The organism is Planococcus sp. TJ-301, assembly GCF_058268475.1.
The window spans coordinates 1,382,276-1,439,946 of record NZ_JBZDOH010000001.1; the positions used below are offsets into that span (position 1 = coordinate 1,382,276).

Below are 57,671 nucleotides of genomic sequence, written 5' to 3' on the forward strand. Positions count from 1 at the left end.
CACCCATTCTACATCGACTTCTGGAAAATTGGCCAATGCTTCTTTCATTACTTTTACTGCTGCCGGGACTACTTCCAGTCCAATGTCATCACCTTTTAAAACCCCAAGTTTATACTGCATTTACTCTGCTCCTCCTCTGCTTTCACACCAATTTATGGCGGCACACCATTTTGGTATACCGTTATGGTGTACCAATAATTTAGTTATACACCTAACAATTATAAAAAACAACATAAATTTTCACCAATTTAGATTTTTCTGATTAATTTATATTGAAATTTCTCCAAAATAAAAACACCTCTGCTACAAATAATAGCTTTGCGCTAATTTTGCGGCGGAAGTGTTTAAGGATTATTCTATTTTGCTTCATAGTCAATCTGTATGCGTTGTATAAGAGAATCGCTTTCTATAACTGAGAGAGCAGATTTCATACTGCTTCGGATATGGGCTCTGGCAACTTGTTCCGCTAAATCAGGATCTCCGCTTTCAATAGCATCACAAATCTGCAAATGCTCTTTGAGATTTGTTTTGAGCCGGTTTTGATGAGATAGCGAAGTAGAACGTATCAAACTTATTTTTGAATGCAAGTTTTGAAATATGCTAATTAAATAGAGATTTTCTGTATTATCCGCCATTAAATGATGGAAATGTCCGTTTATTTCTGACTGTTTTTTTACATCATCTTCTTTCGAAGCCAGCCTCACATTTTCCCGCATTTCCTCTACAAAACTTTTATCCTGCTTCTCGGCAAGCAATCTCGAGGATAACCCTTCCATGTATTCTCTAACACTATAAAGGTCTTTTAGTTGTTGAGAAGAAAACGATGGGACGGCGACCCCTTTTTTTGGTGTGTATATGACCAATCCTTCTTTTTCCAGCTGTTGAAAAGCTTCCCGGACAGGCGTCCGGCTGACCCCCAACATTTCAGCAATTTCTCTTTCACTTAAGTTTTCACCTGGACGAAAATAGCCGCTTAAAATCGTTTCCCGTAAATTATTGAATACAAGATCTTTCTTCATCTTTTTCACCTCTATTCCTTAATAGATAAAAACTACTCTCAGTGTCTTTGGAAAACAACATTATAAGATAAATAAAAACCATTTTGGTATACCGTTATTGTCACTATATAGGAGACGCTATTTAAAAGCAAAGAGTTTTACTTGACTATTTCCGGACTTTTAATGCTGCCATTAACACCCCATGATAAAAGAACGCACTTCCAATTCAATTGAAGGTGCGCTCTTTTTCATGGGGTATATGTTTTTAAAGGTTAATTTTTGTCCTTACTTTGCGCGGCATACCGGAAAGCAAATTATCCATTCCACTTACACGTATGTAGACCAGTTGTTCATACTTTCTTGGAGAGCCTCACTTTTTCTGCTATAAACCCAATCGACTTTTCGATGATGAATTCCAAGTCGTGGTCCATCGAAGCAATATGGTACGAATTTTGCAGTTCGTATTTACGCTTCATCTCTGATTGGACTTTGCTTAGAATATAATCAGTATTGCTCGGTGGAACAACATGATCATCGATTGATTGAAAAGCCACGACCTGGCAATGAATATCGGCTAACTTCGCCTCGACCGAATCCATGTAGCGCAATAATTCTTGATACGCCCGAATTGGCGCTTTGCTATAGGTGATTTCGACCGCGTCTGTCTTTTTGATATCCGGTTTGTCTTCATCGACATAGTCGCTTGCAGGCTTTTCGCGGTAAATTTCGAAGGCAGGAATATCGATTGCCGGATTCAGCACTATAATGCCGGTTATATCACCGTAGCGGCTCGCCAAATCCAAAGTCAAGGTGCCGCCCATGGATTGCCCTATGACAAAAATGGTAGAACAGCTTTTTTTTAATTCCGCATACGCTTTTTCCACCCGCGCAAACCAATCGCTTGAGGAAAAGCGTTCAAGGTCCTTGAAATGCGTGCCATGCCCAGGAAGCCTTGGACAAGACACGGTATAGCCGTGGGCAGCAATCGCCTGACCCAAATCACGCATGCTCTGCGGAGTCCCTAAAAAGCCGTGGCACATCAAAACCCCGATGCTGTTGCCTTTAAATAAAAACGACTCAGCACCTTGAATGACAGGATGCAATTGTTTATCCATCTGTTTTCCCCTCCCATCCCACCTTCCATTCAGCAACTTGGCATAACGTAAAAGGTTATTAATAGTAGACACTATTTAAAACCAACTTGTCAACTAGGTTTTAAAGTTCAGCGTAATAGTGCTTTATCAAATACCTATAAACTGCATACAAATACCATGCCGTCGAAACCACTGCAATTACTATCGGCACCTTCGCCAACCGCCAATCTGTCAGCAAGCGCTTAAAAATAAGGGCCACAGCCGCTTTCGCCCCGAAAAGCAGCATGCCGGATACGGCCAAGTACATCCATTCCTGCACAGCAGTCAGATCTCCCAGGTAGCTCGAACTGGCTTAATTTCTATTGAATCCGATGAATACATATTTTATATGCGCAACGCCAATGAAATCACGCCGTTCGCAGCACATTTACAGGCAGTATCCTATTCATATGGCCTCCTTACATTTTGCGCCATCATAATAAGCGTCCCGATAAACCACACACCTTTCGTAATAGATTTCTTGTTCCCTCCGTTCTAACTGCCTCTCTATGTCAGTGCATAAACTGAATCGTTTCCAACACAGAATCCATAAACTCTGCCAGCAAATAATGAAATGCGGAGCTGCTGCCAATAATAAGCATGCGAATCTACTATAATATCGAAGACTTAATCAGCTTTATCTCCAATATTTTCATTTACTTCCCTTGAAGGCAAAAATACTTGCCGTTTATCCTAGTTTACTTTCCCACAGAGCTTAAATACTTCCCTTGAGGGGCATAATATTTTCCAAAGCCAGCAAAAAACAAAAAAGCAGACGTTTGATTAACTCTTCCACCCTACTGATGCTACAAACGGAAGTAAAACAGTAAATCAACATAAGTAATTATCTGAATTTTTAAATAATTTATTGATATTTTATCTATAAAATCGTATAATAAATGTGCTTAAAGTCTTATACATAGCTCTACAACCCGAAAAGCTGGCTTCTTTCTGAATAAGAACCCTGCGCTCTTTAACTTTACACACCAATAATCATCTGGTGGCAAACAAGACACTTTTCCTGCACACGCTGAAATTCTGCCCGTCTGCCCATTATTATCGAGGAAGGAGGACTGCGTTAATCAAAACATCCATTGATTCCATACATTCATCCTGTCTATTTGCCCCTTCGAAGAAAAAATATAACTAAGAAGGTGACGACCCATGAAGCTCATCCGAAGGAGCCTATTTCTCTTGCTGCTTACACTAATATTATTAGGTGCTTTTTCAGCCGCACCTATTTTGGCGCATGACAATGGAGATAACACCCCTCCCCATTCCGTGCGCGCGATTTCCTGTGAATATATCCAGCACACAGGCCAATATGTCGTTAAAGCATTCCCACCGAATCACGCAACTGCGTGGTGGGGGCGAGAAGATGATGTTGTCCATTGGAAGCCCGTTCTTTATCAATGGAACGGTTCCCTATTTATCAAAGTCCGAGAAGCTAAAACTTTTCCTGCTTATGTTTACGTAACACCCTATGGCTTAAACCAAGGAATAAACCCAGGTTGGCGCAGCGCCACTACACATGGGCAAATGATTTTCATGCCGTTCTACAATTTGCCTTCAGGTACCTATACGGTATTGAACGTGATGAAATGGGAAAGCAATGGCCATGTACATTCGGTACCGGCTCCAAATTCATGCTCCATCTAACATGCGATATCAAGGAAAGAGCACTGCTAAATAGAGAAACCAGCTAATCCATTGTCTGCAAAGAACCATCGCTCCATGTAAGAAAGGAGAGGCTCATGATGCTGAATGAGTTTTTCAAAATTCTTATTACCGGCACCATGTTGATGTTATTGTCACAATGCAATACCATTCAAGGCCCTGCATACCTCATGACCGAAGAGCCGCAAACGCGGGAGCCAGTTACCACCAAGCAGGAGTTGAAAACCGAAAGTGTCGAAGAACCGCAAGAATTTAACTTGCCAAAAGCGGAACCTGCTGCACCCGGAGAAGAATTAAGATCGGGTTTTGAAACTGATGTCACCATTAACACCATGGAAGACTATATGACTTACGTTATTTATGATGTTCATGAATTTTGGGCAGACCTTATGCATGAAGGCGGCTACAGCCGGCCTTTTGTCGACTATTCGTTTCCGAGCGCGGTAGATGCGGAAAGTTATTTCACGGAATGCGGGTTCACCAAAAAAGTCGATTCCTTTTTTTGCCCCATCGATGACCAGATCGTCGTGACCCAGGAAATGGCGCAGCAAGTTTGGGACGGAACTTTAAATGGAAGGGATGTCGTGTCGACCGATTTTGTCGTGAATGACTTTTCGGTGGCGTTGCTGTTGGTCCATGAATACGTCCACTCGCTGCAAGCAGATCTGGGTTGGCTCCGAAGAGAGCCGCTCGAGGATGGAAAAGCAAACGCACCCATAGTACCGCTAGAGGCAACCGAGAATAATGCTTATTGCCTCGCGGGTATTTGGACCAATTCTAGCTACCACAGCGACCAACTTAAAACCCAAGACATTGAAAAAGCGATCAACGCGTTGATTGGCATTGGGGATGATAAATTAGGGGGTTCTGAGCCTCAAAGCATTGTAGAAGAACGTATAGAGGCATTCTTCGCTGGCTACGACAGTGGGATGGCGTCAGATTGCGATGCGTTTCTGTTGCACGCCTATAAGGGGCAATAAACAATACGATTTCCCATGGAGTGGTTCTTTTCACTGCATTATCATTTTCAGTGATGACAGGAAAATCCACTCCCTCTAACGAACGTTCATTCTTGGGAGTGGATTTCTTGTTCATTCAATTGTTGTACCAAGTTAACATCCTGCAGCATTGTTTCTTTCGCTGGGACTTGGATGTTCATGATAGGGTTAGCCAAGGTTTCGGTAAAACCATCCGGATTCTTCGTTTGCCATCGCCAGGAATCCCGGCACATGTCTTCCAAGCTTTTTTCCGCTTGCCAAGCCAGTAACTCCTTCGCCTTTCGCGGATTGGCGTAGCAGGCAGCAATGTCCCCGGGGCGTCTTGCCGTGATTTGATAAGGAATTTCAATGTCATTGACTTTGCTGAAGGCATCCACTAAATCGAGGACACTATAGCCAACACCCGTGCCCAGGTTAAACGTTTCGATTCCTTGATTGCCTTCTAAGTATTCGAGGGCTTTCAGGTGCCCATTCACGAGATCCGAGACATGGATATAATCGCGCACCCCTGTGCCGTCGTGGGTTTCGTAATCGTTTCCATAGACCTGCAGCTGTTGTCGTTTTCCGGCAGCCACCTGGGTGATATACGGCATCAGGTTGTTCGGGATCCCTGTTGGATTTTCGCCGATTCTACCGCTTTCATGAGCTCCGATCGGGTTGAAGTACCGCAACACGGCAATGCGCCAGGAATTGTCCGAAAGGGTTAAATCCTGCAGAATCTCTTCGATCATCAATTTCGTGCGCCCGTATGGATTCGTCGCAGAGAGCGGGAAGGTTTCATCTATCGGCAGGCTCTCAGGGCTTCCATAGACGGTAGCCGAAGAACTGAACACGAGCTTTTTCACGCCGTGCTTCGCCATCACCTTGCACAAGTTCAATGTCCCCGTTATGTTGTTGTGGTAATAGGCCAATGGCTTCTCTACGGATTCTCCGACCGCCTTGAATCCGGCAAAATGCATAACAGCTTCGATCTTGTGTGCGGCAAAAACTTCATCCAGACTTTCAGCTGCCAATAAATCAACATCATAGAACGGAAAATCCTTGCCGCTCAATTCCTTGATGCGCAAAATCGACTCCATCTGGCTATTGCCCAAATTATCTGCGATGACAATGTCATGCGCTTTATTCAGCAGCTCTACTGCTGCGTGGCTTCCGATAAAGCCAGCTCCGCCCGTAATTAAAATTGACATGGTTCACTCCCCTTTTTCATAAGACTCTTTACGCAAAGTTACTTTCCTTAGAAATAATATTGGTCAAAGGAACGTATCTTCATCGTAAAGAATTTATGTTAAAAAGAAGTTAAAAATCTGAATATTCGATATTCATTTAAAAAATATCCCTGGGAAGAAATCAATGAATTTGCCGGAAGCTCCTGCCGACTCCGAAAACAAAAAATAAATCACCAATAAATCAATTATATGATGAAATGATAGTTAATTGTTATAATATTTTGAATTTAGTTTTTCGCTGCGCTTGTGGATTTTCTTATTAAAAGCTAGGAGATGTTCATGATGACCGAAAAGTTAGCCCGAGTTTTTATATCCGCAGCACTTTTACTATTGCTCGCCGGATGGAGCACTCCTCCACATCCATCTACTGAAGAGACTGAAAACACGCAAGCCTTTGTACAAGGAGAACCCGCAACGTTCAACCCGGCCTTCAAGACGGAACTGCCAGTGGATTACACGGTGTACGATTACCTTGTTTATGTATTGAATGATGTCGATGCCTATTGGTCCCCGGTAATGGTTGGAGACGGCTATGCAGAACCGTTCGTCACTTATTCGTTCCCGGCCGCTGGAGAGCCGATTGTTACCGATTGCGCGCTGCCGGCACCAAAAGATCCACTGCAGGCATTTTATTGCGGAGCGGATGACCAAATCGTCATCACTCAGGAAATGGCCTTGCAGCTCTGGAACGGAACGCTAAAAACCAACTTGGACCCGCCCATTGAATACGAGGCGGGTGATTTCTCCGTAGCGTTTGTCGTAGCCCATGAATATGCCCATAATCTGCAGGCCGAGCTCCGATGGCAGCCAATCAGCAGCGACGCTGTACCTAAAACGGCTTCTCGAGGCAATGAACTTAACGCCGATTGTTTAAGCGGCGTATGGGCAAATTCGGTTTACGCGCGCGGCCTTCTGGAAACCACGGACATCCAGGAAGTCATGCGCACCCTGGCAGATATCGGTGAAGACTCGTCGAACCTGAATAAGACACACGGCACAACAAAAGAACGGACCGACGCGTTTCTGCTTGGCTATGATTCCGGATCCGCACCCAGCTGCGACTCTTATCTGACCACCCCTCAGTGACGTCTGAAAGGTCGGATTCGGTCGGTGGCCCCCCTCACTGCCGGTCAACATTTTGAATAAAACCCAAAAACCCGCTCCCTTGAATTCATATCTAGGGAGCGGGTTTTTATATGGATGTAAAATTAGAGATAATTATCTGATTAATTAAATAATTAATTGAAATTTTATCAATAAAAGCGTATAATGATTGTGTAGAAAGTCACATACATAGCACTCTAATCCGGATCTGCATGATTTCTAATCGGAAAAGAACCTAAATACGTTTACAATCCTCTGGCGGCAAACAAGACACCTGTTTCTGCAACCTGTGAATTCTGCCCGTCTCTCCATTGCCGACCATGCCGGAGGAAGGAGGACTGCATTAATCAGAACATCCGTTATTGCCTTACTACCACCCTGTTTATTTGCCCATTGAGGAAACAATATGTCTAAGAAGGTGACAAACATGAAGCGCTTCAGCAGAAACTTCTTTTTCTGGCTGCTCTCGTTTACCATCATAGGCGCTTTTTCAGTGACTCCAGTTTTGGCGCATGACACCGGGGAAGACTCCTCTGAACATGCCGTAAGCACGATTGCAAGTGAATACAGTGATGAAAATATGAAACACGGTAAGCATACCGGATGGCGTGATACTGAGGAAAAGATCCGTTCCATCACATTCACCAGCCTTGCGAAAGGGTCATACGTGGTCATTAACGTCAAGGACATGGGAAAGTGATGGATAATTCCATTGGGAAGTGTCACCGATTTGGTGTGATATTTGATTTCAATTCACAAATAGCAGCACGATTAATGGCCGCGCGAACGGAATCCATTGATTTCGTCCGCGTGGTCATCTCTATCCAGATCTAGACTTCATTACCCTGTGATTCACTTCGACCTCCACTCAAACTTTTTTTCAAGCTTAGGTCCGAATGAAAACACAAAGTCTGTCTTCAAATTCTTGAATTCCATTGAAGGCTTTTTTAGGGCACTCATTTTTATTGAATAAATTCAATTGCGACTTACACAGGGTTCAAATTCATAATAAGTGAATCTGGAGAAGGCAGGACCAATGGCAAAGTATAGTGTAAAATCATGAAAATTAAAGAGCCACCTGCAAATGGATGCCTGTGGCTCGATTAATGATTTTATTCCGTCACGACGCGTTTGAATTTCTGCATTAAGGCGGGAATACAGCCGTTCGCGAAAATTTGAGGAAAAGAATCCATCAGCAACGGACTATGTGAGATTCTCGGAAGGCAATTGGTGTATACCGAATGGGATGGGAAAATATTTCCGCATCTCACGGTGGTGCTCGTTTTAAAACCGAGCTCTTCCGCTATTTTGAATTCCCTGATGCCCGCTTCGTTTTCCGAACCGAAAGGAAAGGCGAAATGCTCAACCGCTTTTCCAATACGTGATTCGATTTCCCGTTTCGAATCGCCGATTTCCCGCCGCACCGATTGTACGTCTAGATTCTTAAGATTGTAATGGTTGCTGGTATGTGCTCCGATCGTAACCAGTTCACTGCGGGACAATTCTTCAATATCCTCCCAGTCCATCGTCATGCTATCCGAGAACTGCCGGAAATCAATGGAATTGCCGTCAAAAAGCAGAGAAAAAAGGCGATACTGCTCTTCAACATCCAAGCTCAAGATAACTTCCCTGAGTATTGAAGAGGTTTCCCTTTCCTCAGCTGGTGTTCTGGTGGGGTAATGATGATCTTTTCCTAAGAAATGAAATTCCACCTGTTCAACTTTCTTGACCAGCTCTTCCAGTGCATACCACCAGATAGTAGCTGTTTTGTCTGGAAAACAGGTTGTGACATAAATAGTGAAAGGAACATTGTATTTTTTGAAGATCGGATAGGCAATCGTATAATTATCTTTATAGCCGTCATCGAATGTAAAAACTGCAAATTTCCTATCAACCTTTACTTTTCCCGTTATAATGGCATGCGCTCTTTCAATTGAAACGATATCGTAGTTATTTTCGAGAAAATACCGGATCGTTCTTTCCAGCTGGGCAGCAGTTACTTCCAGATCGTCAATCACAACGTCCTTCTCACTTTCAACAATGCGGTGAAACATCAGTACACTGCCGATCCCTGAATATAAAGGGCTGAAAACGTTGGTAAACATTGAAAGCTTGGGATTGTTCAATGTTTTTTGAACTTGTTTTTTCACATATTTTTGCATACTATCCGCCTTTCCTGAGTAAGGTTGATCATTAGCCTTTCAATTCCGCCGCTCGTCGGCAGTTTCACATGGGAAACTTCGTAAAAATTTTCCTCCTTGCCTCACTTTAAATTATCTTGGTTAAGGAAAGGTTAAACTGGTTAAGATGCCGCAAATGAAAATGAAAATCGATATTCCATGTTCAAAATGAAATTTTGGCTCTCTTCCTATTTGTTATGATTGGCCAGCATTTTTTTGGGCAACTTATCCAAAATTAATTTCTTAAAATATAGAAACTCAACATTCTTACGGAAGACTATAAAGTAAAACGTATTGATAATTACAATATTCAGAAGGCAATTCATAAGAAATGCAGATAAAGTGATAGAATTCTGCAAGTTTATCGTAGCTGCATAAGTTAAACCTAAAGGCACTAATGCTATACCGGTATATTTAAAATACATACTAAAGTACTTGCGAAGCTTTACTTGGAAAACGTATTTATAAACTATTTTTGGTTTAACCCAGAAGACCATCGAAAGGTTGCTGATTAACGTACCAAGGAAGATGCCTGGAAGTCCGAAATATTGGACCAGAAGAATGGAAAAGACCAAGTTAATGATGGCTTCCAAAATTGCAGCATATTGATCCTGCTGATATAATCCAGCGGCTTCTTTAAAATTTTCGACAGATACCCGCAACATCGTTATATATAGATTCAGCAAAATGAGGGTGATGGTGAAAGTGTCGAGGAATTGGGTTTCTCCTAACCATAAAACGATAAATTGCCTGATTGTATTAAAATATGAAATAACTGTAAAAGAAGCAATCCAAAAATTGAAAAAGAAAAGTTTTTTATGGATGTCATATGCTTTTTCTTTATCTCCTTCGACCAAAAGGTTTCCAATGCTTGCCGTAATTCCGTTAAAAGCCTTTTGCACCATCTTTGCCGCAAACTCGATCACAAGATAATAGCTATTGTATATCCCGACGACAGCCAGATTGAGATAATACGAAATAAGAAGATTGTCCGTGCCAAAAACAGCATACCCGGCGATATTATGGATAAACAAAGCTTTAATATTCTTCCCCAACTGCTTCTTTTCCTGTTTCTCTAAAGTCTTGGGTGTTACTTTGCTCCACTTAAAGCGATTTTTGATGTATGCATTGATGATAATGAAATAGCAAATATTTATCACCAATTGAATTATTAGAAATAAGTAGAAACTAGGGAACTGAGATAATGCCACCATCTGCAGCACAGCTGTTAGTGAGAGTGAAGCTGTAATGGCAATTGTGATGCGGTAACTTTCTTGTGCAACAATCAGCAGGCTAAATTTGGCAGAGTAGAAGTATGTAATCACTGTATTTGCAAGAGTAAGTAAAAAGTAGAAACGGGCATCGTTAATGTTAATATCCCCTTTTATAAAAAAAGGGAAAAAGGGCAATACCGCTATTCCTGCGAGAAGGATGGTGAGGCCGATCGCCTGATAAAATTTCTTATAATATTGAATATACCCCATGACTTTTTCATAATCATTTTCAGCAAACGGTTTGTAAAGCGCATAAACAATAGCAGACGATATTCCAAGCTCCGCAAGGGATAAAAGACCAATGATACTCAAATATAAAGAAGTTAAACCAAGGATTTCAGGCCCTAATGCATCGAGAAAAACTTTCCTTAAAAGAAACACGGGCAGGACAGCTACAAAAAGCATTCCGACACTCACGATAAAATTCAATTCTGCTTTTTGCGTTCTCATCGACATTCTCCTGCCTTCTTTTTCTTAGGTATCTTAGCTGCGCTCACTACCACCTCAATACGACAAATATAAATGAATTCTAGGCTCACTATGGAATCTATACAAGTTGAACTTATATAACTCGTTTTTTATCATAAGTTAATGAAAAAAGAACTAAAAACAAATGTATTGGAAAGAAATCCATAACAATAGAATCTAAAGCAAAGTTTGAAAATAATAAAACTAAAAGTGGAATGCTGCTTACTGACAACACATTAAAAACTTTTTTCTGTTTAGTATTTATTAAAAACATTTCTCTTAAACTAAAAATATAGAATAATATAATTAAGACACCCATAAGACCAAAATTATAGAAGGAAATTAAATATATGTTATGGGGCATCCTATCATTTATAGTCCCTGTTCCATATCCAGCGCCAAATAATAGGACATTAAAATTCTTTATTATTTCCATTAAATAAAGTCCCCAAGCTGTACTTCTATCAGTAGTTAAGCTTTTTAAATTTGCATCCTCCAGATTTAATCTTTCTGCAAAAGAATCATAGAAATAATCAAATGAGAATGAAGTGACAACAACTCCGATAAGAAGCAGCGAAAAAACAAATTTCAACCCGAATTTTAAATTGTTTTTTAACAGAGACAATATGCTTAGTACAATTAAGAACAAAAGAGAAACTAAATACATTTTCGAAAGTGAAAATAAACCGAACAACGAAAGCATCACAATTAATAAGATGGAAATAAGTTTTTTTTCATCATTATGGTATAAGTTGACCAATAAACAGGATACGGCTATAAGAATATGCATTGAAAAGTAGTTAGGATCTAAATCCAGTCCGGCGAATCTAACATTTAAATTTCCATTAACAACTAAAGTATATGTGGTAGCCATATCTAAGAAATATTGATCCATGATTGGTATCGCATAAGCAATTAATCTTAAAACACTGGCAGTTAACAAACCAAGGGAATATATAATGGTATATTTCCCAAATTGTTTTCTATCTTTAACAAACAATGCAGCTAAAAAAACGACTGTGAAATTCAGTAAGAAACCTAAAACCAGGGTAAGTGTTCCTCCTTGAATGAGAGATACACTAATCACAAAACCAACAAATAAAAAGTAACTAAATAAATAGTTAAATTGGATTTTTTTGTCAGAGATAATAAAATACAATACACATACGAATATATACAGTGCAGATAAAAATAAGAATAAGGAGAATTGGTCAAAATGAAATTTCAAAGTATATATCCAAGGGACAAAAAATAAAAGATATATAAATTTATTTTCTATTTTATCGACTATTATTGCTAAAGAAATAATGAGGATGAATAGTATTAAAAAGATATTACTGCCAGTGTAAATTTTCATTACAACCAAGAAGCAGGAAAAAATACATATAATTATACTCAAATTTTCTCTAATCATAATTATTTTATTACCTCCAGAAATTGCTTCATTGTATTCGAATTTGAAAAACCTCCCTTTTCACTATTTTTTTTCAAATCACCAAGTTTTTCGGGATTTTCCAGAATATCTTTTAGACCCGCGAATAAGTCTTCTAATTCCATTCCGGTGATAATTCCATTGTGATTATTCATTATTTGTTCGTGTGCAGCAGAATAATTAGTTGATAACACAGGTGTTCCAAGAATTATTGATTCCCCAACAACCATAGGGTAGCCTTCATAAGCGGAAGTAAGCACAAACAGATCGCTTTTTTCGATATAAGGATATGGATTAATTTTTTCGCCCACAAATTCGACGAAATCTGAAACTCTTAATTTTTCCACCAATTGTTTATTCAATTCCATATCTGGTCCATCACCAACCACTATCCATTTATAATTTAAAATAGAGGACTCTTTTAATAGTTTGCTTATTTCGGGAATTAAGTGAAAACGTTTTGTTGAATTGTCTATACGGCCAACTGAGACTAAATTAATTGTCTTTTTTTCAATTGGATTGAGAACACTCGCTTTTTTCTTTATTTCTTCTATAGGGAAAAAATTATAAACTACATGAGTTTTAAATCCGAACTCAGGAATAAGTTTATGAAATTTTTGCTTGCAAGCTTCCGACACACAAACAACTTTGTCAAAATCTTTATAGGTATTTAAAGAGTTTTTAAATTTAAAACCCGCTTCGATGGGATCTGTATGAATCCAGGCAATTTTTTTGGCGTGCGTATTTTCAATAACGAACTGATTTGTTCCCCGATTAAAATAACCAGTTTGTATATCATTAAAGTAAGAGATTGCAATGTCATATCCTTTAAATTTTCTTTGCATTTTAAAAAGTAAACTATAAAAATTTTTAATCCCTATAATTCTGACGCCCAGCATACATGCTATTCTTAAAAATATATGTAAGTAGCTCTCATTTTTTCGGACTGTTGAAAAAGGTGTAGAAACCAGCCTTAAAAGCAAAGAACCAAAATATAGATTAATATTTTCTGGAAGCTCCTCAATGAGAGCCCCTCTCCCAAATATAAATACATCTATTTCAAATTCTTCATCTTTACTTAACTCTTTAATAGTATTGACAAGAGCTTTTTGAATCCCACCCATCTCCATATTTCGAGCAACAAATAATAATTTCATCGTAATCACCCCACCAAGATTATTTAATTTACTTCCTCTTTTATATTTTCCGATACAACTTTCCTATTCTATTCTCCATCCTGATTCAACCATCATTGGATTCTTGAACCACTTGGGAAATATTTCCGAGTCATTTGAAAGCATCAGATTCGTCATTTTTTTGATAGGCTGACAGTTACAAGTTGGAAGTAAATCATTGATAATTTAGCAGTCAGGTTAATACCTGCAAAATGACAAATATATTTAATTAGCTTCGTCCGTTTATCATGACGAAAGTTGAGGATCCATTGAAGCTTTTCCAAGTCTGATTTATGCTTTACCTTACGTTTTCTAGATAGGTAGCTATATCCCCAAATCAAAAAAATATATTCATATGCTAATAAACTATAAATTAAAACTTTGGAGTTAAGATCTATGCTATTTCTGTCAGCGTATTTCATCCATTTTTTAAAAATGTAGAACAAGTCTAAAAAACGCTTTTCAGTATATACATCAGTTTCAGATCCACTTCTATTCTGACGATAAAAGTAGTGTAAATGAGAACAATATGAATACTTTTCTGCTTCCATATATATTTTCAAACTCCAATCAATGTCTTCATACTGTAAGTTTTTTATAAAGTAAATTTCTTTTTCCACTAAGAAATTTCGCCTGATAACTTTTGTGCAAGGTGAAGCGGGAAACTTATTTAATTTTGAAATATGCTTAATCACTTCGCTTTTTTCTTTACCATATATTTTATCGAATTCATAACCATCATTAATTAACACTTTCTTGCCATCAGGATATATTTTTACACCTTCAAGAAAAATAACATCTACATTTCCATATTTTTGAATATTTTCACTTATTTTTACTAAAGTATTTGAGTTAATATAATCATCACCATCAATAAATAAGATATATTCCCCCGTTGCATAGTTGATGCCTACATTTCGGGCGTCAGAAGCTCCACCATTTTCTTTTTCAATTACATTAATAAAACTATATTTCAAAGAATAATCTTTACATATTTCCCCACTCCTATCAGTAGACCCATCATTAACAAGAATTATTTCGTAATCGGTATAATTTTGTTTCAATATACTTTCAAGACACTCTTCCAGATAACTTTCAAGATTGTAAACAGGAATAATGATACTAAATTTTTTCAAATCACCTTCTCCTTTCATATCATTGAATTTTCCGACTTTCACCTGTATGGATTAATTAAATGCAGGGGTTTTGTCAGTTTAATAAATTCCAGATATTTAAAATCAATGTATGTAACATTAGTTAGTTTTACTCTCGAAATCATACTTTCTATCAATATGCATCTCAGAATATATTTTTTTCATCTCTTTACTTACGTTAAATACACCAAAATTCGAGACTCCTTCTCTGTTATATTTCCCCATCTGTTTTCTTAGAGATTCATCATTATATAAATGATTCAAAGCTGCTGTGAAACCTTCTATATCTCGAGGCTTTAAAAGCATTCCCCCCCTACCTTCTACGACTATGTCTCTATTCCCCCTAATATTTGAACATACGATAGGCAGCTCTGAAGACATTGCTTCCATCAGAGATAAAGAAAGCCCTTCACGAAACGAAGGGAAACCATAGACATCTGAAGCTTTCAGGATTTCTGCTACGTCTTTTCGAAAGCCTAAAATTTTCACTTGATTTTCTACTTTTAATTCTTTAGCTAGATCATTTAGTCGACTTTTTAAAGTTCCTTCACCACAAATCACAAAATAAAAGTCTGGATTATTTAATTTTGAGATGGCCTTTATTAATACTTCATGGTTCTTGTTTTCGTTTAACTCGCCTATTGAAAGAACTACAAATGCATTTTTAGGAATATCTAATTCCTCTCTAATTGTGTTGCTGCTAAGGGATAAATTTGAGAACTTTTCAGTATCCACTCCTACTCCGGGTATATAACTCACTTGTCGTGAATGAAAATTCTGGGCTATTTTATAATCTTCATTATTAATAGTTATCAAGGTATCGGTCCATTTCGATAATAGTTTCTCAATCGGATAAAACAATAACCAGTTGATCATCAAAGCTCCTTTGTAGAAATGAAAACCGTGTGCGGTATAAATGACAGGCACCTTCAACTTTTTTCCTGCTAACCTTCCAACTACACCACCCACTGGAGAATGGCAGTGAATAAATTCATAACGGTTCTTTTTTATCAATATTTTCAATTGATTATATGCTCCAGCATTTGTTCGTATATTTGTAGCTTTTCGGGAGAAATCTATTTGATGATAAGAAATATTCTTTCTAATAAGTTCTGTTTTAAATTCATTGACTCTATGGGCTGAACTGGTATTCCCTAATTCAAAATTTGCGGCTACATGTACTTCATAACCAAGGTTATGGAGTATATTGATATTCGTCATATTAAACTGATCTATCATTGATGCAACGGAGGCCAACATTAATACTTTTTTCATGAATGGGCTATGCTCCTTCCCAATTTCAATCTTTATATTTAACAATTCACGGATCAATAGAGGTCATAATCTATATATGGTTTTTTAAATAAGTAACCTATTGAAAATAGCTTCGCTAAGATATCTCTCGATATGGCGCAAACAGCAGAGAAAACCGTACTGCTACTGCATCGCTACGCTGCTTCTTCGCAAAGGCATAGCCACAATGCTTGGGTCCATGCCTTCGCAGCTGTTTTGCGGAATATCAATTATGAACAATCATTTGTTCAACTTATAAAGCTATTAAAAGTTGGATTTTCAGTTTTTTAACATATACCATTATGTAGCACCCGTGGCTTTATGAAGGGGCAAGAAAGAGATAAAAGTGGGCTGCTCTTACTCTTTTGCGCGGTATTATTGATAATAGCCACTGTTTTTCGGAAATACGAAATTGTTCAATACAGCACCGATGATGCGACTATTTGAAGATTCAATCGCTTCTTTCGCTTTTAATGCACTTTCTTTCTCAGTGTGTCCCGAGTTGATGACGAGAATGGTACCGTCGCATTTATTCGCAAGGATCTGTCCATCAGCGACTGACAGCACTGGCGGGGCATCGAATATCACCAGGTCGTACATGTCGGTCAATTGACGAATCAGCTCATCCATCGATTTCGATGACAGCAATTCCGCCGGGTTTGGCGGGATGGGGCCGCACGTCAACAAATCCAAATGCTCCACCACAGTTGAGCGGATTGCTTTTTCTACAGTCGTTTGCCGCGTCAGTACACTTGAAAGCCCAGCCGTATTTTCAATTTGAAATGTGTAATGGGCCGTCGGTTTGCGCATATCCCCGTCAACCATGAGGACCTTCCTGCCTTCTTGAGCAAATACCACTGCGAGGTTCGCCGAGGTCGTTGACTTGCCTTCTAATGGCGCTGTTGACGTTACGACAAGTGTACGTATGTCCGCATCCGGTGATGAAAAAGTAATATTCGTGCGCAATGTTCGGAATTGCTCAGCTTCAAAGGAGCGGGGATTTGTAAATGTGACAAGCTTACGTGCTGTCTGCTGGAGAGGCTTTTTCTTTCTGACCATTGCTTATCTCCCCCCTTCTTTTGGAAGTCATTTTTTCATCCTGTCCGATTTCAGCTTTTTCGACAATCAGCGGAATGATGCCAATCACCGGGATTCCGAGGATGTTTTTGATATCCTGCTGGTCTTTTATTGTCATATCCAGATTTTCCAGAAGAAAAGCGATTCCGACTCCAAGCATTAAACCAACTACTGCCGCAATTGCCATATTGAGCAGTGGGTTCGGGGATACCGGAACCGGGTTGTCCTTTAAGACCGCCAAGGAAAGAATAGTGACGTTATCGACGTTCATCAAACCCCTAACTTCATTTTCAAAAACGGCAACTGTCGAATTGGCGATTTCCACTGCTAATTCCGGATCTTGGTGTTCCACCCAAATATAAACTATTTTCGATTGCTCATCGTTACTGATGGTCATGTTTTCAATCAACTCATCCGTTGTCATATCAAGGTTCAACTCATCAACGACCTGGTCCAGGACTACAGGGCTCTTGATGATGCCCGAATAAGTTTTAATCAATTGCAGATCAGCCTCAATGTTCTGGTCTATCAATTCACCTGTTTCTGCCGGGCTCTGGTTGATGAGAATCTCTGTCGATGTCTGATAGACAGGCGTCAAGACAAAGTACGAGATGAGGCCGGTAGTAGTGATTGCAAGAATTGTCAAAAATGCAATAAGGACGAGATGCTTACGCATTGTTTTAAAGATATCTTTTAAACTGATGGATTCTTCCATATAACTGCCAACTCCTTAAGATTTTTGTTGAAGAGAAAATAGGTTATGCCCAGAGATTTCAACAACTGAATCATTAGTCATCCAAAATGATGCACGAGAACATTTGGTTTGAAAATTGCTGGATTGCCGTAACGCCCTTGCTTTCTCTTTCCAATTACTCTCTATATTTTTGATTGGGGTCATAGTCCTGGTCTCACTCTCCATTCTGTTGTTTATATAATAGACTATTATTTTCTCAAAAGATAGACAATTCTTATTATTCAGTTTTTAGTGTTTTTAAAACAATTACTTATGCTATTTATCAATCTACATTTCTTAAAGAAGCCGCAGAATAAGAATCTATTTGTTCAATTATTTTTCCTAGATGAACTGGAAAAGAAAATCTTTGTCCTCTTCATCGTTTCATCAGATCTCTCTTATTAGCATCCTCTTTCTTCTCAATACTCTACTTATCTTGGGCATATTCTTAGATCCTGTTTATCTGACTCAGTATCTATATAAGTTGAACAAAAGAAATTCAGATTTATACATCGCTTCGGACGCTTTGGGAATGACGCCCGCAAGAGTAGCTGTTTCGCGGAATATCGAACCTCATAAAATATAAATTCAGCTAATATAATTATTTTTAGTAAATTATTCAGGTACTTGTTTTGTACGAATGATGGTGTCTGCCAGTTTTCCCATATTACTGCTTTTCCAATTGTATTTATTATGTAAATATTTGTAATGCAGAACTATACGTTCTATTTGCTGTAAATTTTCTTGAATGTTACTTCCACTATTATGGGGATGCCACCATAGGTGATAGATTTCTTGGTTTTTAGCAGCATAAGTCATGTCATTTAATATTCTTTTTAGCTTTATTTTCTCGAGAACCTTCAACTTTTTAAAGTAAGGCCGAAAAAATCGACTTGCTGCTAAATTTATCAACTCTTTCTTAAATTCGACATCTTCCGTCTTATAAGTGTTATGTCCGAAAATATTTAGATAAGAATCTGCCAAACGCAAGGCTCGAGAGCTTACTCTATTTTTTTCTTTTTCAGATTCGGACATATAGATATTTGTCTTTTCTGTTCCCCTATAAGCTTTAATGCCATATAAAGCGCAACTATCTAAATACTCCTCATTAACTTGGTTTCTTGGGAAAACTATCGACGATACTTCCACCCCTTCGGAGATCCTTTTAAATGCTTTTAAATCTTCTATAAAGTTGTCTTTGTTTTGTCCATCCTCCAAGCAATAATAATGCGAAAAAGTATGAGAACCAATCTCTTGGAAAGGAGTTTCTTGAATTAAGCGGATTAATGAAGCACCATAATGGTAAGGATCTTCAATTTCATTTTGCCCTATTTTCTTAATATGTTGATACGCTGACATTTCATGATTGTTGTAATTTGGAACCGTTTGGGGAATGTTATCCATAAGGATCTTTCGGTTTTCAGAAAACAGTAAGCCCACTGTTGCCCAAGTAGCGTATATCTCGTTCTCCTCAAATATTTTTAATATTTGCGGTAAGACTACTCTAACTCCCAGAATGTTATCGCTATACTCTTCCTTGCTGACTTTATCAAACATCCCCCAATATAATTCAAAGTCGAGAGAGATTATAAAATATCCATTTGTCACGATTCTTTTGCCCCTTTCTAATGCAAAATATTTTTTTGAAAAACTAATTGTCTTTTATCATAAGAATAGGAGGTTAAATGCAAGTTAAATTATTAGAATATTGAATCAAAAAACTACCTGAAATTCTATTTAAGAATTTCAGGTAGTTTTTAGTTAGCGTTATTCAGCTGATTTGAAAAATTACTGGAGACGCGAATTTCATGAAATTTTAACACCTGTAAATAGAAATTTTCCTATTTTTGTTTTTCTTATTAAGAAAAACTCTAACAAATAGGTTATACAAATAGACAAACATAAAACCACGATATATGAATAATTTGTAGAAGTGCTTCTAAAATTTAAATAGTAGTAAGAAACTATAACAATAACAGGTTGGTGGAGTAAATAAATAGAATAAGAAGAATCAGATAAATATCTAAGAAAATTATTGGTTTTGTTAAAGTATTTATACAATATGTATAAAGCAAATAGCAAAAAGTAGTATTTCGCGATAAAAGTAAATAGCTGATCAACGGCTGACCCAATAATATGTTCGCTATTCACAGTTAGATTCATTAAAAAAGATGCCGCAATCAGTAGAATCGAAATGGTAATAAGTCTCTTTTTAGTGAACCTCAACACAAGGTCTTCATATTTGTCCCAAAAAGTATAAAGTAATACACCTAACAAAAAATAAGGTAAGAAAGTGCCGAAATCAATAATAGGTATAAGGTGTGGATTAAATGGTGTAATTTTTTCTGCCAACCAGCACAATGTGAGTATGATAAATGAGAAAAATATAAAGAAAATGTCCAAAGATATGCTATTCATATTGTGCAGTTGTTTTTTCATCATTTTAAATCTATTTATATTTTTGTACTTTTTTAATACTTCTACAGTGACGTATAAAAAGAAACTGTATATTAGGACTAAATATAAAAACCACAAATGCGATAAGTCGAAGTTTTTACTCCAGGGAATTGTCGTTTGCACGACCTCTTGCAAAGTGTATTGCCCTTTAAACAAGACAAGTGCATAAAAATTTTGTAAGAGAACGAATATAAACAAGGTAGATAATAAAGGCAAACCGAGTCTTAAAAGTTTGTTTTTCGAAAATGATAGAAAATCATATTTCTTTACAGAATAAATTGCAAAATACCCCGAGATCAACATAAATAGGGGCATCCTGAACATACTTATAAAAGCAGTTAGCAGAGAAACCTCTTTACTAGAATCTTCGAAATTCGCATTTATTATCCATGGACTCGAAAATACGAGCCCCACATGATAGAAAAAGCCAAGTACACTAGCAAGAGCTTTTCCGTTGTCAAAAAAGTTCTTTCTCATTTAATTCCACCCCCTAGTTAGAAACTTAAATATAAAAGATAATTGTAAAAAATGATACAGAAGAATTTCGTGTCTCTAAAAAAAATCGTTGCATTAAAACCAATATAAGCTATAAAAAAGAAACTTATTAGCAGTTGGAGCAAAATAAGACGGGCTAGACATCCAGATAAATTTGCAGATTCTGCCGTTAATAACTCGATTGATTGATAAAGATGCTGTTTGCTTCAATATTCTAACTCAGAAAGCCCCTTCTTTAAGATTTGAATCTGATTTAGTCATCAGTTCAATTCTATGTCAGGAGCTTTCGTTTTATAATTATTTGATTTTATCCTTTAATAACGCTTATTCCTCACAGGAACCGGAAGCTCTCCAAAAAAAATTGTATGGGACAAATAAGTATAAGCAATCAAAGAAGTTGATCACTTTCTTTAAGAATTTCTAAGTATTTATCGCTGTTTATTTTTTTCTCTCTCAACAAGTAGTCTCCAAAATCTTCGCCTGTCTCCATCCCTTTATTGCTGATGCCTTCTCTTTTGAAAACTATAAATACAGTTAATAAAATAATCTTGCAATCGTTATAGAAAGTAATGTTATCTAAATACTCAGTGTCCAAATCAAGTTTTGTTTCCCACGAAAGTTCATTGCGGCCATTGACTTGCGCCCAACCGGTTAATCCCGGTAGTGCACTATGCCTTTTTCTCTGCTGGGCATCCATGAAGACCATGTCCTTTACTAATTGCGGCCTAGGACCAACTATGGACATATCTCCTTTGAGAATATTGAATAATTCGGGAAGTTCATCAAAAGAAGTGGATCTTAAAAACTTTCCAAACTGAGTTAGTCTATGGCTATCAGGCAGCAGTTTCCCACCAGCATCTCTCTCATCTGTCATGGTTCTAAATTTACACATAGTAAAAATTTTTTCATTGAAGCCAGGTCTTTTCTGTTTAAACAAGACAGGACTGCCTAACTTGAGCCTTATAAGAAAGGCAAATATTATAATGGGTATGCTTAAAACCAAAATTGCCAATAAAGAAATCACAATGTCTAAAAGACGTTTGAAATAGTTTTCGTAGAACCCTCTTTTTCTTCCTTTCATAAATACACCTCGATTTTCTTTTAATTTTTCCTAAACCACCTGGCATCACATCTTAAACGTCATTCCCCTGTTTGACACCTCTTTCTAAATGATAAAATATTTTTAAAAAACTGAAATTTCTAATAATTAAAGCTAATAATATCACTCCTTATATACTATGTCACCATCAAATATTCTAAGTTTTATTAAGAATTTGAACAATTATACCTAAGACGTGATAAGTTTCTAGATTTTGTAAGTTTTAAAGAGATGAAGACTGTAAAACTTTGCGGTAAAATTAGATTTGAGCCAAACTTTCTTTAAATAAGATATCTACATTTTTTAAAAACTGCTGTATTCAGTTGCAAAATACGAGGAGTGCATTTGAAATGAAATCGAGCTGTACAGTTCCTGAACGATGATATCCAGCCCGTCTATCGGCTTGCTTCGGTCTGTCCGCTTTTAGCACAAAAAAACCACTCCTCAAATTTGTTGATTTGAGGAGTGGTTTTCTTGTGCATTCAATTCACGCGCATAATCCGCATCGTTCAGGATTTTTTGTTCCTCCGTCCCCCTTTTGCTAACTGATCCGTTGTGAAAAACTCTGTTGTCAGTGCTTTCACTTTATTGCTTAATAGCAGGATGGCGATGGCGTTTGGAATGAGTATTGTCATCAAAATGATATCGAGGAAGCCCCAGATCACTTCTGCTGCTCCGACAGACGTTTTGTCTGCTTGTTTTATACAAACGTAAACTCCGTCAGCTATTCCAGCTCCGCCTTTCACAAACATGGTTTTGCTTCGATAAAAGGCGTTGGCGTTTGGAAGAATCGATGATGTCATCGGTAGTTCTTTGTTGTTTTTAAATAATTCTATTTGAGTTGTTGCAGGAGTACCCTCAGTTCCTTGGAATTGAGACCCCATATCCTGACCTTTGTACCCCGTACCCCGAGCATGTGAAACGATCGCTAACGAGAAGTTTCTTGTCCCTGTTATCGCACCAGTGGCGTCTTTGAACACCGTCCCATAAGCCGACGTGCTGCCCTCCAAATCCAGAAGCACTTTAGCGTCAATCCCGATCGGCTCTTCATCACCTCCCTCTGACTCACGGAAAAGGTTGTTTCGGATAGTCAGTTCGGTAAGGTCTGTCACCGCAGTGTCGTAAACGTGCACCCCGTAACCCTCTGACCCTTCGCCAGTGAACAATACATTGTTTTCAATTAATATGTTTTCCACTTTTGATGGGATGAACACGCCCGAATACAGAACATCGAAAGTAACGTTGTTGCGGACAATGATGTCTTTTAGCACGTAAGGCGTTCCAGCTTCCTCGTTGAAAGCAGCGATGTTGATTCCGCGATTGCAAGCAAAAATTGTGTTATTCCGTATGACCACGCTTTCCAACTTCCCGCCGTTTTCCGCCCCCGTGGAAATCCCCGAACCGGGCATATCGGAAATGGTGTTGTTGAACACTTCAATGTTGTACTGATGACCTGAATAAGCATCAATATAGATTCCGACTGAATGGACGTTTCTCACCGTACAGCCATGGATTTTCCCGTTTCTTGATCCTTCTTTCACATCTATCCCTTCCTTGAAACTGTCTGATACATTACAGTCCTTTATCTCAAAGCCATTTACATCATTCAATGTTATACATTCGTCCCATGTGTTAGCACAAGCATCCACTATTGTGCAATTGGCTATTTCGATATCATAAGCCTTCTGGATATGAATACCGCAACCGAATGTGCTCACCGTTGAACAGTTTCTGATTTTTATGTTTCTCATATCCTTGTTCGCTGGGAACGGTCTCAAATCCCCGATGCCGAAAGCCGCAGAGTTCTGAATGCTAAGACCCTCAATGACCAAATGGCTGTGGCGATTGAATTGAATCAATGCCCCTGTTGAGCTTTCGCCCCACTCAAGTCCAGTGCCATCAATAATAGGACAATGTCCGAGACAGTTTCTTAATGTTATCGGATTGGTTTCAGTACCTGATTTAGTGAATTGCACCCGTTCATTGTATGTGCCGTTCATGACGTTGATGGTGTCTCCGGCAATCGCTTTGTTTAAAGCGTGTTGGATTGATTTATAGGGGAATTGTAACGAGCCGTTTCTTCTATCACTTCCTAATCCCGCATTGACGTATATTTGTTTAGATATTTCTACCATTTGTGCAATAGCGCTATTCACTGCAACTTTAGCATTTGCAATCTCTTGTAAAAGTTGACCATCAATCATTTCTTTATTAATCTTATTCAAGGCCAAATCAACCACCCCTTATTAGCTAAACATTTTATAACTATTCCTTGCACTGTGCTTAATTTCAGTTGTTATTTTGAAAGAGTCTGTCTTAGTGTTAGCCACTTACCGGAATTGTTAAGTTCATTTTTACCTTTTAATTTATTTAATAAAAATCTGATATAACTTAAAGTCATATAAGATTCATTTAAGCAGAGCAACATCATAGTCCTATATATGCCACTTCATTATAGCACCATAAATCGAACGTATACTGAAAATTCAGATTATGATTATCAAGGTAATAGATTCAGCCTCCTCTCGATAGTGTAGCCAGCCATCTTCACGAAAAAAGGCAGGGGTACGTTGCAAAGAACGGCAGTGGGGGCAACTCATTTTATGGCAATTACGCTTTCTGCATAAATCAAAAAAATCCGCTCATTTGAACAATTTGTTCTTAAGAGTGGATTTTTTCTGTATTCAATTTTTGTGCATCTCTAGAATGATTCAGAGCAGCTCTTTTCCTTGGAACGCTGCACTAATGTCTTCAAACCAAGAGCTCAATATATCTATGCCGAATACTCCATAGCAAAGGGCCAAAACACAATCAGATAACCCAGCAGCAAGATTAAAGTGAAGACTGTGGCCCAGAGGGTATTTTCTTTAAGCTGTTTTTTTCTAAGTAAACTGGTTATAAGCAAAATTACGTTCGGTGATGCACCAAGTGCGGCCATAAACAGCAAAATATTGATGATTTCACTTCTCGGCGCTTCTTGATTGCCGCTTCCGAGCCCCATTACTGTCACCCCGTACAAAGCGATATGAGCCAGAATCATACTGATATTAATCAGGAAATAGATTTTGAAAACTTGCAAAGACGCCCTCCCTCTGAGCATACATCCTTATATTATGTTGTCTTTTTTTTGTTTTTCGTTCCCAATGTGCGACACATATTAAAGGATTTCCGCTTTTCGCAAAAAAATAAACAGCCACTCCAGGAATGTTGCATTCCCGGCAGCGGCTTTCTTTCGCATTCAATTGTGGTGTGTAATCCGCAAAGTTTAGAATTGTTCCTTGTCAAGGAGCTAAAGTTTGAGCGTGCGATTTTTTAGTTTTGCAAGGCTTTCTTTGCGGTCACCTTTTTTCCTGTTTGATTTCCAGGAACATCGACCTTTGCAATTCCGATACCTGTCATGATATAGATAATTGCAAAGACGATTCCGAGGTAAAGCATTGGTGCGAAGGGCGCGTATTGAACAACCGGGACGCCCAGCGTTCCAGCGATGAAAGCCCCAGTGACACTCCAGGGAACTAAAGGAGCTAATGCTGTACCCGAGTCTTCCAAAGTTCTGGAAAAGTTTTTGCGGTGCAAGCCGTATTTGTCATACATCGATTTCATCATAGGCCCTAATACAGCAAACGTTACGTAATAGCTTCCCGTAATGATAAATAGGAAAGCATGAAGCGATAAGCTCGATAACATAAGCCCTTTTCCGGTATTGACTACTTTTTGGATGCCGGTCAAAATGACATCAATCACTCCGGCAGTCTGAAGAGGCGAACCGAAAATGGCGGCGGCAATCAACAAAGCGACGGTTCCGAGCATACTGGCAAGGCCGCCCCGCTGCAGCATGCTATCAACAACTTCTACACCCGTTGACGCTGTATAGCCGTCATTTAAAGCAACGGCGATCTCGCCTAACCCATTCCCTTGGAATATGGCGGCCAGCAGAACGCCCAGTAAAATCCCGACACCAAAAACAGGCAAGGTCGGTTTACCCCGGTAAATCAAAAATAAGATCACAACAGGCGGCAGCAGAAGCAACGGATTCAAGTTGAAATTGGCATCTAACGTACTCAGAATGCTCGTGATCTGCTCATTTTCAATTTGCCCGCCAACTTGAAAGCCGAGAATCAGAAAAACAATCAAGGAAATAACAAATCCCGGAATCGTCGTGTACAGCATATGTTTAATGTGATCCACTAACTTCACATCCGTAACGGCAGCTGCCATAACGGTCGTATCCGATAAAGGCGACAGCTTGTCACCGAAAATCGCGCCAACAACGACGGCTCCTGCCGTGTAATGAAGCGGAATATCCAGGCCGACCGAAACTCCCATGAATGCAACACCAATGGTTCCAATCGTCCCCCAAGAAGTTCCGGCCATTACGGACATCAGCGCACATGCCAAACATGCCACAAACAGAAAAACACTCGGATGAATCAGAAGCAATCCGTAATACACAATCAACGGAATCGTACCTGCCAACATCCAGACCCCGATCATCAAGCCGACTGCAAGCAATATGAGAATTGGTATAAACATGGCACGCAAATTATCCAGAATGCCTTTTTCGATATCGTCCCATTTGACTCCCCATAACAAGCTCAAGATAATGACTGCAGTCCCGGCAGCAAGCAACACAATCGTCGACTCTGCGTCTATAAAGATGATGCCGCCGAACACAATAGCTATTGATACGGCAATTAGTATGATTGCTTTCACCGGTGACAAAGTTCCGTTCATCCCCATTCCCCCTATATATTAGTTGAACTGATTTTTTATTGGATTTTTCTTTTTTTCATCATTGATCAAGCAGCTGGCTAAATTTTACGGGAAACCTCTGAAAACTCCATATCCGCTTTTATCCGTCTAAAAACTCTTTGATGATTTGATACCTACTTTTTAGCTGCGAACCGCATTCGTCCAAACGCAGCTTGGGAATATGATTGTTTAATGCCTGCTTTTCTTATGTCTATAGCTTCTGGATGGTAAAGCACTGTTTCTTTCTGCATACAATCCCTTCAAATAAAACAGGCTTCTGTTGCCTTTTTCATTGAGATTGCTCCGTGGGCAATTCTTCATTTGGGATTTCAAGCTATTTTTTCTTTTACATAGAAAACCTCCGTTTCAAAGAAAATAATTCTAAGCGTCATTGCACAAAAACAGCCACCCTTTGAAATCGGTTGATTTCATTGAAGATGGCTATTCTTTTATGCATATTTAAGTTATCAAAGGAACTGCATTTGCCACAGCGACACATTTTTGAAAGTCGTTCGATAATTATTCCCAGCGATGTGAATTTACGTATCCAAAAAATTCTTCCCAACCAACTCGCCGGACTGATAAATGAACCCAGCCGCCAGCTTGACGGTGTTATCCAAATCGCCCAAATCGACGATTTCCACAGGCGAATGGGTATAGCGGGACGGAATGGATATGACGCCGGAAGATACCCCGGTAGATGTCATATGGATGGCGCCGGCATCTGTGCCGATTCCCATGAAGACTTCCATCTGGTGCGGAATCTTGTGTTGCGCTGCAACTTTTTCCAGTAACCCCGTAACAAGCGGATGGGCAATCAGCGATTTGTCGGCAATTTTGATGCAAGGACCTCCGCCGAGCACGCGCGTTCCGGTCATCAACACATCGTACGTGTCGCTCGTTGGGGTTGTGTCAATCGCGAGCGCAAAATCGGGTTGGATAGCGGGAGACAGCACGGACGCTCCCCGCAGCCCGACTTCTTCCTGTACGGTGAAGACGCAGTAAACGTCGCCGTGCTGGCGGTCCGGATTATCCTTCAACTCCTTGAGGAGCTGGATCAACACCGCACATCCCGCGCGGTCATCCAGCGCTTTTCCGACAACGCGGTTGCGCTTTTTGTCCCCCACTAGTTTCAGGCCGCTGCCATAACTGATGGGCTGGCCGACTTTCACGCCCATTTCGAGGACTTCGTCGGCAGAGCTCGCACCGATATCAATATACAGTTCCCGGTGGGAATCGATGCGCTTCGGATCATCCCATTTCACGTAATGCATGGACAGCGTGCCAATCACGCCTTCTACGTATCCTTCGCTTCCTTTTATTGTCACCGGCTGCGCAAGCAGAATGCGGTCATCGAAACCGCCGAGCTTTTCAAAACGGAGCGTGCCGTTCGGCTCGATTTTTTTGACGATAAGCCCGATTTCATCGGCATGCGCTGCCAATAAAACCGAAGGCATGCTAGCATCGGTTGCATTGATTTTGACAATCAGATTGCCTAATGCATCCACTTCCACGCTATCTGCTCCATCTTTCACTTTGTTCAGGATAAACCGTTGGACATCTTGTTCGAATCCGCTCGGCCCCACCAGTTCACACAAATCTTGTAATAGTTGATACACAAAATCACTCCAAGGAATTAGTTTGATAGGTAGACGTCTGTCAGTAAATCATTGCTCATCGGATGCGGCACGTAGCCTTCCACGTAATCCATCTGCGCAAGCGGTGGCGTCGTGTAAGCGAGCATCACCCACGGCGCGTCTTTTTGAAACAGCTGCTGCGCTTGTTTGTATAGCTCGATGCGCTTGTCTTGGTCAAGGGTTTCACGCGCTTCGGTGATCAAAGCGGTGAATTCATCGCTTTTGTAAAACGCGATATTTTGTGCAGGCACGGTAGCATTTGTTTTGCTGAGGTTCGGATAAAGGAAATTATCCGGATCCGCCATAACGCCGGTCCAGCCGTACATCGCCATCTCATGCGCGCCGGCTTTCGTATCTTCCAGATAAGTCGCCCATTCCATCGAAACGATTTCTGCTTCAATCCCGACTTTCGCTAAATCTGATTGGATCGCTTCCGCAATTTTCATCGGTTCCGGCAAATACGGGCGCGGGTTGCTCATTGTATGCAGTTTCGTCTTAAACCCATTTTCAAATCCTGCTTCTTTCAAGAGCTTTTTGGCTTCTTCTACATTGTATTCGTACTTCTCCAAGGAATCATCATAGCCCCAAAGCGATGGCGGCAACGGGCTTGTGGCAGTCTCGGCAAGGCCGTTATAAAACGCATCGACGATTTTGTCTTTGTCGATGGCCATATTGAGCGCTTGGCGCACCAATGGATTGTTGAACGGTTCTTTTTCCGTGTTCAAAGCCATATAGCCGATGTTGAAGCTTGGCCGCTTGAGCAATTCAAGCCCTTCGGTGTCTTCCACAATCGTCGTATCGGTTGCATTCATGCCGTCGAGCACATCAATTTCCCCGGTCTGCAACGCATTCAAACGTGCCGCATTTTCCGGAATCACCTGGAAGATGACTTTATCCAAATACGGTTTTCCTTCCATCCAGTACTCAGGGTTTTTCGCCAGCGTGATGGTGTTATTGCGGCTCCATTCTTCAAACATGAATGGCCCTGTCCCCACCGGGTTTTCGTTCAGCTTTTCACCGTGTTTCTCAATCGCTGCCGGGCTTGCGATGCCGAACATCGAAATCGCCAAATAACTTAAGAACGGCGCCGTTTTGCGTTTCAGCTTGATTTCCAGTTCATGGTCGTCTGTCGCTTTCACATGCTCGATCAAGTGGTTCTCGTCTCCTTTAAAACCGCCGTAAAGGAACGGATAATACGCGAAATCCCCTTGGTGGTACGGGTTTTCCGGATCCATCCAGCGGTCGAAGTTGAAGACGACCGCTTCCGCGTTGAAATCAGTGCCGTCATGGAACTTCACGCCTTCGCGCAATTTGAACGTCCACGTCAGTCCATCTTCACTGGAACTGTACTCTGTCGCCAGCTTCGGCTGCAATTCCAGGTTTTGATCGTATTCAAGCAAAGTCTCAAAAACATTATGCGTCACACGGATCGATTCCCCGTCTGTCACATTGATCGGATCTAAGCCGACTGAATCAGCTCCGCGGCCATAGACAAGTGTTCCGCCTTGCTTGTCTCCTTCTGGCGTTTCACCGCCGCTGTCAGCGTTGTCCGCTCCATCATTTCCGGAACAAGCGGCGAGCATCAAGACGAGAATCAATCCCAGGATAAACGGGAGTTGCAGTTTTTTCTTCATTTTTTGTGCCTCCTCTTTTTAGCGTAAATTTCCATCTGTAAGTTGAAACAAAATGAATAGGGGCTGTCTATAGGATATTCCCCTTATTTTTCTATGAATACTGTCCTTATCGCACTCCTTTCGTTTTACAAAATAACCTATTTCGAACTATTTCTCTTCCTTAAAGTAAGAATTACTTAACTTCTTCTTAACTTTTGTTCTGAAACTTCTTTAAGTGTATTAGCAATAAAATTTAAAGTCAATTATTTATTATAAAATTCAATTAATTTATTTTGCTCCTTGAAAATTGTTTACACTTTTAGATGAAAATCTGAATTGGCATCCAAGCAGGTTGAATTATTCTTCGAATCAAATGTATAAATGCAGTCCCAAGTGATTAGCTCCAATTCAAGAAGCTTTTTAGATGGTTTATGGGGCATTTATTTTAATTGAATAAATTCAATTTGGTCATACACAGTGGCGAGATTTTTTTCGATAGTGCTGGTGTTCCTTCCATCACCCTCTATGTATTCTGCTACTTGGCAAGACATTTAAAAATAATTAAAAATTTATCATTTAAATATCAAATATATGATAGAATGATAATTAATTATTAAAAATTCAGAATTCAATTATACCCGTGCCCGTGGATTTGCCAATCAAAAACTAGGAGATGATCATTATGTGGAAAAAGACAGCACAAATCATGTTTGCCATGGTCATCTTCCTGTTGCTTCCCGGGTGGAACCCTCTTCAAGCTCCGCCACAAGCAGCGGAAAATCAAAAAGCCGTCGTTCCCCAAGCTCTTGGCTTATCAGCAAAAGAATCGACTTTAGCTAGCCCAGCGTTCAAGAAAGATCTGCCGACGGATTACACAATGCATGATTATCTTGTCTACGTCTTGGCTGATGTGGAAGCATTTTGGTCTCCCATCATGGTTAAGGATGGTTATGCAAAACCTGCTGTCACTTATTCGTTCCCAGCTTTAGGAGAACAGGTCCAGACCGAATGCATTATTGAAACACCGATCGATCCGGCGCAAGCATTTTATTGCGGCTTTGATGACCAGATCGTCATGACGCAGCTAATGGCCGCTCAGCTATTGGAAGGGACGTACAAAACCAATTTAGAGCCGCCGAGTGAATACAAGGCCGGTGATTTCTCCGTAGCCTTTGTGCTGGCTCACGAATACGCGCATAATCTGCAAACCGAGCTCGGATGGCTGCCAGTAACCGGCGACGAGGCCCCGAAAGCGACTTCCCGGAGCATTGAACTGAACGCGGATTGCCTGACGGGCGTATGGACCCATTCGGTAAACGCTCGCGGCCTTCTGGACACCACGGACATCCAGGAAGTGAAGCGGACGCTGGCGGATATCGGCCAAGACCCATCAGCTCCTAATCCGACGCACGGAACGCCGAAAGAGCGGACCGACGCTTTTCTGCTTGGCTATGATTCCGGAGCGGCTGCCAGCTGTGACCCTTACTTGACCACTCCTTATTAAACAGACCGGCTCTCCTCATTCTGCACAAGAAATCCACCCCCTTGAGTTTCCTTGGGAGTGGATTTTCTTTCTTCTATTATTGTGCAGGCTCAGCATTGCGTGGCATTGCCTCTTCTTCTGAGAAATGAATTTCTCATTGTTCATTCATTTACACTAAATTAATCAAAATATTCTTTCTATTATGATAAGGTAGACGTAATCATCTTTGTTCTCACATAAGCTTTCAACCTAATTTGAATGGGAGGAAAAGGAATGGCACAGAACATTTTAAAGATCTTGCAAGACAAAGGCATCGACGTACCGGAACATCACGTGGAAATGTTGGAGAGTCAATGGGCAGTTTTCGAAAAAATGCGAGCGACCGTGGACCAGGAGGCACTAGCCGATTACGACATCGGCTTGACCCATGTGCCAGCAGGTGATGGGAAATGACGCAGGACTTAGCGAAACAATCGATTGGCGAACTGGCTCCGTTGCTCCAAAACAAAGACATTTCCCCTGTCGAATTAACCGAAGCGGTGCTGAAAAATGTCGACAAGTACGACAGCCATGTGAATTCCTATATCGAAATCCAAGCCGATGGAGCGAGACAGGCAGCAAAAACGGCTGAGAGTGAAATTGCGAGCGGCAATTACCGCGGTCCCTTGCACGGCATCCCGATAGCGTTAAAAGACATTATGTATTTCAAGGGAGAAACAGCAACGATGGGCTCCGGCATCCACCGGGATTTCGTGCCCGATTATGATGCAACGGTCGTATCGAAGCTGAAAAGCGCGGGTGTGGTTTTTACCGGTAAGCTGAACATGCACGAGTATGCCTGGGGCGCAACGACCACCAATCCGCATTTCGGCGCTTGCCGTAACCCGTGGGACCTCAGCAAAATTCCAGGCGGGTCAAGTGGCGGCTCAGGCGCAGCCGTTGCCGCTGACATGGCCATCGCGTCTCTTGGCACCGATACAGGCGGTTCCATCCGCATTCCCGCTGCAAGCTGCGGCATTATCGGCTTGAAACCGACCCACGGAAGAATCTCAAAGTACGGCTGTTTCCCTTTGGCCTGGAGCCTCGACCATATCGGACCGTTGACCAAGACGGTCTACGATGCCGCGTTGCTGTTGGAAACCTTGTCCGGCTATGACCCGCAAGATCCGACGTCTATAGATAAACCTTCCCAAAATTACAGTGGCGGGCTGTCCGAAGACTTGAAAGGCAAAGTGATCGGCATCGATGAAGATTACTTTTTCCGCAATGTCGACAAACGTGTCGATGAAGCTGTGCGAAACGCAATCAACGAATTGGTGAAACTCGGGGCACGGATCGAACCGATCAAAATCCCGTCGCTGTCACAAGCGGAGTTTGCCGAACTCGTCACCATTACATCGGAAGCCAGCGCCGTCCACCACCAGAATTTGATCAAGCATCCGGAAATGTTCGGAGAAGATACCCGCTTCTTGCTGGAGTTTGGTGAATTGGTGACGGCCGTGGATTATTTGCAAGCCCAGCAAATCCGCCGGAAACTGAGCAATGAGTTTGCACAAGCATTCAAGCAAGTCGATGTCATCATCAGCCCGACGCTGCCGTTCCTGCCGCCGCTCATTGGCGACAACACCGTAGACATCAACGGCCAAACGCTGAGTTTCCTGGATGAAGTGATCCGCTTTACAGGACCTGGCAACTTAACCGGGCTCCCGGCCTTGAGCATTCCGTGCGGTGTCCGCGACGGCTTGCCGATCGGCTTGCAGATTATGGGCCCTGCCTTTGAAGAAGAAAAAGTATTGAATGTGGCCTATGCGTTGGAGAAGCTCCAGTTGATGAAAGGCAAAAAGCCGGATCTGCTTAACGTCTTTTGAAGTAAAGCTTAACTTTTCTCTTGCAGGAAGCGGCCTAATTCAGGAGAATTTTGCTTTCCTCTTAAAAATAAAACAGCCGCTCCGAGAAAGTTGCATTCTCGGAGCGGCTTTCTTTTGCATTCAAATGTCGCTTATATTTAAAACACTATAGAATAGGTTCTTTTCCAAGCACGCGAATCCGTCCATACCCCATCAACAAAGCAAGATCAGGTTTAATCTCTATTTCCAGCAGCTACGGCGGCAATAAGTTGAATCTCGACCGGTGCATTGCCCGGCAACGACGCAACACCGACCGCAGCCCGGCTCCCGATTCCTTTGCTGCCTAATTGTTCATATAAGTACTCAGAAGCAAAGTCCGCCAAAGTGGAATGCGCTTCAAATGTGTCTTCCGCATTCAGGTAAACGGTGAGCGAAACAATTTGTTCAATCCCTTCCTGCTCCACAAGTAAACTTCTGGCTGCAGTGAGTGCATTTTCAACCGCTTGCCTGACTGCTTCTTTATAGCTAACTGCCGGCTGATCGGTGCTGACTTTCCCGTATTGAATCATTCTGCCTTTATTTCTCGGGGTCATCCCGGCGGTATAAATCAGGTTTTCAAACCGCGTTGCCGGAACATATTTCCCCTGCGGAACGGGGTTATTCGTTTCTTCTTGCTTGTTCATTTTCGCTACAGCTCCTCTACATTAATGAACCGTTTAGTTTCAGCAATATGCACTCATCTAAAAAAATTCTGCCTATTCTATTCAAGGCATGATTTTCTTCCCACTTATGTTAACTCGGCTCCAACAAAATCTATATTTGCTTCATGCCGTGGAATGAGGTGGGGCGGAATTGGCTGTTGCCGGTAAAGAGCTTTTTTATTCCCAGACATTAATTGGTGCAAGTAATCCAAATCATCTTCGATTCGTTTGAGAATTTCCGGTTGAGAATCGAAAATAGGATCGCCATGGCCAGGAATCAATGTGTGAATACCATGTTCGATTATTTTCTCTTTCATCCGCTGCAAGCTTTCGATGTATTTTTTGCTTGAATAAAAAATAAACGGAAATTCCAAATTTGATAAGACGTCTCCTGCTACCACAAGTTTTCGCTCCAGAAAAAACGTAGCCATCATATCGTCGGTGTGGCCCGGTATGGGCAAAAAATAAAGCAGATCATCCGAGGTGGATTTGGTCGTCTCCTCCACGATTTCCTCATCGATCCTGAGATTCTCAAGTTCTTTGTCACGTGCGACATACCACTGTAGATCAAAAGACCGAACTTTCTCCATAGGGTCTTGGCGTTCACTGATTTTATGATGGCCTACCGTATGTCCATATGAAAAATCGGAAAATCCGGCAATGTGATCCCAATCGGCATGTGTGTAAATCACGTATACCTTTTTGTCTGGGAGCGATTTTTTAATTTGTGTTAATTCGTGAGGAAAATAGGTTGGATCAAAGAGAAAGCATTCCTCTCTTCCTTCTATTAAAGTTGAGTTCGTTTGCCATAAGCAGCTCTGATAAATATTCATAAAAATCCCCCTTTTAACGACAAGTTTATCATAGAGCGACCGGGCGGTATGAGACACGTATAAAATACCCTTTCCTATCTGCTTAAGCCTCAAATTCTTTGGTGAATACAGCAAATGAAATGAGCCACTTCGGACGGATTAGTGAGCCGCTCGAGAAGACCAACCCGTGGTATTGCATCTATTACCTGTCGTAACTGCAGAACGCCGAGTAAGATCTCCATTAAGAAGACATAGGGCCCTTGGAGATACAGAACCAACGATTGTCTTCAGGCAAAATGGGACTGCCCGCCTCTTTAAAGTAGTCCCATTTCATCCCTGTGTACGGAGCAATTATGAATAGTTAGCCGGTTGCAAGAAAACACAAAAACCGCCTTCGAAATCCTTTGATTTCATTGAAGGCGGTCTTTTGGGTATTCATTTTAACTGAATAAGTTCAATGGTGTCTCACACAGGGGCGTGATTTTCCAACATTGGAAGTGCATTTTACATTATTTAAAACTACCCTAAATATTTTTTATTGTGATTCAAAATTATATATCTAATTTTTGATTACAAAACGCATCAAAAATTTTCATCTGACGATTTAAAACTTTTTGCTCTTCAAATTCATTTAAAAATATTTCTCTCGAATTCAACCCAAAATTTTTCATTTTATTTTCATCAATAAAAATTTTCTCTATTGCATTAGCTAAAGAGTTTGCATCTTTGACTTTACATAGAAAACCATTTGTATCTACGTGAACTTCTTCTCTACAACCACGGATATCACTAGCAACTATTGGTTTTCCCATCGCCATTGCTTCAATTATTGATCGAGGTAAACCTTCTCTATAAGATGGTAAAGTGAAAATGTCGGAAGCTGCAATTATCTCTGGAATATCTTCTCTTAATCCAAGTAATTTAATATTTTTGCTTATCCTATTATCCATTTCCTCAATTAATTTTCTAGGTTCAAGACCATCTCTATCTCCTTTAACTTCTCCTCCTACAATTAAAAGTACTAAATCAGAATATTTATTAGAAAGAATTTCGAATGCTTTTAATAATTCACGAATTCCTTTTTCTTCTACAAGCCTTCCTATAAAAAGAATTACAATTTTACCTTCTACATCGTATTGTTTACGTAATATATCTCTATTATAAATTAAAGGATTAAATCTTTCACCCGACACTCCGTTATTAATATGAACTAGGCGATTAACTTTGTTAAATTTTTTGTTAACAGCCAAATCATAATCTTCTATACTTTGAAAGAAGATATAATCAGTTAAATATTTACCCCAAATTTTTTCCAAGAAGTAAGAGATTTTGTATACTATAGGATTCATATTTTCATGAAAATAAAATCCATGAGCTGTATATATATTTAATGAGACGCCAGTAATTTTTGCAGCTAATCGAGCAATTAAACTTGCAACAGGCGTATGTGAATGTATTACGTCATACTTCTCTTTTCTAATAAGCAGAATTAACTTTATTAATGCTTCAAAATGCTTAAATATGTTTAAGTTTCTAGAAAATGGAATTTGCTTTATCACATATCCTTCTTCTATTAAATCTCGACCAATTTCATTTGAATTACATGCAATATGAACTTCATATTTATTTTTTTTTAAATCGTCTACTAAAGGCAAAAGAAACTTTTTCACAGTAAAGTCTACTGCGGTAACTTGCAATACTTTCATTGAGAAATCCCTCTTACTATAGTCATTTATATTAAAGTCTCCATAAATCAATTGAACTAGGTTTTAATTCTTTATTTAAAGAACTTTTAATGTCCACTACTAAACCTCTATTTTCTTTTAATAATTTTTCAATTATACCCCAACTGCCTTCTACATAATCTCGATGCGGAACTGCAAATATTACGGCATCAGCAGGCATAAGATCTGCTATATTTATTAAAGAGACGCCATATTCTTTCATTGCTTCTACCGCCTCTGCTTCTACATCAGTAACTTGTACTTCAATATCATATTCTTCTAGTTCTCTTATTACATCTATCACTTTTGAATTACGTAAATCTGGCACATTTTCTTTGAATGTCAACCCAAGAACAGTTACTTTTGCGCCTTGAATAACAACACCTTGTTTAATTAACTTTTTCACTAAAGTTCTAGCAATAAATTTTCCTATTTCATCATTTATTCTTCTACCAGCCAGAATAACGTCTGGCTGATATCCTACAGCTTGAGCTTTATGAGTTAGATAATATGGATCTATTCCTATACAGTGTCCTCCTACAAGACCTGGAGAGAAATTAAGAAAGTTCCATTTTGTTCCTGCTGCTGTTAAAACTTCGGTAGTATCAATATCTAAACGATCAAATATTAATGCTAACTCATTCATCAAAGCTATATTCACATCACGTTGAGTATTCTCAATAACTTTTGCCGCTTCAGCAACCTTGATAGAGCTAGCTTTATGGACTCCTGCTTTTACAACACTTGCATATGTATCAGCTACAATATCAAGAACTTTTGGAGTTTGTCCTGAAACTACTTTAATAATAGTAGCAAATGTATGTTCTTTATCTCCAGGATTGATACGTTCAGGAGAATAACCTACGAAGAAATCTATGCCATATCTCATACCAGAAAACATTTCTAGTACTGGCACACAAATTTCTTCGGTTGCTCCAGGATATACTGTCGATTCGTAAACTATAATTGTCCCTTTAGTTAAATTTCTCCCTACTGTTTCTGAAGCTTTTATAAGTGGGGTTAAATCCGGTTGATTGTGTTCGTTAATGGGAGTAGGTACAGCTACAATAATAAAATCAGTATTTTTAAGTTTTGTAGCATCTGAAGTGAATTCTATTAACGCCTTACTTAATTCTTCTCCAGAAACTTCATTTGTATAATCTATTCCTTGCTTTAGTGTTGCTATCCGATTTTCATTAATATCGAATCCTACTATTTTATGCTCCTTACCAAAAGCTACTGCTACTGGCAATCCCACATACCCTAATCCTACTATTCCTATATTTCTATCCATTAATTTTTTCACTCCATTATATTGAATATTTATTGTACACAATATGAGACCAAATATTATTTTAAAATATTGTCATAAAAAGCTTCGATTTTTTTAGCAGATTTTTTAATATCAAATTTTCCAGATGAAATATCTTCTCGAGCATTCATACCTAACCGTTTTCTTAATTCTTGATCTTCTATGAGATTTTTTAAAACTTCTACAGTTTTTTCGGGTGAGTTTCTTTCTATTAAGAAGCCATTATGATTATTTATTATTATGTCCGTATTTCCTACGATTTTTGTCCCTACTACCGGTATTTGAAAGCTCATAGCCTCTAGGACTACCCTTGGTAAACCTTCAAAAAGAGAATAGTTTATCAAAATATCTGTTTTTTTATACCACTCAGCTATATCTTTCTGTAAACCTACAAGATGAATATTTAGATATTTATTATTTTCAATAAGTAGCAGAATTTCTTCGTAATACTTTTCATCTTTTTTTGCACCAATAAGCAGTAAATTAACTGATGGAGTATTAGCTTTGCATATATATGGCCAAACATCTCTTATAAACTCTAATTGTCCTTTAATATCATGAAGAGCTCCAACTAATGATATATTTATAGAATTATTAGTGTTATAAGTTCTGACATAATCTCTTTGTAATTCTATTCCATTTTCTATGACAACTAATTTTCTTTCTATTTTTTTTAATTTTTTAGGAGAATAATAAGACAACACAGATGTTTTAAGACTTTCAGAAACTAAAATAATATGATCAGAAATACTTAATAAAAATTTTACTTTAGAAAAAACTGCATCTCCTCGAATATGTAATACTAATTTACTTTTACTAATCTTAGCAGCAAAATAACAAAGAATTAAACTTTCAAAATTTTGTGCATGTATAATTTTTATTTCGTATTTTTTTATCACTTTTAATAATTCTTTTGTATGATTTAAATAAGCATAAATTCCTTTAAAAGACAATTTTTTACTTCTAATAAAATTAAAAAAATCTTTGTAATTATTGTTAATTATTATATTCTTCATTTCGTTGTCTAATACAAGGTCTGATGCTAAGTTATTAAAAGTATTTACAAATATCGCTTCGTAATTATTATAATGTTTAGCCTGTTGGATTGGCGAAATGTATCCTCCCCTCAAATCGTCCATTTGATTATATATATGAATTATTACCTTCATAATTTCCTCCTTGAAATTCTTATATATATTCCTGCTTAGTTATACTCTCTCTTTTTTTTATTACTTTAGCAGGAATACCGACTGCCACAGAATAAGGGGGAATATTTTTAGTAACTACACTCCCTGCTCCTATTACGCTTCCTTTCCCAATAGTTACTCCATCGACTACAGTTACTCCTGTGCCTAACCATACATCATCTTCTATACATATTCCTTCAGCTTTGTTTCCTTGCTTTTTAATAAAGATTTCAGGATCTTCAAAAATATGATTAGAAGCTATTATCGAACATCGGGGTGCTATGGCCACATATTTACCAATTTCCACTCCACCTGTTCCAGAAATAATAGAAAAACTATTTATTGAAGTATATTCACCTATAGATATAAAGCCTTTGCTAGGTTCAATCATTACATATTGACCTATACGCGAACCTCTCCCAATTTTCAAATTCCCTTTTCTAATTTTAGTTTTTCTTATCTGAACATCTTCACTTATTTGTGCTCTATTATTACTTAATGTTATGATTCTAGCTTTTAAAAAAAAATACATTATCATAGTACGTTTCTTCAATTTAATTAGTCCCATTTTTTATTGACCTACTTTTTTTCAGAATATTAATACTTGTTTTAATACTTCTTGAAAACATATTACTGACACTCAAATCTATTAATTTAAATACTTCATAAGGCCACTTCCATGCATTATAAATTACTTGAACTAGTAAACAGGGAAGAATAATGCTCCATATTCCTATATCTAAGTATATAAAAAGAATTAAACTAAAAACTAAAGTAACAGTGCTAGAGATAACATAAGATTTAACATATGGTTGATTATTACTCAATGAAATGAAAGTTGTGCTTCTTTGATGATTTGTTAGTACGAAGTTGTATAAAAGTAAAATAACAATCTGCCCCACAGGGAGCAAAGATGTATTAGAATTTATCATATTAAATATACTACTGCTTAGAAGCCACAAACCAAAACCTCCGACAATATAAATTGTATAAGATATAAAAGTTGCAATAGAGTATATGTTTTTAAGCTCTTCTTTTTTTGAAGATAATTGTAAGGAATTCATTTTAGGTAAAAAAGTATTGAAAGTTACTGCAGCCATGGCACTAATGACACTAATTAGTTGAATAGTTAAACCATAACTCCCAATAGTTTGTAAACTTAGAAAAAGAGTTCCTAAAAATAGAAGACCTTGTGTTTGAATATAATTACTAAGGGCTACCGCCCCTAAACCTTTCGAATTGTATGCTAAAGAATTATAAACCTCTTGGAAATTTCGATTCAATTCTTGCTTAGCTTTTTTATATGATATTAAATTATTTTTAAAAATTTTGTTAATTCTCCAAGCTAATTGCATTCTCAAAAGTATAGCTACTATTAAATTTGAAATAGCTAATGCCATTAAACCAAAGCCCAAAGTAAGCAAAATTACTTGAATTATCATATAAGTAATTTGGTTAATTATAAAAGTAATTTGTAATGCTTTAATTTTTCCTAAACCTTTATATACACTTGAATAGTACATATAGTACAAAGAAATAATTACTCCAAATGCATATATTGACCATGAAAGCATACTATAAAAAACATCTAGTTCTCCGTTTACAATATAAAACACGTAAATAGAAACAAGTAACATGACAAGTAAGGATAAAATACTAATCTTTCTATATATCCTTCTAGCAGAAAATATTACAGTAAATAGTAATTCATAATTTGGTTTACCTTTATGATCAACATTAGGTAAGCCTTTTTTAGGTAATTCAGAAGCTCCACAGAATGCATAAGTTGTAAACCGGACTATTACTCCACCAAAACCCATATCTAGTAATATAACAAGTGTTCCTATAGATAAAAAAATTATCCAAAGACCATACTCAGAGCTAGACAAATGTGAAAGTACAATAGGTAACATTAAAATATTTGAAAAAATCCTTATAAAATATCCTAAAAAACTAATCATAACATCAGACTTATTAATGTTTATTTTAATCACCTTTTTATTCGTTATAATTAAAATTAAAGTATATTCTTCTAGTTTTTCACAAATTCTTTGGTTGGCAATTTAATCGCTCTTGTATACTGATTTGCCGCTCTTAAATTTTCGAATATTTCCGCATCTCTATACTTTAATATTTTTGAAGGATTTCCTCCAACTACTGCATATTCTGGTACATTTTTTGTCACTATTGATCCACCCGCAATTACAGCTCCATTGCCTATTGTTACTCCAGAAAGAATCATTGCCGATTCTCCAATCCAAACACCTTGACCAATACATATATCTTTAGCGAAATTCACATTATCAAATGGTATAGCTTTTAAATCTTCGCTATCATAATTATGATTAGCTGTAATAAAACTACATTTAGGCGCAATAATTGTTCCTTCACCAATAAATAATTTAGAGTTTTTAGATATAGACATAGAGCAATTTGGTCCAATACTTACAAAAGACTCAACGTAAATTCTACTAATGCATTTTGCTTTTAGCACTGAAAGAGGAAGCGCAGTGTTTTCACCCAAACTTCCGAATCGCTTCTTATAATAATTTAATCTTAAATTGATAAGTATATTTCTAATTTTATCTTTCATATCTATCCTCGCTTTGACTTGATTAATACATTTTTTAAATAATACTTTTACAAATTGACAGTATTTTTAATATCCATTAGTAAAGTATTCACTTTTTATTTTGAAAATAATTCCTTTGAACTTCCTAATTCTTTATTCGTATTTTTTAAGATGGTTCCCAAAGAAATCATTACCCAAAAATCAATTGTATTTGTATTGTTATGACTTAAGGAATATACACATAAAATAGTAAAAATAGCATAAAGAAAAAGCTTATTATTATTTGAGATTTCTACATGCTTAATGTCTTTATAGCTCTTAATTAGAAATATGATAAATACTATTAAACCTATGATTCCAAGTTCAGCACCAATTTTTAGAAAATCATTATGAGTTGCCATCTTTTCTCTAAAAAATAGTGTAGGGGAGACATTATTTATATATGGCATGTAGTTACTAAAAGTTGTAAGGAAGTTATTATAACCTATGCCAAAGAAAGGATTTTGTTTAATCATTTCAATTCCTATATTAAAAACACTGGTTCTCTCTTGTACACTTGCATCTTCTTTCATATTTGAAAATCTTTCCAAAACTCCGTAATAGTTGCTAAAAATATAAGCAATAGCAATTAAGAAAAAAGAAATGATAATTTGTTTGATATTTTTTTTCTTAATAAATATTATAAAAAAAGGTATTAATAGGGTTAAAATAGCTGATCTTGATTCGGTTAACATTATGGCTATAAAGATTAATATCATAGCTATATTCTTAAATTTACTTTGATTAAAAAAGAATGCAGAGAAACTAAGTACAAGATAAATTGCTAAATAATTCGAATTTGTAAATGTCACTTCTACTCTAGTTTGAGTGAAAAGATACTCAATTATGGCCACTATTGACAATACAACACCATTAATTTTAAGTATTGTTAAAAAAATTTCAAAATCATGTATCTTCATTCTATTTGAAATAAAAAAATAGGCAGCAAATATATATGCGAAATTAATTAATCCATCTAAATAACCAAGTTGATCTTTACTTGAAGAAAAACTTATTATAATAACTAGAAACAGTAAACCTAGATATAAATTAAATTTTAATTGTTCTTTCTTTTTATATAAAAAACTTAAAATCAATATCCCTAATCCTATAAGGATAATAACTCTTCCTATATTTCTATACATTAAAAATGAGATGTTTGAAAAGTTGGATCCTAGGTAAGGGAGTGATGCAAAAAAAATGTAAATAAGGAAACTATACTTTTTATTTTCTTTTATGTTATAAAATTTTAAAAAATAAAAAAATATTATTCCTATAGGCAATACTAATTTTATTAAACTACTTATTTCCATCTTTATCCTCCTATAGAAATAACTAGAATTTCGTTATACTTTAAATAATAAATATTCTTAACTGTCTGAAGTGGACATTTCAAGTAGTTCTAATCTATATTTTTTAAAAACAGTATCCCATTCATATAGTTTTGTTACATCTATATAACCGTTATATGCGATGAATTCTCTTAACTTTTGATTATTCACCAATTGCTCAATTGAATATACTAATTCTTCAACATCTCCAGCTTTTATCAACAATCCATTATATTCATTTTTTATAACACCAGATATTGCCCCAACATCTGTAACTACAACAGGCAATCTCATAGACATCGCTTCTAATAGAGTTCTTGGCATTCCCTCACTTATAGAAGGCTGTATATAAATATCGGCTTCTCTAAGAAAAGGAATAAATTGTTCTTGAGGAAGGCTATCAATTAACTTTATATAATCATGACCGTAAGTCATTGTTTTATATTTTTGATGTAAGGGTCCTCCACCAATTAAAATTAGTTCCACATTATGATACCTTTCATGAAGTCTAATAGTTGCTTCAATCGCATCTTCAAAAGCTTTTTCCCATACAAATCTTCCTACGCTTACTATTTTTATAGATTTATTTATTTCAAAGTTTTCTTTAGGTGGGAAAAAAAGATTCATATTAACTCTGTTAGGAATAGTAACAAGATTTGCTGGAATCTTTCGATTATTAAACATTTCTTCCATTGTTACGCTCAATGATCTAACTTTAGTAGCGTTCCTTAAAGAAAACTTAATCAATACAGATAATATTTTATCTACGAACTTCTTACTATCTAATATTGAAAAATAAACCATACCATGAACTTCTATCATTAATGGTATTTTTTTTATTTTAGATATAAGGGCCGCTGTTACACCGCCGAATAAGGGGCATTGAGAAAGCAATATATCAATTTGATAGTTCTTTAATATTTTCAATATGTATATACTTGTGAAGAAAAAAGATTTAGAACTTCCTAACTTAGGGACTAGATGCAAAAATATATTACCCTCTCTGTAAGTTTTAAATTTGTTATCTTGTGCTCTTGCAAGTATATGATATTCTTCGAATTCTTTACTTAACTCTTTCCAAATTTTTTTCGTAGAATGGTCAATTGATAAAGGTGGGAAAGTATTTGCACTAATATGTAATAAATTAGTCATTTCTAAAAATCCCTTCTATATACATATCACTAACTGACTCAGTGGAATATTTTTTTACCCTTATTAAATTTTCTGATATTAGCTCCTTTTGTAATATACGATTTGAAATAAGATTTACTAATTTTTCTTTAAATAAGTCTCTGTTATTTTTATCTACAATATATTTCTTTTGTTTAAAACCCATAATGTCACTAGTTCCTCCCGCATCAGTAGCAACAATTGGAAGTCCACTTGCCATAGCTTCAATTACTACTCTCGGAAATCCTTCAGTATAGGATGGATTAATAAAAATATCAGCAGCTTTATAGTATTTTTCAATTTCATTATTTGGTTTATTTCCTAAAATTTTAATTCTATGAGACATAGGAGATTTAGAGATTAACTTATCAAGTAAATGTCTTTCAGGCCCATCTCCAATTATTATGAGATAAGTATCTGTATCATTTAGATAATTGTCTTCTAGAATAAATGGAATATAAAAATCTGTTTTTCGGACAGGAGATAGTCTATGAACCATAAGCAACAAATTCTCTGAAGAATTAAATCCTAATTCTCTTCGTAAAGTTTCTTTTTCATTTTCCTTTGGAGGAGAAAATCTATTAATATCTATATCGTTATAAAGCAAAAGCATTTTGTGAGATTTCACATTCAAATTATCTATATAATAATTAATCATTTTCTCTGGTCCAGTAACAAAATGATTAACTAATTTTTTTATAAAAAAGAACTTTGAATAAGTTAAAAGTAACCATTTAATTTTGTGGATATGGTTTTTTTCTTTATCTAATTCATAAGTTGTTCCACTATGCCAATAGTAGGTTTCTACATTTTTTTTAAGCCCTACTAATATTGAAATAATAGCAGCATTAACAGAGATTCTTACAAATATTTTTTTGTATCCTTTATGAGTAAGTTGCGTCAAAATTTTATAAAGTTCTATTGATCTTTTAATTTTACTTTTTTCTTTTTGGCATATTACTTCGATATTAGAATGAAAAATTTCAGGAGTTTCATCACATTTCTCTACTACAATTGCGATTTCAATTCCTTTATCAGCCATTTTTACAAGTAAATTAGTAATATGATGAAAATGTTGCACTGAATTTTTAGAATAATGATTTATAACATATATTAATTTTCTTTCCATGTCTTCACCCTATCTAATTTTAAATAAAAATCTTCAAGCCATTTAGAATTATCTGCTACGTGGTATCCTTTTTTAATCAACTCTAGAGATTCATCTTGTCTTTTATGTTTTTCCATTGCATTTAAAATTTGATTTGCCCAAAAATCTGCAGGTTCTTGTAAATCGATAAAGTGTAAATTTTTTGTTATTTTAGCTTCTTTCGAAACCCCTGTTGATGCGATACACGGTAAGCCTGAAGCTTGAGCTTCTATTAAAGTAAGGGGTAAACCTTCATAAAAAGAAGGGAAAACAAAAATATCCATTATTTGCAAAAAATCACTAACTTTAGATTGCTTACCCAAAAATTTTACAGAATTACCTAAACCTAATTTTTGTACATCTCTTTTTATTTCTTCCTCTAATGATCCAGTTCCTATTAACAAGAGAAGAGCAGTTTTATTCTTTCGATGTATTTCATTAAAAATATTCAATAAGAATTTGTGATTTTTTGGATACTCGAATCTACCTATATGTCCAATTATAAATATATCTTCTATATTTAATTTTTTTCTAATACTTTTTCTGATAAAAGAATCGTATTTGTACTCATTAACATTTATAGCATTGTTTAAAATTAAAACCTCATCTAATTTCTTTTTTCCAAATAACCATTCGGCAGCTGCATTGTTACAACTAAATAAATAATCAGCAATACTTCTTAATGGATACTGAAGCAAGCTTTTCACAAATCCTTTGTAACCCTTTCCTGATGAAGTGCTATGACTATGAATAATTGTCGTTAATCCATGCATTTTTGCTAATAATAGAAAGATAGAAGCAGTACTTCTAATGTGAGAATGAATAATATCATATTCTCGATGCTCTTTAAAAAAATTATTCCAAGCTATTATATAAGAATAAGCGCTTTTAAACGTGAAGGGAGGTACTTGATAAATATCTCCTCCTAAAGATTTTATTTCTTCGTTAAAATCACCTTTTTTAGAAGTATGAACGACAAAATCAAACTGAACCTTTGTTCGATCGATTTCTCTATAAATATTCATAATCATAGTTTCCGCTCCACCTCTATCCATAACACCAAAAACATGTAACACTCTTTTTAATTTACTCACTTCAAATTATTCACATACCATTTAACAGCATGCTTAATTCCTTCTTCAAAATTATAATCTGGATTATAATTTAATAAATTTTTAGCTTTCGAAATGTCTGCATTAGAATGTTTTATATCTCCTTCTCTTTCGGAACCAAATGTAGGTGGAATATGGATATCTAAGAGTTCAGAAATAACTTGATAAAGATTCAATAAATTTACTTGATCTCCATATGCAATATTAAAAGATTTACCAACTGCCTCTTTTGGAGCTAGACATGCTTTGAGATTCGCTTCAATTACATTTTCAATATAAGTAAAGTCTCTTGATTGTAAACCGTCGCCATTTATAGTTGGTGATTCTTTATCTAAAAGAGTTTTAACAAATTTAGGTATTACAGCTGCATAGCTGCCATAAGGATCTTGTCTCTTTCCAAATACATTAAAATATCTTAAGCCAATTGTTTCTAAATCATAAACATCAGTATATAACTTTGCATAAACTTCATTAATTTTTTTAGTTAAAGCATAAGGTGAAAGAATATTACCTTCCTCCCCTTCTAATTTCGGGAGTTTTTGAGAATCTCCATATACTGAAGATGAAGAAGCATATATGAATCTCTTTATTCCTGACAATCGGGCTGCTTCTAACATATTTGCAGTACCTTTTATATTATTATCTTCATAAATTAAGGGTTCTTTCATAGACCTTGGTACCGATCCTAAAGCTGCTTGATGAATTACGTAGTCCATTCCAGTACAAACAATTTTACATTTTTCGAAATCACGAATATCACCTTCAAACAATTCAAAGTTATCATTTTGGGAGAACCCGTCTATGTTTTTTTTATGTCCTGTTGAAAAGTTATCTAATCCTCTTACTTTATGTCCCATGTCTAATAATGTTTCTACTAAATTTGAACCAATAAAACCTGCAGCACCTGTTACCACAAAATTAGTTCCTTCTGGAAATTGTATATTTGATAATCCCAAAATAATCACTCCATAATTTTATATTTTACTTAAAGTGCCTTTAATCATAGTTGTTCTTTTTAATATGAAATCACAAAAAAAATTGCATCTCTTTTGTATTCTATTTATTTGCCTTCCTTAACCCCTTCACTCCGCAAAACACTAAAAACAGTCCCAAAGAATATCTTAGTATCCAACACAGGACTCTTCTTCTCAACATACTCCCCATCAATCTTAGCCTTAACCTCAATCGGCAACTCATCCCGCCCACTAATCTGTGCTAAGCCAGTCAATCCAGGAAGAACATCATTCGCCTTATATTTATCACGCTCTGCAATCAGGTCATCCTGATTCCACAACGCTGGCCGCGGTCCAATAAGGCTCATTTCACCTTTAAGGATATTGAATAGCTGAGGCAGTTCATCAAGACTAGTTTTACGCAGGAATTTGCCGGTTGGGGTTATGTATGAATCCGCTTTGTCGAGTAAGTGAGTCGGCATGTCATTCGGTGCGTCTGTTTTCATCGTTCGGAATTTGAGGATGTTGAATTCTTTCTTGCCTTTGCCGATGCGCCGCTGCTTGAAGAATACGGGTCCTGGCGATTCCATCTTAATTAATAAAGAAACAATTAATAATACAATCCCTAAGATAATTAGCGTTGTCAGCGATATTGAAAAGTCGATGATGCGTTTGAATACTGAGAACATTGTGTGTTCCCCTCTCTGAATTTCTGTTTCTTCTATAAATAAGAGCTCAAGCCTTTTTACGAACTGCTAGCCAATAACTTCGAACTCTCAACATTCCTCCGATTAGCCAAGCCAACCAAGGTCTGTTTGATTTCCACTGCGTTCATCTCAGGCAATTTCTCCAACACATAAAACAACTCCAACTCACTAACCGGATTCGCTTTACCGATATAAATCTTCGGGAACACTTGCTTGCTCTGGATCTCGTCTTCATTCAAAAGCTCTTCAAATAGTTTCTCGCCCGGGCGGATGCCCGAGTAATTGATTTCGATTTCGTCTTCACTATAGCCTGACAAGCGCACCAAGTTTTTTGCCAAGTCGACGATTTTCACCGGTTCGCCCATATCGAGTACGAACACCTCGCCGCCTCTTGCCAGCGAACCGGCTTGGATGACCAAACGGGACGCTTCCGGGATGGTCATGAAGTAACGCGTCATTTCCGGGTCGGTGACGGTAATTGGCCCACCTTCTGCAATTTGTTTCTTGAACAGCGGAATGACCGAGCCGCGCGATCCCAATACGTTGCCAAAGCGTACAGCGACGAATTTCGTGTCGCTGCGCTTCGCCAAGTTCTGGACGATCATTTCAGCAAAGCGCTTGGAAGCACCCATGACATTCGGCGGGTTGACGGCTTTGTCGGTCGAGATCATAACAAATGAGTCGACGCCCGCGATATGCGCCGCGTTGGCGATATTTTTCGTGCCGTAGATGTTATTTTTCACAGCTTCTGTCGGGTTGTCTTCCATGAGCGGCACGTGTTTATGGGCTGCTGCGTGGTAGACAACATCCGGCCGGTGCAGTGTCATGATATCCGTCAGGCGGTCATAGTCCTGAACGTCGGCGATGATGGGAATAAGTTCGGTATCTTTCGCAATCGTTTGCCGTAACTCCATATCAATTGTGTAGATCGAGTTTTCACCATGTCCGAGCAGCAAAAGCTTTTTCGGGCCGAAGCGCGCAATCTGGCGCGAGATTTCCGAACCGATTGAACCGCCGGCGCCTGTCACGAGCACCGTCTTGCCTGTCAGCTGGCCTTTGATCGTTTCCATGTCGAGCTGCACTTCGTCACGGCCGAGCAGGTCTTCGATTTTCACGTCCTGGATATCGCTGACGGCGACTTTTCCTGTCATGATGTCTTCGATGAGCGGGATGGTCTGCGTGCGGACACCAAGGTCCATGCACGTCGAGATCAATTTTGCGGTATCCTTTTTGCCAAGCGACGGAATCGCGACGATGACGTGTTCGATCGCCTGGTCTTTTACGATTCGGGCGACTTCTGACAAACTTCCCATGACGCGGACGCCGTAAATGTCGCCGCCTTGTTTTCTCGTGTCATCATCAGCGAATGCCACCGGCAGCAAGCCTTTATCGGCATTATTATGGAGCTGGCGAGCGACCATCGTGCCCGCTTGTCCAGCTCCAATGATGAGCGTGCGTTTTTGGTTTTGTGTGTTTTTGCCGGTGACGACGTCGCGCACCAAGCGCCAAGACAGACGTGAGCCGCCGATCAATAAGAGATGCAGCATCCATGTGATGGCAAGTGCGCGGAACAAGACGTCCTGCAGCACTAAGAATTGTACAATGCCAAGCACCATGACGGACAGCGTCACAGCTTTGAAGATGGAAGTCAATTCACCGATTGAGGCGTATTCCCACACTTTCCGGTACAAACCGTAATAGAGCGAGAACGCGTGGTGCGCGATGAAGATGGTTGCGGCGCTCACCAGCAGGAACTTGTTTTCAAACGGATTGATCCACGGATGGAGGATGAAGTAGCCGATGAAGATGGAGAAGAATACGATTAGCGAATCGACCAAGAATAATAAGGAAATGCGGTTTTTAAGTGCCAAATAGGTCAATCCTCCCAAAAATCATACAATATGCTTAACGCGATTTATCTGCACATTAATCTTAACACCTATTATTTGGGAATGAAAGTAGTTTTTTATCATATATATACTTTTTTTACTTTATTTATCCCAAAAAGTCCCACCATTTTGTCATTTTAATGGCTTGCGGCTCTAAGATGATGAGCTGCTCATTGTTGATGATCTTTTCGTTGTTTTCCAGTAAAATTTCGGCACAGTCGCCAAGATTTTTCTTTTCCAGAAAGTCGAGGCCTGCGCGGAAATGGAACGGCCTTCTCGTCAAGTGGTGGACATCCGAACCGTAAACGTGGATTAAGTTGGCGTTGATCAGCGTTAATGCTGTTTTTTGGATGGCTTTGCCGAATGTGCCGGCAACAGATCCAGCGGTCACTTGTGCAACTGCGCCGTGCAGCAGGAGCTTGCCTAGCCGCTCCGGCTTTTCGATGATGCCTTGGTTGCGTTCAGCGTGGGCAATGACCGGAATAAAGTTACGGCTGATCAGTTCTTGAATAAGCGGCACAGTATAGGCCGGCACGCCATTAGACGGCAATTCGAGCAAAACATAGCGCGATTCCGCAAGCGGCAACGCTTCACCGCTTGCTAAACGTTCCGGCAGCTTGTCAGATAGCCGGCATTCCTGGCCGCTGTAAATCTCAAGCGGCAGATTATGCTGCAGAACGAGCTCTTTCGTCGCTTCAAGCTGTCTTTTCATTTTCGGCACGTCGGTCGGAAAATTCGGGTGGTGGCCGTGCGGTGTCGCGATGATGCCCGTGATGCCTTCTTCAACCGCTTGCAACAGCAAGCCGAGTGTTTCTTCCATCGTTTCCGCGCCGTCATCGAGGCCCGCTAATATATGTGAATGCGTATCTATCATCGTTATCCCTCCTTAACTGTCAAAGAAAAAAGTAAAAAGGAAAGCCTTTTTACTTTTCGGAGCCATAGTATTGGTTATAATAACTGTCTTTTGCTGGTACGAAGTTGTTGAGTACCGCGCCGATGATGCGGCTGTTTGATGAAGCGATCGCTTCTTTCGCTTTCAGCGCCTGTTCTTTTTCTGTCTTGCCGGAATTGACGACGAGAATGGTGCCTTCGCATTTATTGGCAAGTATTTGTGCGTCCGCTACCGAAAGTACAGGCGGTGCGTCGAAGATGATCAGGTCATACAGGTTTTTCAAGTGTTCAACGAGGCTCGTCATCGAGCGCGACGCCAAAAGTTCAGCGGGATTCGGCGGAATCGGGCCGCATGTCAAGAGGTCCAAGCGTTCGACATCCGTCGGGCGTACAGCGTCTTCGATAGACGTTTGGCGCGTTAAGACGTTCGACAAGCCAATGATATTGTCCATATGGAATGTGTGGTGCGTCGTCGGTTTCCGCATATCGCCGTCGATGAGCAAGACTTTCTTGCCTTCTTGTGCAAAGACGACCGCCAAGTTCGCTGCCGCTGTCGACTTGCCTTCTTCAGGCGCTGCTGACGTCACGACGATTGAACGGATATCGCTGTCGGGCGACGAGAAATTGATGTTCGTGCGCAGCGTGCGGAATTGCTCCACGACGAACGAGCGCGGGTTGGTATGCGCGACGAGTTTCCGCGCGCTTTGCTGCAGTTTTCTGCGTTTTTCTTGTTTTTTCTTCTTTAACTTTGAGAACATCGGATCAGCCCGCCTTTCTTCGTGACTTATTCTTAGTACTTAGCGGTTTTGCGTCTTCGTTGATCGGTGAAATAACGCCAAGCAGCGGCATGTCGAGCACGTCTTCGATGTCTTGTTCATTTTTCATGCTGGTGTCGAGGTATTCAAGCAGGAACGCGATACCGACGCCAAGCATCAAACCGACGACTGCGGCAATTGCCATATTCAGCATCGGGTTCGGTGCGACCGGCGCTTGCTTTTCTTTCACTACGGCGTATGACAAGATCGACACGTTGTCGACTTTCATCAATTCCTGAATTTCTTCCTGGAAGACGGCCGCTGTCGTGTTCGCGATGTCAACGGCGATTGCCGGGTCCGGGTCTTGCACGGAAATGTTCACAACTTGCGAGTTTTCCGCATTGGAGACGGTGATTTTATTCGTCAGCTGGTCGGTGCTAAGGTCTAATGCCAGCTGGTCGCTGACTTGGTCCAAGATTGCCGGGCTTTTGATGATGACGCTGTATGTATTGATCAGCTGCAGGTCTGTTTGAATGTTTTGGTTTAATAATGCCGCTGCTTCTGATTTTTCCTGGTTGACGAGAATTTGCGTGTTTGTCTGGTAGATCGGTGTCAGGAAATTATAACTGACGACCCCTGCGATGATGACGGCGAGTGCAGTTAAGATGATGATCAATCCCAGCCTCTTTTTTAACGTGGCGAAAAGTTCTTGTAACGAAATGGTTTCTTCCATCGATAGTCCGGCTCCTTTATCAGTAAATTGCTTTTAATAGTATAGCATGAAGTTATTAGACAAGAGAGGGTTTTATTGGAAAAATTTTTTAGGTATAATTTCTTATAGTTTATTTTTTCGACTGTAAAATGCTGGTAGATAGAATCAGAATGTGAAGGGGCATGGGCTATTGGTTGGAATTTCAAGTTTATTTACAAAATCTTGCTTAAATCACTTCTTTTTACTCCTTTTTATGCTATTCTTTTTAAATAAGCCGCCATATTCGAACAATTATTGTTTTAAATTTGGCAAATTATACATAAAAGTAGCGTGCTTACATTATTTAGAAATACATTATTGTAAATACAAGGGTTTAATTCAGGAGGAATGAAGCATGGAGAAGTTTAAGAAGTATTGGAAACAGATCGCAATTGGTTTGTCAGTCGTTTTTCTGGCAATCGCAGGTTACTTGGTCTACACATTTGAATTTAAAGACTACGACACGGCTGATGAAGAAGTCGACGAAATCACGAAAGACGAAATCGAAGTCGACTTGCCAGACGACACGACTATTGTTGTCGATGAAGACGGCGAAGTAACAACTAAAGAAACAGAAAAAGAAGAAGATGAACAAAAAGACGAAGAAACTACGGAAGACACGTCAACGGATACTGGATCAACCGGTTCTACTAACGGTGAATCTACTCCTACCGTAACAGCTGCGAATAATTCGACAAGTTCTTCAGCTACACCAGCGAAAGCTTCTGCTCCTGCTTCTAATGGTTCGTCGAACAACGGATCATCGAATAACAATAGTTCTTATAATAACAACAACGCTTCTAACGGTTCTGGCCGTGTGACGGTGTCCCAAATCAAAAATAGATACGAAACAGCGTTGATCGGACTTGAAAACACAGCGAACGACCGCCTTAACTCTTTGGTGTCACGCGCGAAAACAGAATACCAAAACGATGATTCAGTAAGCTATGCACGCTATTACAATAAGTACACTTCCGCTGCAGAAGTACTTGAAAACCGCGCAGACTCAGCGTTTTACGCGATTGTTGCTGTGATGGAGAGAGACTTGGAAGCGAATGGACTTGCGGCTTCACACACGAAGTCAGTAATCAACGAATACGAGAACAAGAAGAAACAACGTAAAAACGCTTTGGTGAAAAAAGCAGCAGGCTTGAAATAATAATGGAAAAGGCCGGACAGCGATTGCTGTCCGGCCTTTTTTTGTTTTATTGGGATTTAGCAGCTTGCGGTAAGGGGGTTTCAAACTCCCCGCCCCCATCGTAGGCATCGAATACTTCCTGCACTTCCTCTTCACTCATCGGGTTCGCCACCCATTCAGCAAACTGGTTGTCGACGGTGTGCATCGGGATCGAGAAGCCGATGCCGTCACTTTCTACAAGCAACAGCGAATTGATGCCGATGACTTTGCCGGTCGCAGCATCGATGAGCGGCCCGCCGCTGGAGCCGAGCGCCATTTGGACATCGATTTGGTACAGGTCTTCGTACATAAAGTCCTGGTCGAAATCGCGGTCGAGGCCGGTCAAAAAGCCGGTCGATGCGGTATTCTCGAAACCGGACGGGCTGCCGAGCGCAATGACTTCCGCTCCCACTTCAGCAGGTTGGACTTCTATGGCAAGCGGCTGGGTGCCGTCGAATGCGTCGACTTGGATGAGCGCGATGTCGGACGTTTCGGATACACCAATGACTCTTCCGACTTCCTCGTTTCCGCTGTGGTCGCGCACAAGCACTTTGTAAAAGCCGACAACGAGATGTGCGCTGGTGACGACTGCGCCGCTATCGGTGTAGAGAAAGCCTGAGCCATATGCGGAATCCGTTTTAATGGTGTAGACTTTTTCCTGCGCCGCTTTGATGAGATCGGTTTTTTCGAAGGAGCCTTCCCCCGTTCTTACTTCTTCCACGAGCGCGTCGAGGCTCGCTTGCTGCTGCTTGAGGAATTGCCAAATGCCTATTGCGGCCGCAATGAGCAGGAGCGTACCGAGCAGAGCAGCCATGACACGCGGCCTCCATAATCTCTTCTTTTTCCGGGCGAAGCTTCGGTGCAGCGGATCGCCGCAGCGCCGGCAATAATTGGCTCCGTCCCTATTCATGTATCCGCAGCTGGCACAAAACATAGCGGCTCCTCCCTACTCAGGTTCTAGCGGTGGATTCTGTGAGACTAATGTATGTAATTTATCTGAATATTATAAATTATATTACCATGTATGCGGGTAGATTGATATACTTTAAGAGGCAGGATGTTGTTTTTGTGTGTGCTGATTGGGACTAGTTTTACCATTTTTGTTGTGAGTTCCTCCTTTTAGGGCGTGAGTTACTACTTATTCATGCTGGGTTTCACCTTTCCTCCTTTGAGTTCATACATAGTTGAGGTGAGAAGGAGTTATTTGGATTAAGATGCATTTCCCAAGGGTCAAGCATCTCTGCTGGTGTTAGCATAAGACAAAATATGTTGGAGGGTGATGAAATGTTTTTGAAAGAACGGGTGGCGCCGGAGTTGTTGGAGAGTTTACCACGGCTGTTGCACCGTTTGCCGAAAGGACATGCTGCTTCTGAGTTGGTAATGCTCGACCGATATAAGATTAAAGCTGGTTTCGGCGGTGAACAGCATGTAGACAGCATTTTGAGGCAGGCTTGTTGGCGAGAGCCTATACTTGTCATTGGTGATTTGCAATTGGCGAATCGCTTTTGCCAGATAGATACTGTGGTAGTGACGCCACATTTCGTGTTGATTTTGGAAGTGAAGAATTATTCAGGAACGCTGTCGTTCGATGAGAAGAGTCTTCATATGAAGCAGGAAACTCGTGATGGAAAGCTGTTGGGTTATAATTCACCTATTACCCAAGTATGGAATGCCCAAGAAGAGTTAAGGGTTTTATTTGAACAATTCGCTGTTCCTTTACCTGTTCATGCCTGTGTTGTTCTCCCATATCCGACGACATTGATTGAGCAGGTGCCAGCTGAGATGCCGGTAGTTTATGGATATTCACTGAAACGGTTTATCTCCACCCTCCCTCAAACCGGTTCACCAATGCCCCCAGAAGAAATGGCCCGTGTTGGTCAGCTCCTAATTGATAGCCACAGACCTTTCTCCAAGAAGAATTATCAAGAATGGTATCGTTTTTCTGTTGCAGATTTTAAAAGTGGCGTTTTATGCGGTGTTTGCGGAACGCTTTGCGCGAAGCAAAGCCAAAGGGCGTTCTTCTGCGATCGCTGCAAATTGCCGAGCAAAGACGGCTATGCGCGTGCGCTAGCTGACTGGTTCGACTTTGTTGCACCCGAAATTTCCAACGCACAATGCCGCGAATTTTTGGGATTGAAGGATAAATATGCCGTGCGTTATTTAATGGATAAGATGGGGCTAGTGCGGCGCGGCAATGCTCGTGGGGTTCGATATTATCGAGAATGATGGAGTTTGTTGGCATTTGCTGTGGTGAATGCCTTTTTTGTGTGACTGGATTGATGCTTTGGGTGTGAGTTACACCTTTCTTATGTTGAGTTGCACCTTTTTATGTGCGAGTTCATACATACTGGTGTCGAGTTTCACCTTTATGGCTTTGAGTTCCTACATTCTCCTTATGAGCCCATGAAAAATGGGCTTGAATGCCTTCTCTTTTTCGCTTTTCGCTGGAAGCGAAAAGCTGGCAATTAGGGCTTTATGGGGTTGGGTGTAAGAGTTCCCTCTTATATCTCCACAACAAAGGGCATCTGCGTTATGCAGATGCCCTTTGTTGTGGAGAAAAGTTGATTATTTTAAATCGATGCCGTATTTGGCAAAGCCGTCTGTGCCTGCGCCGATGTAAGTGATGCCGCTGTTAGCGGGAATCAGGTTTTGGGCGTTTGGCGATGATTCGAATGTGGTGTTCGGGCCGGATGCGATTGGCGCGAATGTCCAGTTTTCGTCAGCGGACGGGTTGATGGTTTTTTGTTCCAGCAAATAGTCGATGATCGCTTGGCGGTTCTCGTAAGCGTAGTCGATTTTTTCAGCTGCATTGCGTACGCCTGGGAAGTTGCCGCTTGCGCGGTAGTTGTTTGTTGCGACCAGGAATTCTTGTGACGGGTCAATCGGTGCTCCGTTGAAGCTCAAGTTCTTGATGCGGTTGGCATCCGCGTTGACTGTGTTGCCGTTGCCGTCGTATTTCGCTGGCTGCGTGACGTCGATTTCGTATTCGACGCCGTCGATGACGTCAAAGTTGTATGTGCGGAAATCGGTGTTGATCAATGGCTGTTCGCCTGTTGCTGCCGGGTTGATTTGCTTGAATTGGCCTGCAGACATTTCGAGCCATTCTTTGACGTCGGCTCCTGTCATTTTCAACGCGAAGACGGTGTTGTCAAAGACGTAAAGGTCCGCGACGTTTTTGATGGCGACGGTGCCGGTTTTAATGTCGGTGTAATAGCTGCTGTCGCCGCGTGTTCCTGCTTTGAACGGTGCTGCTGCTGACAAGATCGGCAAGTCGGCGTTAGCGGTGCCCGCTACTTTTTGCTCGACATACCAAGTTTGTGCGTTATTGACGATTTGTACAGATGGATCGTCTTTCACCAATGAGAAGTAGCTGTTGATCGGCGCTGTTGTTTCAGCTACTGGCTGGCGGACGTATTCGATTGTTGCTTCATGAGCTTCTTTCACTGCTTCCACGACTTCTTCAGAGACTTCATTGGTCGTTTTGTCGATTGCGCGAAGCGCGGCTTTTTCTTCAACGACTTTCCAATCCTGGCCATGCGGCGCTAACTGCAAGTCGATTACTCCTAGATGGCTGCCGAATTTGCCTGGCATGACGACTGGTGTGCCGTTGATCGTGCCTTGTTCCTGGTCAACGTTCGGCAAATCGCTATAGGCACCTGGGAATTGTGCATGGTTATGTCCCGTGATGATGGCATCGATGCCGTCAAGTTCTGATAACTGATACGTGATGTCTTCTTCACCGACTTCATGTGTGGCGTCTCCCATGCCTGAGTGGGACAAGACGACAACAATGTCAGCGCCTTCTTTTTCCATGACCGGAAGGAATTTCTCGACGGTTTCGACCGCATCTTCTGCGTAGACTTTGCCTTCAAGATGCGCGCGGTCCCATTTCATGATGTGCGGAGCCACGACGCCGATGACGCCGACTTGGACAGTTGTTTTCTTGCCGCGTCCGTCAACGACTTCTTTGTCGATGATTTCGTACGGGGTGAAGCGGTTTTTATTCGTCTCAGCGTCATAGACGTTGGCGTTCAGCACTGGGAATTCTGCATCGTCCATGACTTCGTCAAGGTAATCGAGGCCATAGTTGAATTCGTGGTTGCCGAGTGTCGTGCCGTCAAAATCGAGCGCTT

General features: G+C 39.3%; 49 protein-coding genes and 2 pseudogenes (2 of these 51 running past the window's edge). 9 read left to right on the forward strand and 42 right to left on the reverse strand.

The annotated features are described in order from the left end of the window. The 4 genes from AC4EHJ_RS06930 to AC4EHJ_RS06945 form a co-directional block, all read right to left on the reverse strand. Positions 1-120: the 5' end (the start) of an isocitrate/isopropylmalate dehydrogenase family protein gene (locus AC4EHJ_RS06930; protein ID WP_490974831.1), read on the reverse strand. The gene continues 963 nt to the left of window position 1, outside the view; the window shows 120 of its 1,083 coding nt (coding positions 1-120); the start codon lies at positions 118-120; the stop codon falls past the left edge of the window. A gap of 236 nt (positions 121-356) precedes the next feature. Further along, positions 357-1,019, reverse strand: coding sequence for a GntR family transcriptional regulator (locus AC4EHJ_RS06935; protein WP_490974832.1), 663 nt, complete (start codon positions 1,017-1,019; stop codon positions 357-359). A gap of 329 nt (positions 1,020-1,348) precedes the next feature. Continuing rightward, positions 1,349-2,113, reverse strand: a complete 765-nt coding sequence (locus AC4EHJ_RS06940; RefSeq protein ID WP_490974833.1) for an alpha/beta hydrolase — start codon at positions 2,111-2,113, stop codon at positions 1,349-1,351. Positions 2,114-2,213: 100 nt separating this feature from the next. Then, positions 2,214-2,411 (reverse strand): hypothetical protein, encoded by a 198-nt coding sequence (locus AC4EHJ_RS06945; protein ID WP_490974834.1) that lies wholly within the window; start codon positions 2,409-2,411, stop codon positions 2,214-2,216. Between the two features lie 884 nt (positions 2,412-3,295). On the opposite strand from AC4EHJ_RS06945, the gene AC4EHJ_RS06950 reads away from it, so the two are divergent. Next, positions 3,296-3,790, forward strand: a complete 495-nt coding sequence (locus AC4EHJ_RS06950) for a hypothetical protein (RefSeq protein WP_490974835.1) — start codon at positions 3,296-3,298, stop codon at positions 3,788-3,790. A gap of 98 nt (positions 3,791-3,888) precedes the next feature. Continuing rightward, positions 3,889-4,788 (forward strand): neutral zinc metallopeptidase, encoded by a 900-nt coding sequence (locus AC4EHJ_RS06955; RefSeq protein WP_490974836.1) that lies wholly within the window; start codon positions 3,889-3,891, stop codon positions 4,786-4,788. Positions 4,789-4,985: 197 nt separating this feature from the next. Here AC4EHJ_RS06955 and galE read toward each other — a convergent pair. Next, a pseudogene (gene galE, locus AC4EHJ_RS06960) lies at positions 4,986-5,996 on the reverse strand (UDP-glucose 4-epimerase GalE); the annotation flags it as partial. Between the two features lie 321 nt (positions 5,997-6,317). Here galE and AC4EHJ_RS06965 point away from each other — a divergent pair. After that, positions 6,318-7,121, forward strand: a complete 804-nt coding sequence (locus AC4EHJ_RS06965; protein ID WP_490974837.1) for a neutral zinc metallopeptidase — start codon at positions 6,318-6,320, stop codon at positions 7,119-7,121. Between the two features lie 424 nt (positions 7,122-7,545). Beyond that, positions 7,546-7,839, forward strand: coding sequence for a hypothetical protein (locus AC4EHJ_RS06970; RefSeq protein ID WP_490974838.1), 294 nt, complete (start codon positions 7,546-7,548; stop codon positions 7,837-7,839). Positions 7,840-8,251: 412 nt separating this feature from the next. Here AC4EHJ_RS06970 and AC4EHJ_RS06975 read toward each other — a convergent pair whose 3' ends face one another. The 16 genes from AC4EHJ_RS06975 to AC4EHJ_RS07050 all read right to left on the reverse strand — a co-directional run bounded on the left by AC4EHJ_RS06975 (position 8,252) and on the right by AC4EHJ_RS07050 (position 29,999). Next, positions 8,252-9,301, reverse strand: coding sequence for a polysaccharide deacetylase family protein (locus tag AC4EHJ_RS06975; RefSeq protein ID WP_490974839.1), 1,050 nt, complete (start codon positions 9,299-9,301; stop codon positions 8,252-8,254). Between the two features lie 206 nt (positions 9,302-9,507). Next, on the reverse strand, positions 9,508-11,043 hold the full coding sequence (locus AC4EHJ_RS06980; RefSeq protein WP_490974840.1) for a lipopolysaccharide biosynthesis protein: 1,536 nt from the start codon (positions 11,041-11,043) through the stop codon (positions 9,508-9,510). A 112-nt stretch (positions 11,044-11,155) separates the two neighbouring features. Further along, positions 11,156-12,475 carry a hypothetical protein gene (locus AC4EHJ_RS06985; protein WP_490974841.1) on the reverse strand — a complete coding sequence of 440 codons (1,320 nt, stop codon included), beginning with the start codon at positions 12,473-12,475 and terminating at the stop codon, positions 11,156-11,158. Between the two features lie 2 nt (positions 12,476-12,477). Next, entirely contained in the window at positions 12,478-13,650 is a 1,173-nt protein-coding gene (locus AC4EHJ_RS06990) for a glycosyltransferase (RefSeq protein WP_490974842.1), read from the reverse strand. Positions 13,651-13,802: 152 nt separating this feature from the next. After that, the gene (locus tag AC4EHJ_RS06995; protein ID WP_490974843.1) at positions 13,803-14,804 is read right to left on the reverse strand and encodes a glycosyltransferase family 2 protein; all 1,002 of its coding nucleotides are present in this window, start codon (positions 14,802-14,804) and stop codon (positions 13,803-13,805) included. Between the two features lie 117 nt (positions 14,805-14,921). Beyond that, positions 14,922-16,097: a glycosyltransferase family 4 protein gene (locus AC4EHJ_RS07000; protein WP_490974844.1), complete on the reverse strand. Its 1,176-nt coding sequence runs from the start codon at positions 16,095-16,097 to the stop codon at positions 14,922-14,924. Positions 16,098-16,490: 393 nt separating this feature from the next. Further along, a complete protein-coding gene (locus tag AC4EHJ_RS07005) occupies positions 16,491-17,174 on the reverse strand; it encodes a CpsD/CapB family tyrosine-protein kinase (RefSeq protein WP_490974845.1) in 684 nt (227 codons plus the stop codon). Then, entirely contained in the window at positions 17,134-17,907 is a 774-nt protein-coding gene (locus AC4EHJ_RS07010; protein ID WP_490974846.1) for a YveK family protein, read from the reverse strand. The genes AC4EHJ_RS07005 and AC4EHJ_RS07010 overlap by 41 nt, the downstream gene beginning before the upstream one ends. Positions 17,908-18,540: 633 nt before the next feature. Next, positions 18,541-19,533: a polysaccharide deacetylase family protein gene (locus tag AC4EHJ_RS07015; protein WP_490974847.1), complete on the reverse strand. Its 993-nt coding sequence runs from the start codon at positions 19,531-19,533 to the stop codon at positions 18,541-18,543. Positions 19,534-19,731: 198 nt separating this feature from the next. Beyond that, a complete protein-coding gene (locus AC4EHJ_RS07020; protein ID WP_490974848.1) occupies positions 19,732-20,859 on the reverse strand; it encodes an acyltransferase family protein in 1,128 nt (375 codons plus the stop codon). Positions 20,860-21,265: 406 nt separating this feature from the next. Then, a complete protein-coding gene (locus AC4EHJ_RS07025; RefSeq protein WP_490974849.1) occupies positions 21,266-21,958 on the reverse strand; it encodes a sugar transferase in 693 nt (230 codons plus the stop codon). A gap of 527 nt (positions 21,959-22,485) precedes the next feature. Next, entirely contained in the window at positions 22,486-24,207 is a 1,722-nt protein-coding gene (locus AC4EHJ_RS07030) for a right-handed parallel beta-helix repeat-containing protein (protein WP_490974850.1), read from the reverse strand. A 542-nt stretch (positions 24,208-24,749) separates the two neighbouring features. Next, entirely contained in the window at positions 24,750-25,055 is a 306-nt protein-coding gene (locus AC4EHJ_RS07035) for a hypothetical protein (RefSeq protein ID WP_490974851.1), read from the reverse strand. Positions 25,056-25,288: 233 nt separating this feature from the next. Continuing rightward, entirely contained in the window at positions 25,289-26,710 is a 1,422-nt protein-coding gene (nhaC, locus tag AC4EHJ_RS07040) for a Na+/H+ antiporter NhaC (RefSeq protein ID WP_490974852.1), read from the reverse strand. Between the two features lie 557 nt (positions 26,711-27,267). Next, entirely contained in the window at positions 27,268-28,347 is a 1,080-nt protein-coding gene (locus tag AC4EHJ_RS07045) for a M42 family metallopeptidase (protein WP_490974853.1), read from the reverse strand. A gap of 17 nt (positions 28,348-28,364) precedes the next feature. Further along, complete coding sequence (locus tag AC4EHJ_RS07050) at positions 28,365-29,999, reverse strand: ABC transporter substrate-binding protein (RefSeq protein ID WP_490974854.1); 1,635 nt, start codon at positions 29,997-29,999, stop codon at positions 28,365-28,367. Positions 30,000-30,660: 661 nt separating this feature from the next. Between AC4EHJ_RS07050 and AC4EHJ_RS07055 the strand changes: the two genes are divergently transcribed. From AC4EHJ_RS07055 to AC4EHJ_RS07065, 3 genes are all read left to right on the forward strand, one after another. After that, positions 30,661-31,482 carry a neutral zinc metallopeptidase gene (locus AC4EHJ_RS07055; RefSeq protein WP_490974855.1) on the forward strand — a complete coding sequence of 274 codons (822 nt, stop codon included), beginning with the start codon at positions 30,661-30,663 and terminating at the stop codon, positions 31,480-31,482. A gap of 252 nt (positions 31,483-31,734) precedes the next feature. Continuing rightward, positions 31,735-31,914 carry a hypothetical protein gene (locus AC4EHJ_RS07060; protein WP_490974856.1) on the forward strand — a complete coding sequence of 60 codons (180 nt, stop codon included), beginning with the start codon at positions 31,735-31,737 and terminating at the stop codon, positions 31,912-31,914. After that, positions 31,911-33,329 carry an amidase gene (locus AC4EHJ_RS07065; protein ID WP_490974857.1) on the forward strand — a complete coding sequence of 473 codons (1,419 nt, stop codon included), beginning with the start codon at positions 31,911-31,913 and terminating at the stop codon, positions 33,327-33,329. The genes AC4EHJ_RS07060 and AC4EHJ_RS07065 overlap by 4 nt, the downstream gene beginning before the upstream one ends. Before the next feature lie 212 nt (positions 33,330-33,541). On the opposite strand, the gene AC4EHJ_RS07070 is transcribed toward AC4EHJ_RS07065, so the two are convergent. From AC4EHJ_RS07070 to AC4EHJ_RS07155, 18 genes are all read right to left on the reverse strand, one after another. Further along, on the reverse strand, positions 33,542-33,991 hold the full coding sequence (locus AC4EHJ_RS07070) for a RidA family protein (protein ID WP_490974858.1): 450 nt from the start codon (positions 33,989-33,991) through the stop codon (positions 33,542-33,544). A gap of 104 nt (positions 33,992-34,095) precedes the next feature. Then, positions 34,096-34,842 (reverse strand): MBL fold metallo-hydrolase, encoded by a 747-nt coding sequence (locus tag AC4EHJ_RS07075; protein WP_490974859.1) that lies wholly within the window; start codon positions 34,840-34,842, stop codon positions 34,096-34,098. 530 nt (positions 34,843-35,372) lie between these two features. After that, positions 35,373-36,527, reverse strand: a complete 1,155-nt coding sequence (locus AC4EHJ_RS07080) for a glycosyltransferase family 4 protein (RefSeq protein WP_490974860.1) — start codon at positions 36,525-36,527, stop codon at positions 35,373-35,375. 31 nt (positions 36,528-36,558) lie between these two features. Continuing rightward, positions 36,559-37,839: a nucleotide sugar dehydrogenase gene (locus AC4EHJ_RS07085; protein WP_490974861.1), complete on the reverse strand. Its 1,281-nt coding sequence runs from the start codon at positions 37,837-37,839 to the stop codon at positions 36,559-36,561. 56 nt (positions 37,840-37,895) lie between these two features. Next, the gene (locus tag AC4EHJ_RS07090) at positions 37,896-39,026 is read right to left on the reverse strand and encodes a glycosyltransferase family 4 protein (RefSeq protein WP_490974862.1); all 1,131 of its coding nucleotides are present in this window, start codon (positions 39,024-39,026) and stop codon (positions 37,896-37,898) included. Positions 39,027-39,045: 19 nt separating this feature from the next. After that, entirely contained in the window at positions 39,046-39,597 is a 552-nt protein-coding gene (locus AC4EHJ_RS07095) for an acyltransferase (RefSeq protein WP_490974863.1), read from the reverse strand. 1 nt (position 39,598) lies between these two features. Beyond that, positions 39,599-41,005: an O-unit flippase-like protein gene (gene wzx / locus AC4EHJ_RS07100; protein ID WP_490974864.1), complete on the reverse strand. Its 1,407-nt coding sequence runs from the start codon at positions 41,003-41,005 to the stop codon at positions 39,599-39,601. A 71-nt stretch (positions 41,006-41,076) separates the two neighbouring features. Further along, positions 41,077-41,637 (reverse strand): acyltransferase, encoded by a 561-nt coding sequence (locus AC4EHJ_RS07105; protein ID WP_490974865.1) that lies wholly within the window; start codon positions 41,635-41,637, stop codon positions 41,077-41,079. 95 nt (positions 41,638-41,732) lie between these two features. Further along, on the reverse strand, positions 41,733-42,968 hold the full coding sequence (locus AC4EHJ_RS07110; RefSeq protein ID WP_490974866.1) for an O-antigen ligase family protein: 1,236 nt from the start codon (positions 42,966-42,968) through the stop codon (positions 41,733-41,735). A gap of 57 nt (positions 42,969-43,025) precedes the next feature. Then, positions 43,026-44,138: a glycosyltransferase family 4 protein gene (locus AC4EHJ_RS07115; RefSeq protein ID WP_490974867.1), complete on the reverse strand. Its 1,113-nt coding sequence runs from the start codon at positions 44,136-44,138 to the stop codon at positions 43,026-43,028. After that, a complete protein-coding gene (locus tag AC4EHJ_RS07120; RefSeq protein WP_490974868.1) occupies positions 44,131-45,285 on the reverse strand; it encodes a glycosyltransferase family 4 protein in 1,155 nt (384 codons plus the stop codon). Before AC4EHJ_RS07120 ends, AC4EHJ_RS07115 begins: the two co-directional genes overlap by 8 nt. Continuing rightward, positions 45,270-46,397, reverse strand: coding sequence for a glycosyltransferase family 1 protein (locus AC4EHJ_RS07125; protein ID WP_490974869.1), 1,128 nt, complete (start codon positions 46,395-46,397; stop codon positions 45,270-45,272). The genes AC4EHJ_RS07120 and AC4EHJ_RS07125 overlap by 16 nt, the downstream gene beginning before the upstream one ends. Next, positions 46,394-47,371 carry an SDR family oxidoreductase gene (locus AC4EHJ_RS07130; RefSeq protein ID WP_490974870.1) on the reverse strand — a complete coding sequence of 326 codons (978 nt, stop codon included), beginning with the start codon at positions 47,369-47,371 and terminating at the stop codon, positions 46,394-46,396. The genes AC4EHJ_RS07125 and AC4EHJ_RS07130 overlap by 4 nt, the downstream gene beginning before the upstream one ends. Before the next feature lie 104 nt (positions 47,372-47,475). Beyond that, on the reverse strand, positions 47,476-48,057 hold the full coding sequence (locus tag AC4EHJ_RS07135) for a sugar transferase (RefSeq protein ID WP_490974871.1): 582 nt from the start codon (positions 48,055-48,057) through the stop codon (positions 47,476-47,478). Positions 48,058-48,113: 56 nt separating this feature from the next. After that, positions 48,114-49,946, reverse strand: a complete 1,833-nt coding sequence (locus AC4EHJ_RS07140; protein ID WP_490974872.1) for a polysaccharide biosynthesis protein — start codon at positions 49,944-49,946, stop codon at positions 48,114-48,116. 124 nt (positions 49,947-50,070) lie between these two features. Beyond that, on the reverse strand, positions 50,071-50,838 hold the full coding sequence (locus AC4EHJ_RS07145) for a tyrosine-protein phosphatase (RefSeq protein WP_490974873.1): 768 nt from the start codon (positions 50,836-50,838) through the stop codon (positions 50,071-50,073). 49 nt (positions 50,839-50,887) lie between these two features. Next, the gene (locus AC4EHJ_RS07150; protein ID WP_490974874.1) at positions 50,888-51,613 is read right to left on the reverse strand and encodes a CpsD/CapB family tyrosine-protein kinase; all 726 of its coding nucleotides are present in this window, start codon (positions 51,611-51,613) and stop codon (positions 50,888-50,890) included. Between the two features lie 4 nt (positions 51,614-51,617). Then, on the reverse strand, positions 51,618-52,343 hold the full coding sequence (locus AC4EHJ_RS07155; RefSeq protein WP_490974875.1) for a YveK family protein: 726 nt from the start codon (positions 52,341-52,343) through the stop codon (positions 51,618-51,620). Between the two features lie 373 nt (positions 52,344-52,716). Between AC4EHJ_RS07155 and AC4EHJ_RS07160 the strand changes: the two genes are divergently transcribed. Next, complete coding sequence (locus AC4EHJ_RS07160) at positions 52,717-53,520, forward strand: hypothetical protein (protein WP_490974876.1); 804 nt, start codon at positions 52,717-52,719, stop codon at positions 53,518-53,520. A gap of 46 nt (positions 53,521-53,566) precedes the next feature. Here the strand turns inward: AC4EHJ_RS07160 and AC4EHJ_RS07165 are convergent, their stop codons facing one another. Next, the gene (locus AC4EHJ_RS07165) at positions 53,567-54,352 is read right to left on the reverse strand and encodes a S1C family serine protease (RefSeq protein ID WP_490975633.1); all 786 of its coding nucleotides are present in this window, start codon (positions 54,350-54,352) and stop codon (positions 53,567-53,569) included. Positions 54,353-54,406: 54 nt separating this feature from the next. Then, positions 54,407-54,472, reverse strand: a pseudogene (locus AC4EHJ_RS07170) (zinc-ribbon domain-containing protein); the annotation flags it as partial. A gap of 350 nt (positions 54,473-54,822) precedes the next feature. On the opposite strand from AC4EHJ_RS07170, the gene AC4EHJ_RS07175 reads away from it, so the two are divergent. Further along, entirely contained in the window at positions 54,823-55,764 is a 942-nt protein-coding gene (locus AC4EHJ_RS07175) for a nuclease-related domain-containing protein (RefSeq protein WP_490974877.1), read from the forward strand. A 339-nt stretch (positions 55,765-56,103) separates the two neighbouring features. Here the strand turns inward: AC4EHJ_RS07175 and AC4EHJ_RS07180 are convergent, their stop codons facing one another. Then, positions 56,104-57,671: the 3' portion of a bifunctional 2',3'-cyclic-nucleotide 2'-phosphodiesterase/3'-nucleotidase gene (locus AC4EHJ_RS07180; RefSeq protein ID WP_490974878.1), read on the reverse strand. The gene runs 391 nt beyond the window's last position; 1,568 of the gene's 1,959 nt are visible here — the last part of the coding sequence; its start codon lies beyond the right edge, outside the window; it ends in the stop codon at positions 56,104-56,106.

Excerpts from the sequence above, each read along its gene's own strand:
- AC4EHJ_RS07155 (WP_490974875.1), bottom strand. The coding sequence starts at position 52,343 with ATGGAAGAAACCATTTCGTTACAAGAACTTTTCGCCACGTTAAAAAAG.
- AC4EHJ_RS07010 (WP_490974846.1), bottom strand. The coding sequence starts at position 17,907 with ATGGAAGAATCCATCAGTTTAAAAGATATCTTTAAAACAATGCGTAAG.
- AC4EHJ_RS06965 (WP_490974837.1), top strand. The coding sequence starts at position 6,318 with ATGACCGAAAAGTTAGCCCGAGTTTTTATATCCGCAGCACTTTTACTA.
- AC4EHJ_RS07065 (WP_490974857.1), top strand. The coding sequence starts at position 31,911 with ATGACGCAGGACTTAGCGAAACAATCGATTGGCGAACTGGCTCCGTTG.
- AC4EHJ_RS07005 (WP_490974845.1), bottom strand. The coding sequence starts at position 17,174 with ATGGTCAGAAAGAAAAAGCCTCTCCAGCAGACAGCACGTAAGCTTGTC.
- AC4EHJ_RS07025 (WP_490974849.1), bottom strand. The coding sequence starts at position 21,958 with ATGAAAGGAAGAAAAAGAGGGTTCTACGAAAACTATTTCAAACGTCTT.
- AC4EHJ_RS07145 (WP_490974873.1), bottom strand. The coding sequence starts at position 50,838 with ATGATAGATACGCATTCACATATATTAGCGGGCCTCGATGACGGCGCG.
- AC4EHJ_RS07105 (WP_490974865.1), bottom strand. The coding sequence starts at position 41,637 with ATGAAAGATAAAATTAGAAATATACTTATCAATTTAAGATTAAATTAT.
- AC4EHJ_RS06935 (WP_490974832.1), bottom strand. The coding sequence starts at position 1,019 with ATGAAGAAAGATCTTGTATTCAATAATTTACGGGAAACGATTTTAAGC.
- AC4EHJ_RS06990 (WP_490974842.1), bottom strand. The coding sequence starts at position 13,650 with ATGAAATTATTATTTGTTGCTCGAAATATGGAGATGGGTGGGATTCAA.
- AC4EHJ_RS07000 (WP_490974844.1), bottom strand. The coding sequence starts at position 16,097 with ATGAAAAAAGTATTAATGTTGGCCTCCGTTGCATCAATGATAGATCAG.
- nhaC (WP_490974852.1), bottom strand. The coding sequence starts at position 26,710 with ATGAACGGAACTTTGTCACCGGTGAAAGCAATCATACTAATTGCCGTA.
- AC4EHJ_RS07135 (WP_490974871.1), bottom strand. The coding sequence starts at position 48,057 with ATGTTCTCAGTATTCAAACGCATCATCGACTTTTCAATATCGCTGACA.
- AC4EHJ_RS06985 (WP_490974841.1), bottom strand. The coding sequence starts at position 12,475 with ATGATTAGAGAAAATTTGAGTATAATTATATGTATTTTTTCCTGCTTC.
- AC4EHJ_RS07115 (WP_490974867.1), bottom strand. The coding sequence starts at position 44,138 with ATGACTAATTTATTACATATTAGTGCAAATACTTTCCCACCTTTATCA.
- AC4EHJ_RS07070 (WP_490974858.1), bottom strand. The coding sequence starts at position 33,991 with ATGAACAAGCAAGAAGAAACGAATAACCCCGTTCCGCAGGGGAAATAT.
- AC4EHJ_RS07060 (WP_490974856.1), top strand. The coding sequence starts at position 31,735 with ATGGCACAGAACATTTTAAAGATCTTGCAAGACAAAGGCATCGACGTA.
- wzx (WP_490974864.1), bottom strand. The coding sequence starts at position 41,005 with ATGATTAGTTTTTTAGGATATTTTATAAGGATTTTTTCAAATATTTTA.
- AC4EHJ_RS07090 (WP_490974862.1), bottom strand. The coding sequence starts at position 39,026 with ATGAAGGTAATAATTCATATATATAATCAAATGGACGATTTGAGGGGA.
- AC4EHJ_RS07050 (WP_490974854.1), bottom strand. The coding sequence starts at position 29,999 with ATGAAGAAAAAACTGCAACTCCCGTTTATCCTGGGATTGATTCTCGTC.
- AC4EHJ_RS06980 (WP_490974840.1), bottom strand. The coding sequence starts at position 11,043 with ATGAGAACGCAAAAAGCAGAATTGAATTTTATCGTGAGTGTCGGAATG.
- AC4EHJ_RS06950 (WP_490974835.1), top strand. The coding sequence starts at position 3,296 with ATGAAGCTCATCCGAAGGAGCCTATTTCTCTTGCTGCTTACACTAATA.
- AC4EHJ_RS06975 (WP_490974839.1), bottom strand. The coding sequence starts at position 9,301 with ATGCAAAAATATGTGAAAAAACAAGTTCAAAAAACATTGAACAATCCC.
- AC4EHJ_RS07075 (WP_490974859.1), bottom strand. The coding sequence starts at position 34,842 with ATGAATATTTATCAGAGCTGCTTATGGCAAACGAACTCAACTTTAATA.
- AC4EHJ_RS07120 (WP_490974868.1), bottom strand. The coding sequence starts at position 45,285 with ATGGAAAGAAAATTAATATATGTTATAAATCATTATTCTAAAAATTCA.
- AC4EHJ_RS07080 (WP_490974860.1), bottom strand. The coding sequence starts at position 36,527 with ATGAAAGTATTGCAAGTTACCGCAGTAGACTTTACTGTGAAAAAGTTT.
- AC4EHJ_RS07165 (WP_490975633.1), bottom strand. The coding sequence starts at position 54,352 with ATGGCTGCTCTGCTCGGTACGCTCCTGCTCATTGCGGCCGCAATAGGC.
- AC4EHJ_RS07175 (WP_490974877.1), top strand. The coding sequence starts at position 54,823 with ATGTTTTTGAAAGAACGGGTGGCGCCGGAGTTGTTGGAGAGTTTACCA.
- AC4EHJ_RS07160 (WP_490974876.1), top strand. The coding sequence starts at position 52,717 with ATGGAGAAGTTTAAGAAGTATTGGAAACAGATCGCAATTGGTTTGTCA.
- AC4EHJ_RS07055 (WP_490974855.1), top strand. The coding sequence starts at position 30,661 with ATGTGGAAAAAGACAGCACAAATCATGTTTGCCATGGTCATCTTCCTG.
- AC4EHJ_RS07150 (WP_490974874.1), bottom strand. The coding sequence starts at position 51,613 with ATGTTCTCAAAGTTAAAGAAGAAAAAACAAGAAAAACGCAGAAAACTG.
- AC4EHJ_RS07110 (WP_490974866.1), bottom strand. The coding sequence starts at position 42,968 with ATGGAAATAAGTAGTTTAATAAAATTAGTATTGCCTATAGGAATAATA.
- AC4EHJ_RS06955 (WP_490974836.1), top strand. The coding sequence starts at position 3,889 with ATGCTGAATGAGTTTTTCAAAATTCTTATTACCGGCACCATGTTGATG.
- AC4EHJ_RS07085 (WP_490974861.1), bottom strand. The coding sequence starts at position 37,839 with ATGGATAGAAATATAGGAATAGTAGGATTAGGGTATGTGGGATTGCCA.
- AC4EHJ_RS06970 (WP_490974838.1), top strand. The coding sequence starts at position 7,546 with ATGTCTAAGAAGGTGACAAACATGAAGCGCTTCAGCAGAAACTTCTTT.
- AC4EHJ_RS06940 (WP_490974833.1), bottom strand. The coding sequence starts at position 2,113 with ATGGATAAACAATTGCATCCTGTCATTCAAGGTGCTGAGTCGTTTTTA.
- AC4EHJ_RS07020 (WP_490974848.1), bottom strand. The coding sequence starts at position 20,859 with ATGAGAAAGAACTTTTTTGACAACGGAAAAGCTCTTGCTAGTGTACTT.